We start from the raw sequence: 56437 nt of genomic DNA, 5'->3' as shown, positions 1-56437 counted from the left end.
ACGCGAGGAGCAAATCGTCCACGAGTCAACCGGGAATGGCTGGCGGGCGCGGCCATCGGGCTGACGCTGGTGATCAAGCCGTCGCTGGTGCCGCTGCTGCTGCTGCCGCTGCTCAACCGTCAGTGGCGGGCGCTGGTGACGGCGTTCGCGGTGCCGCTGGTGTTCAACCTGGCCGCGCTGCCCCTGGTCGTCGACCCGGGGAACTTCGTGCACCGGACCGTGCCCTACATCTTCGAAACCCGCGACTACTTCAACAGCTCGATTCTGGGCAACGGCCTCTACTACGGCCTGCCGATGTGGCTGATCCTGCTGCTGCGGATCGTCTTCGCCGGGCTGGCGGTGCTGTCGCTGTGGCTGCTGTACCGCTACTACCGCACCCGCGATCCGCTGTTCTGGATGCTCACGTCCTCGGGCGTGCTGCTCATCACGTCGTTCCTGGTGTTGTCGCTGGGGCAGGCCTACTACTCGATGATGCTGTTCCCGTTCCTGATGACGGTCGTGCTGCCGAACTCGGTGATCCGCAGCTGGGTGGCCTGGCTGGCGGTATACGGATTCATGACCATGGACCGCTGGCTGATGTGGCACTGGCCGACCACGGGACGGTTCCTGGAGTATATGAAGATCACCTACGGCTGGTCGCTGATGATCGTGGTGGTCGCCTGCGTGCTGTCCTTCCGGTATCTGGACGCCAAGGCCGACGGCCGGCTCGATGAGGGCATCGACCCGCCATGGATGCACACCAAATCGCCGAACACCCCGCAGTTCGACCCCGCGCGCTGATCGTCAAATCGCCGGGCGGGTGATTCGGCCACCTCGCGCCGCTTCCTGCGGCGTCGACGGCATCGACCAGGCCCTGCGACTGCCAGCGGTCGCCGTACTCATCGAGGACCGAGCGACAGGCCTCGTTGATCTGCAGGATGAGCGGGGATCCCTCCGGCCCGATGAGGAAGCGGCACCCGCTCCGCGAGCCGGGTCTCGTTCTGGGCCACCAGGATCTCGGTGGCATTGCGTGCGGCGGGAACCAGCCGGGCCAGGAACTGGCGCGGCGTGGTCTTACGAAGCGCCCGACCTCTGGCCACGTCGGTCTCGGGGCTCTCGTGTTCGACGACTCGGTCGCGCAGTGTCCGTTCGGGCATCTCTCGACGTTAGGGATCGACCGGCCGCGCCGGCGCCGGAAGCGTTAACGTGGATCCATGACCCTGCCGAGTCCGCACGTGGCGCTCACCGACGACCAGTGGCGCGAGAAGCTCAGCCCGGAGGAGTTCGCCGTACTGCGGCGGGCAGGCACCGAGCGCCCGTTCACCGGCGAGTACACCGACACCAAGACCGAGGGCGTCTACGAGTGCCGCGCGTGCGGCGCCGAGTTGTTCCGCAGCAGCGAGAAGTTCGAATCCCATTGCGGCTGGCCGTCGTTCTTCGATCCGGCCGATTCCGACGCGGTGATCCTGCGGTCCGACGAGTCACTGGGCATGCGGCGCGTCGAGGTGCTGTGCGCCAATTGCCACAGCCACCTGGGCCACGTGTTCTCCGGCGAGGGCTATCCGACGCCGACCGATCAGCGGTACTGCATCAACTCGATCTCGCTGCGGCTGGCGCCCGGGGCGCAGTAGACGGGCGACGCTTCGTCAGTCGCGCAACCCGCGCACACCCGCCTCCGGACCCAGAACCGCCGCGCGCCAGGGCAGCGGCCTGCCGACCCTCGCCGCTGATCCGCCGATTTCTGCGACAGGGTCGTTGCGAGGCGGGCAGCGACGACCATGGCGCAGAAATCGCGATGAACAGGGGGCGATGCGCAGGGGCTCAGGGCAGCCGGGCGACCAGCTCTTCGACCGCGATGCGGGGGCCGGTGAAGAACGGGGTCTCCTCGCGGGCGTGGCGGCGCGCCTCGGTGTAGCGCAGCTTCCACATCAGCTCGACGATGCGGGCCAGATCTGGACCTTCGAACGCCAGGATCCACTCGTAGTCGCCGAGCGCGAAGGCGGGCACGGTGTTGGCGCGCACGTCGGGATAGTCACGCCCCGCCATGCCGTGCTCGACCAGCATCTTGCGTCGCTCGTCGTCGGGCAGTAGGTACCACTCCAACGACCGCACGAACGGATAGACGCACACGTAGTCGCCGGCGGGTTCGCCGGCGATGAACGCCGGGATGTGGCTCTTGTTGAACTCGGCGGGACGGTGCAGCGCCACGGCACTCCACACCGGGTCGCTGACCCGTCCGAGCGGCGTCCGCCGGAACTCGGCATAGGTCGCCTGGAGATCCTCGACCCGCTCGGCGTGCGTCCAGATCATGAAGTCGGCGTCGGCCCGCATCCCGGCGACGTCGTAGAGGCCACGGACCACGACACCGCGATCCTCCACCTGCTTGAGGAACGTCGCCGTCTGGTCGACGACCTCGGTCCGGTCCTCATCCAGCTCGCCGGGATGCACGGCGAACACCGAGATCATCATGTACCGGGTCATCGAGTTGAGGGCTTCGAAGTCGAGCTTGGCCATGGCCCCATCGTGCCACGCCGCGTCCGGCGCCCCGACCGCGCGGGCGCGACGCCTAACGGCTCGCCGCGGCGACGGTCAGCGACGCCACCGCCCGTGTCGCCGACGCAACGCACGCGGGCACGCCGATCCCGTCCAGGTAGCCCCCGGCGACGGCCAGGTTCGCGGGCAGACCCTCCCGCAGCTCGGCGATGAGCTGGCCGTGGCCGGGCCCATACTGCGGCATCGCGTCGATCCAGCGGTGCACCCGGCTGTCCACCGGGTCGACGGAGATCCCGAACACCGACGTCAGATCCCGCGACGCCCACGACAACAGCTCGTCGTCACCGGCGCTGCGGGCCAGGTCGTCACCGAATCTGCCGAACGACAACCGCACCAGCTCGACGTTGCCGCGCCTGCCCCACTTGCGTGACGACAGCGTCATCGCCTTGGCGTGGAGCGGCTCCCCTGCGGCGACCAGCACCCCGGACTGTTGCGGAAGCGGTGTACCCCCCGGCAAAGCGAGCGCAACCACCGCGGCCGACGCCACCTCGATGCGGCGGGCGGCCGCGGCGGTGCGCGGCGCGACCTGCTCGACCAGCCGGGCCAGCCGAGGCGCCGGGACGGCGACGACGACCGCGTCGGCCGACCACCGGGTGCCCTCGTCGTCGACCAGCTGCCAGCCCTGCGGGGTGCCGTCGATGCGTTCCACCGCCACTTGCGCCCACCGGAACCCGGCCCGGCGGCGCAGCTCGTCGAGCAACACCGTGTAGCCACCGTCGACGGCGCCGAACACCGATCCGTGCGCGGGCGGTGCGAGCCCCGCCAGCGCCTCCCGCACGGCGTCGGTCAGATTGCGCGCCCCGCCGTCGAGCACCGCCGCCAGCGCGGGCGCGGCCGAGCGCAGCCCGATCGTCGACGCCGAGCCCGCGTAGACGCCTGCGAGCAACGGATCAACCGAGCGTGCGACGACCTGGCTGCCGAACCGCTCGCCGATCAGCTCCGCGACCGTGGGGTCTGCGCCCGCGCGCCACCGCAGCGGCCGGGTGCGTTCGTCGATCATCCATGCGATCGTGGCGTCGTCGACCAGCCCCGCCAGCGAACAGGCCTGCGCCGGGATCCCGTTGAGGGTGCCCTGCGGCATCGGATGCAGCCTGCGTTCGCTGTAGATGAGCGGACGCGCACCGGTGGTGCCGATCTGCCGGTGTGCCAACCCGAGTTCGGCGAGCAGTGCGGGCACCTCGGGACGGCGCGCGACGAAGGCCTCGGCCCCGATGTCGAGGGGCTGGCCGGCGACGCGCTCTGTGCGCAGCACACCGCCGAGCCGGTCGGCCGGATCGAACAACGTGATGGACGCACCCGGTCCCGCGGCCACCCGCAGCCGATACGCCGCGACCAGTCCCGAAATGCCGCCGCCCACAACACAATACGTTGGTCTCACAACGAGTGCACCAGCGCGACGACGTCGGTGATCAGCCCGGGATCCGTGGGCGGCAACACCCCGTGCCCCAGGTTGAACACGTGGCCCGCAGCCCCGGCGCCCACGGCGCGCCTGCCGTCCTCCACGACCGCGCGGACCGCGCGCTCCACCACCGGCCACTCCGTCAGCAGCACCACGGGGTCCAGGTTGCCCTGCAGGGCCACGCCGGGTTTGACACGCGCGGCGGCGTCGGTCAGGGAGGTGCGCCAATCCACCCCGACGACCGCGGGGCCACCGGCGCTGACGGCGTCGGCCATCGCTCCCAGCAACTCCGCGGTACCGACCCCGAAGTGTGTCATCGGGACGTTCGCGGGAGCCAGCGCCGCAAAGACACGGCTGCTGTGCGGCAACACGTAGGCGCGGTAGTCGGCCAGGGACAGGGTGCCCGCCCACGAATCGAACAGCTGGATCGCGTCGACCCCGGCATCCACCTGCGTCTGGAGGAACCCGATCGTCACGTCGGTCAGCGCGGTCATGAGGGCGTGCCACGTGTCGGGCTCGCCGAGCATCATCGCTTTGGTGCGCTCGTGGTGGCGGCTGGGCCCGCCCTCGACCAGGTAGGACGCCAGCGTGAACGGCGCCCCCGCGAAACCGATCAGGGGGACCTCCCCCAGCTCTGAGACCAGCAGCGATACCGCTTCACCGATCGGGGCGACCTGCTGCAGTTGCAGCTTTGGCAGCGCGCGGGCGTCGGCGAGTGTGCGAACCGGATGCTCGATGACCGGACCGACGTCGGGCACGATGTCCAGCTCGATGCCGGCCGCCCGCAGTGGCACCACGATGTCGGAGAACAGGATGGCCGCGTCGACGCCATGCCTGCGCACCGGCTGCAACGTGATCTCGCAGACCAGTTCGGGGTCGAAACATGCCTGCAGCATGCGGTGCTGGGCGCGCAGCGCGCGGTACTCGGGCAATGAGCGCCCCGCCTGCCGCATGAACCACACGGGCACCCGGTCGGGTGTGCGGCCGCCCGCGGCGGCCAGATAGGGCGACTCGGGCAGCTCGCGACGGGTATTCATCGGCTCCCATGGTGCCACGGGCGTGTGCCTCGGGCTTTCGGGCCGTGACCGGCCGCCGTGGACGCCAACGGCCGCCCGCCCGGTCCACCGGTGCACACCCACCTCGGCAACCCTTGCATGAAAGTCAACAGGCCCATCCATCAGGTCACTAGATAGAGGAACCATGGCCACAGCTAACGCGTGTCCACAGTGGCGAGAACACCGGACCCGGGTCGGTCACGGTACAATCGGCGCGCCTGCGCACAGGCCAGCGCAGATGGTCTAGCGTCAAGCGATGTGACATCCGCCGAACCGGCTCAGTTCCGTGCGGCGGTGGCGGCGATGAACGCCACCACCGTTCGGCCGGAAATCGAGCTCGGCCCGATCCGGCCGCCGCAGCGGCTGGCACCGTACAGCTATGCCCTGGGCGCGGAAGTCCGGCATCCCGAGACCGCCATCGTTCCCGAGCGGTCCGAGGGCGACGCGTTCGGGCGACTGATCCTCCTGCACGACCCCGAGGGCGCCGAGGCCTGGGACGGCACGATGCGTCTGGTCGCCTACATCCAGGCCGACCTGGACTCCACCGAGGCCGTCGACCCGCTGCTGCCCGAGGTGGCGTGGAGCTGGCTGGTCGATGCGCTGGAGTCGCGCGCCGAACACATGACCGCCCTCGGTGGCACCGTCACCGCCACCACGTCGGTGCGCTACGGCGACATCTCCGGGCCCCCGCGCGCGCATCAGCTGGAACTGCGGGCGTCGTGGACCGCGACGACGCTGGAGCTCGGCCCGCACGTGGAGGCCTTCTGCGAGGTACTCGAACACGCGGCCGGCCTTCCGCCGACCGGGGTGACCGATCTGGCCGCCCGCACCCGCGCGTGAGATGACCCAGGCGTCAACACCGGCATCAGAGCCACGTCCCGAGGACACCGAACCGGTCCAGTCCACCGCCACGCCGCTTCTGACGCCGACCGACGGCGTACCGCCGGTGTGCGTCACCCCACGCGAAATCGCCAGTGCGGCAGACCTTCTGGCCTCCGGTCACGGACCGTTCGCCGTCGACGCCGAACGCGCGTCCGGATTCCGTTACTCCAATCGCGCCTACCTGGTGCAGATCCGCAGGGCAGGGGCGGGCACGGTGCTGATCGACCCGGTCAACCACGGCGCCGACCCGATCACCACGATGCAGCCGGTGGCACACGTGCTCGGCACCGACGAGTGGGTGCTGCACGCGGCCGACCAGGACCTGCCGTGCCTGGCCGAGATCGGCATGACACCGCCGCGGCTCTACGACACCGAACTGGCGGGCCGGCTCGCAGGCTTCGAGCGGGTGAACCTGGCGGCCATGGTGCAGCGCCTGCTCGACCTGCAGTTGATGAAGGGTCACGGCGCGGCCGACTGGTCGAAGCGTCCGCTACCCGACGACTGGCTGAACTACGCCGCACTGGACGTCGAAGTGCTGCTGGATCTGCGCACGGCGATCGCAGCCGTACTCCGCGAACAGCGCAAATCCGATTGGGCAGCAGAGGAATTCGAGCAACTACGGACGTTTGTCGGCCCGCCGACCCGACGCGACCGGTGGCGGCGCACCTCCGGGATCCACAAGGTGCGCACTGCCCGCGCGATCGCCGCAGTGCGGGAGTTGTGGATCACCCGCGACCACATCGCCCGCAGGCGAGACATCGCACCGGGCCGAATCTTGCCCGACTCGGCGATCATCAACGCCGCTATGGCGGACCCGGACACCGTCGAAAAGCTATCCGCACTACCGATTTTCGGTGGCTCCCGGCAGCGGCGCAGCGCCCAGATCTGGCTCGACGCGCTCGACCGCGCGCGCCGCGACCCATCCCCTCCCGACGTGCAGGAGCCATCGAACGGCCCACCCCCCGCGGCCCGCTGGCCCAGGCGCAAGCCCGAGGCCGCGGCCCGGCTCGAGGCGGCCCGCACCGGCATAGCCGATCTGTCACAACGGTTTTCGGTGCCCACCGAGAATCTGTTGAGCCCCGATACAGTGCGCAGGCTGTGCTGGGACTGGCAGCCGCTGGACAGCGCCGAAGCCACCGCCGCCGCGATCGAGGACTTTCTGGTGCGCGCCGGAGCACGGCACTGGCAGCGCGAACTCGTCGTACCGGTGCTCACCGCGGCACTGGGCCCCGCCCCTTAACGCCCCTCATCGGCCTCCCGGCCGAGATCAGTCCAGCTGCTCGCTGATCTCGGTGGGCTCCTCGCCGCTGGTGATGTCTGCGCCCTGAGCGGCGATCCAGCCGGTGATCTGACGGGCGATGTTGCCGTCCGTCAGCCCCACGGCAGTCAGCACCTCGGCACGCGACGCCTGGGCGAAAAACTCCTGCGGCAGTCCGACGTCTCGGCACGGCACGTCGACGTCGGCGCGGCGCAACGCGGCCGACACCGACGATCCGACACCTCCGTGCACACCGTTGTCCTCGACGGTGACCACCAGCTTGTGCCCGCGGGCCAAGTCGATGATCGCGTCGGGCGCCGGCAGCACCCAGCGGGGATCGACCACCGTGACCCCGATGCCCTGGTTGCGCAGCCGGGCCGCAGCGGCCAGTGCCATCGATGCGAACGGCCCGACGGCAACCAGCAGCACGTCATCGCCGAACCCGGCGTCGGGAACAGCGAGGACATCGACGCCGTCGCGGCGCTCGATGGCCGGGATGTCTTCACCCACATCGCCTTTGGGGAACCGGATCGCGGTCGGGCCGTCGTCGATGTCCAGGGCCTCGGAGAGCTCCTCACGCAGCCGGGCGCCGTCCCGCGGGGCCGCCACCCGCATGCCCGGCACAATGCCGAGCATCGACAGGTCCCACATGCCGTTGTGGCTGGCCCCGTCGGGACCCGTCACCCCTGAGCGGTCGAGCACGATCGTCACCGGCAGCTTGTGCAGCGCGACGTCCATCATGATCTGGTCGAACGCCCGGTTGAGGAAGGTGGAGTAGATCGCCACCACGGGGTGCAGACCACCCATCGCCAACCCGGCCGCCGATGTCATCGCGTGCTGCTCGGCGATGCCGACGTCGAAGAACCGGTCCGGGAACCGTTCACGGAAGGCGCTCAGGCCGGTCGGGCCAGGCATCGCGGCGGTGATTGCCACCACGTCGCGCCGACGCACCGCCTGCCTGATCAAGGCCTTGGAAAACGCCCCTGTCCAGCCGGGGGCGGACGCCTTGGTCGCCAGCCCGGTGGTCGGGTCGATGACCCCGGTGGAATGCATCTGCTCGGCTTGGTCGTTCTCCGCGGGGGCGTAACCCATCCCCTTGCGGGTGACGACGTGCACGATGACCGGCGCGTTGTAGCCGCGCGCGTTGCGCAGTGCGAGTTCGACCGCATGCTCGTCGTGTCCGTCGATGGGCCCGACGTACTTCAGCCCGAGGTCGGTGAACATCTCCTGGGGGGCGAGCGCGTCTTTGATGCCCGCCTTGATGCTGTGCATGCACTGATAGCAGAACTCGCCGATGATGGGCAGCCCACGGACCGCCTTGCGGCCCTCTTCCAGCACTTTCTCGTAGCCGGGCTGCAGGCGCAGGGCCGCGAGGTGGTCGGCGAAGCCCCCGATCGTGGGGGCGTAGCTGCGGCCGTTGTCGTTGACGACGATGACCACCGGCCTGCCGGCGGCGGCGATGTTGTTCAACGCCTCCCAGCACATCCCGCCCGTCAGCGCACCGTCGCCGACCACGGCCACCACGTGCCGGTTGCGATGGCCGGTCAGCTCGAAGGCCTTGGCAAGGCCGTCCGCGTAGGACAGCGCCGCGCTGGCATGGCTGGATTCCACCCAGTCGTGCTCGCTCTCGGAGCGCGAAGGATAGCCCGACAGACCGCCTTTCATCCGCAGCGTGTCGAAGTCGTGGCATCGGCCGGTGAGCATCTTGTGCACATACGCCTGGTGGCCGGTGTCGAAGATGATCGGGTCGTGCGGAGAGTCGAACACCCGGTGCAGCGCGAGCGTCACTTCCACGACACCCAGATTGGGGCCGAGATGCCCTCCGGTTGCAGCCACCTTGTGGATCAGGAACTGACGGATCTCGGCGGCCAGATCAGTTAGCTGCGACTGAGACAGGTGCTGCAGATCAGCGGGACCGCGGATCTGTTCAAGCATTCCGACAGTGTACGCACGGAACCGGCCATCAGTCGCGATCAGACTCATAGATGTCTGGTATGCCGTCGTGGTCGGTATCCACCCTCTCGCGCGCTTCGATGCGGCGGTACACCTTGTTGCGGCTGACCAGCACCACCGCAGCCAGCAGACCTGCGATTACGGATCCGCACAGCACCCCGATCTTCACCTCGGCGCCCTCCACCGTGCCGTAGCCGAAGGCCAGTTCACCGATCAGCAGCGACACCGTGAACCCGATGCCTGCCAGCGCCGACACCCCGAGCACGTCCCACCATGCCAGGTCCTTGTCCAGGCGCGCCTGGGTGAACCTGGCCAGCAGGAAGGTCGTCAGCAGCACGCCGACGGGTTTGCCGATGACCAGACCCGCCATTACCCCGATGGTGACCGGACGCAGCAGCGACTCACCCAGCCCGGACCATCCGCCGACCGTCACCCCTGCAGCGAAGAACGCGAACACCGGGACCGCCAAGCCCGCCGACAGCGGGCGCAGACGATGCTCGAATTCCTCGGCCATCGAGGTCGGATCAGCACGCCCGCCCGCGCTCGTGGGCTTGCTCAGTACCGGAACGGTGAACCCCAGCAGAACTCCGGCGACGGTGGCGTGCACCCCGCTGGCGTGCACCAGCGCCCAGGTGACCACGGCCAGCGGCACCAGGATCCACCCGCTGCGCAGGCCGCGCTGCACCCCGATGGCGAACAGCACGCCGGGGATCAGCGCCAGCGCAAGCGGCCCCAGCGCCAGGTGGTCGGTGTAGAACACGGCGATGACGGTGATCGCCAGCAGGTCGTCGACCACGGCCAGGGTGAGCAGGAACGTGCGCAGTGCGGTCGGTAGGTGGGTGGACAGCACCGCCAGCACGGCCAGCGCGAAAGCGATATCCGTCGCGATGGGCACCGCCCAGCCGTCCAGGTTCTCTGGGTGGCCCGTGGCCAGGTTGATCGTCAGGTAGATGACGGCGGGCACGATCATGCCGCCGACCGCGGCGGCGATCGGCAGCGCCGCGCGCGCCGGGTCGCGCAGGTCTCCGGCGACGAACTCGCGTTTGAGCTCCAGACCCACCACGAAGAAGAAGATGGCCAGCAGGCCGTCAGCGGCCCATGCCGCGATGGACAGGTCCAGGTGCAGCGACGCGGGGCCGACGGTGAACTCGGAGATCGAGCGATACGCGCTCGACCACGGGGAATTGGCCCACACGAGGGCGGCTGCGGCGGCGATGAGCAACAGCACGCCGCCGACGGTCTCCTGCCGCAGGATTCCGGCGAGTCGCTGCGCTTCCCGCCAGGAGCCGCGGGTCAGCAGTCGCCCGTGGTCCTCGCCATCGGTCATCGTGTGCTCCCAAGTCAGAATGGATCGATCGCCGACCAGACTTCCCGGCACACCGGAACCAAAGCTAGCAGCCACCCGCCCCGGCCACCACGCGAAGACACCACCCGGCGCCTCCGTTGTCAGTCCCCGAGCGCCGCACCCACCAGCACGATCGACAACGCCACGAGGAGCACCACTTTGGCCACTTCCAGCGCGACGTAGGCGACGTGAGCCCGCGAACGCGGGAGCCGCTCGCCGGCGAGCACCCGATCCGCGCGGCGGCTCAGCGCGGGCCTGACCACGGCGAGTTGACCGATCAGCACCGCCGCGACGGCGGCGAGCAGCGCCGCGGCCGCACCACCCGGCCGGGCCAGCAGGAAGGCCGCCACCAACACCGCCAGCAAGACGACCTCGACGGCGTTGACCGCCCGGAACACCAGCCGGCCGATGCCCAGGCCGATCACCGTGCTCACCCCAGGTGCGCGGAACTTGAGCGGAGCCTCCAGGAACGAGATGCCAGCCACCATGCCGACCCACAGCATCGGCAGGAGAAGGATGGCGTAGCGCGCGGTCATCGGGTCAGGACGGCAACGCATTCCACGTGATGGGTCAGCGGGAACGCGTCGAATACCTGCAGCCCCTCGACCGCGTAGCCGTGCGACCGATATAGGCCGATGTCGCGGGCGAACGACGCTGCCTCACAACCGATGTGGACCACTCTCGGCACCGCGGCCGCGGCCAGCAGGTCGATCACCTCTTTGCCCGCCCCCGACCGGGGCGGGTCGAGCACCGCCACGTCGGCACGCCCACGCTGCTGGCACAGCGCACGACGGACCGAGTCGGTCACCACCGAGACACCGCCCAGGTCGGCCAGCGCCGTTCGCGCCGAGCGGGAGGCGCCGCGTGAGGTGTCCACGGTGACGACGCGGCCGCGGTCCCCCACGGCGCCGGCCAGCGCGGCGGCGAAGACGCCTGCGCCGCCGTAGAGGTCCCATGCCGTCATTCCCGGGTCCAGCTGCGCCAAATCCCGCACCAGCGCGCTGTACAGTTCGGGCGCATCGCGATGCGCCTGCCAGAACGCCGTCACGGGTACCTTCCACGTGCGCTCGCCCACCCGCTGGACGGCCTCGTAGTTTCCCTCGACGACCTTCGTCGAATGCCGCCCGCCCTTGAACGGGCCAGACTGAACCACATGGCGCACATCGTCATCGTCGACTGCCACATGCAGATGCGACCCCGGTGGCCACACCCAATCCGCCAGACCGTCGAGCATGCCCGGCGGCAGTTGCCCGCAGGCCAGATTCTCGATCAGCTCGGAGCTGTGATAGCGGTGGAATCCGGCCCGGCCCTCACCCGAGGTATCCAGTCGAACCCGGGTGCGCCAGCCGGTGGACCCGGACGCGCCCACGGGATCGGCGACCGCGGCGTCGGGTTCGCGCCAGTCGAAGCCGCCGAGCCGTGACAGCTGATTGGCCACGACGGTGCCCTTGATCCGCCGGGCGGCGGCGGGGTCGGCGAACGCCAGATCGCAGCAGCCCGCGCCGTCCACGCCCGCGATCGGGCACAGCGAGTCGATGCGGTCGGGCGACGGCTCGACGACCTCGACCACGTCGGCGTGCCAATACGATCCGTGATCGCTGACCACCCTCACCCTGACCGTCTCCCCGGGCAGCGCGTACCGGACGAACACCACCCGGCCGTCGTGGCGGGCCACGCAGCGCCCCCCGTTGGCGGGCGGGCCGACCGTTATCATCAGGTCGGTGGGCAGCGGTTGGGGCTCCTCGGTTTCCTCACCGGGTACTCGTGACGCACGTCCTTCGTCGCTCACTCCAGGATTCCCCTGCGGGTGTCACCGGGCGCACTGCCCGGGGTTCGCGTGAGCTTTACCCGCTCCGACGAATTCAGTTGCCACGGAACGGATGTCACCATCACGTTGGGCATGAACAGCAATCGACCCTTCAGCCGCAGCGCACTTTGGTTGTGCAACACCTGCTCCCACCAGTGCCCCACCACGTATTCGGGGATGAACACGGTGACGACGGTGCGCGGTGACTCCTTGCTGATCCGCTTGACGTAATCGAGTACCGGCCGGGTGATCTCGCGATACGGCGACGCGATCACCTTGAGCGGCACCGTGATGTCGCTGTCTTGCCATTTGTGGACGAGCGCACGGGTTTCGGCGTCGTCGACGTTGACGGTGATGGCCTCCAGGGTGTCCGGCCGGGTGGCGCGCGCGTAGGCCAGCGCACGCTGGGTTGGCAAGTGCAGTTTGGAGACCAGCACCACCGCGTGGTTGCGACTCGGCAGCACGACGTCGACTTGTTCGGCCTGTTGCGCTTCGAGTTCGCGCGCCACGGCGTCGTAGTGCTTGTGGATCAGCTTCATGATGATGAACAGGCTGGCCATCGCGATGATGGCGATCCATGCCCCGGCCAGGAACTTGGTGACCACCACCACCAGCAGCACCGCCCCGGTGCAGATGAAGCCGACGGTGTTGATCACTCTGGCGCGCATCATCGTGCGGCGGGCCGCGCCGTCGGTTTCGATGCGCAGCAACCGGTTCCAGTGTCGCACCATGCCGATCTGACTGAGCGTGAACGAGACGAACACCCCGACGATGTAGAGCTGGATGAGCGCGGTGACCTCGGCCTGGAACGCGACGATGAACGCGATGGCGGCGAAGGCCAGGAACAGGATCCCGTTGGAGAACGCCAGCCGGTCACCGCGGGTGTGCAGTTGGCGTGGCAGGTACCGGTCTTGGGCCAGAATCGATCCCAGCACGGGGAAGCCGTTGAAGGCGGTGTTGGCCGCCAGCACCAGGATCAGGGCGGTGACGCCGGTGATGAGGAACAGGCCCAGTGGGAAGTCGTGGAAGACGGCGTCGGCCAGCTGCGCGATCAGTGTCTTCTGGTGGTATCCGGGAGGTGCGCCGATGAGCTGCTCCTCAGGCCGCTCGGCGACCTTTGCGCCGGTCTCCTTGGCCAGGATGATGATGCCCATGAACAGGCTGACCGCGATCGCGCCCAACAGTGCCAGGGTTGTTGCGGCGTTGCGAGACTTGGGCTTCTGGAACGCGGGCACACCATTGCTGATCGCCTCGACACCGGTGAGCGCGGCACAGCCCGACGAAAACGCCCGTGCCACCAGGAACACCAGCGCGAACCCCATGATGTCGCCGTGTTCGGAGTGCATGTCGAACCCCGCCGACTCGGCACGCAGCGGCACATCGAGCACGTAGATCTGGAACAGCCCCCAGCCCAGCATGATGTACATGCCGACCATGAAGGCGTACGTCGGGATCGCGAAAGCGGTGCCCGACTCACGGATTCCGCGCAGGTTCAGCGAGGCCAGCAGCAGGATGGCCGCGACCGCGAACAACACCTTGTGCTGGGCGATGAACGGGACCGCCGAACCGATGTTGGACATGGCCGATGCCATCGAGACCGCGACTGTCAGCACGTAATCGACCAGCAGTGCACTTGCCACCGTCAGCCCCGCGGTTGGCCCCAGGTTGGTGGTGACGACCTCGTAGTCCCCACCGCCGGAAGGGTAGGCATGCACGTTCTGGCGGTAGCTCGCGATCACCACGAGCATCACCAGGCCGACGGCGACACCGATCCACGGCGCCATGGAATATGCGCTCAGCCCGGCGACCGAGAGGACCAGAAAGATCTCCTCGGGAGCGTAGGCGACCGACGACAACGCGTCCGAGGCAAAGACCGGCAGCGCGATCCGTTTCGGCAACAGTGTGTGGGACAGCTTGTCGCTGCGGAAGGGACGGCCGATGAGCAACCGGCGCGCAGCGGTCGAAAGCTTGGACACGAGAGCCAAGGGTAAGCCCAGGAACGTTTGGCTGTAGCGTTCGGAGTGCGCAGGGTTGCACACATACTTGTGGGTCGCAGCCGGAAAGGACCGTCAAGTGCGGGTAGTGGTGATGGGTTGCGGACGGGTGGGCGCGTCGCTGGCGGACAGCCTGGCGCGCATCGGCCACGAAGTCGCCGTCGTCGACCGCGACAGGACGGCGTTTCACCGGCTGAGCCAGGGTTTCACCGGCGATCGTGTTGTGGGTATGGGGTTCGACCGCGACGTCCTGCTGCGCGCGGGTATCGAGGAGGCGGGCGCGTTTGCCGCGGTGTCCTCCGGCGACAACTCCAACATCATCTCCGCGCGGGTGGCACGCGAGAACTTCGGGGTGGAGCGGGTCGTCGCGCGCATCTACGACGCCAAACGCGCCGCGGTCTACGAGCGGCTGGGCATTCCCACGGTGGCCACCGTCCCGTGGACGACCGACCGGCTGCTCAACGTCCTGACCCGGGAAACCCAAACCACCAAATGGCGCGACCCGTCGGGCAACGTCGGCGTGGCCGAACTGGCGCTGCACGAGGAATGGGTGGGCCGCCGGATCACCGCACTCGAATCGGCCACCCGGGCCAGGGTGGCTTTCATCATCCGGTTCGGCGGGGGGCTGCTGCCCGACGCGAAAACCATGATTCAGGCCGGTGACCAGGTCTACGTCGCCGCGGTCGCGGGCCGCATCGCAGAAGCGCTTGCCATCGCCGCGCTGCCCCCCAGCGAGGACGAGGATTAGGAGCCGGACAGGTGAAGGTCACAATCGCCGGGGCCGGCGCCGTCGGCACGTCCATCGCCAGGGAGCTGGTCGAGAACGGTCACGACATCACCCTGCTGGAGCGCAGTCCCGACCATATCGACGAGGACTCGATCCCGGCCGCTCGCTGGATCCTCGGCGACGCCTGTGAGCTGACGGTGCTGGAATCGGTGCAGCTGGAGACGTTCGACGTGGTGATCGCGGCCACCGGTGACGACAAGGTCAACGTGGTGTTGAGCCTGCTCGCCAAGACGGAGTTCGCGGTGCCGCGGGTGGTTGCCAGGGTGAACGACCCTCGCAATGAGTGGCTTTTCGACGAGAACTGGGGCGTCGACGTCGCCGTATCGACGCCCAGGATGCTGGCGTCTCTGGTGGAGGAGGCCGTCGCGGTCGGTGATCTGGTGCGGCTGATGGAGTTCCGCACCGGACAGGCCAACCTCGTCGAGATCACGCTGCCCGACGACACCCCGTGGGGCGGCAAACCGGTCAAGCGGCTCGAATTGCCGCGCGACACCACCCTGGTGACGATTCTGCGCGGACCCCGGGTGATCGTGCCCGAGAGCGACGAACCGCTCGAAGGCGGCGACGAGTTGCTCTTCGTCGCCGTCTCCGAGTCCGAGGACGAGTTACAGGCACTACTACTGCACCCCAAGCCGCGCTGAGCGCACGGCTCGGCGCGGTCGCGAAACCCACGGCGCCCGAAGCGATCGCGCCTGGAACGGCGGGTCCGTGGCGAGGTCAGTCCGTGCGCGCGTCAGCCGCTGCAGCGGGCGCCGCGGTGCCGTGCGCGTGCATCGCCCGCTGAGCCGCCCGGATCGCCAGGTAGGTCACCAAGGCCGCGACGGCGGTCAGCGGCCAGCCCATCGAAATCCTTGCCACGCCGAGCCAGCCGGTCTGGTCGGCGTCGTAGAGGTGGTGCTGGACGACGAACCGCGACGCGAAGACCAACACCCAGGTGATGGTGGCGACGTCGAAGGCCACCACGGCGCGGCGCACCTGGCGCCAGCCCCGGTCATGGCCGTTGACCCAACCCCACAGGTAGCCGACCACCGGCCTGCGGATGAGCACCGACAGGCCGAATACCGACGCCCAGACCAGCGACATCCAGATGCCGAGAAGGAAATACCCCTTCGATTCGCCCATGAGGTAGGCGATCAGCGCGCAGATGCCCACGCCGATGAAGCCGGAGATCGCAGGCTGCGTCGACTCGCGGCGAACGAGGCGCCAGACCAGGATCAGGAGCGCCACTGCCAGCGCCGCGACGATCGCCGGCATCAGGCCGTAGGCCGACGACACGGGGACGAATACGACGACGGGCAGCGAGGAGTAGATCAGGCCGCTGAAACCACCCATCTGCTCGAGCAGGGCGTGCGCGGAGGTGGGCTTTCCCCGGTCGGTTCCGGGCTGACTCACTTCTGAATCTCGTAGTGCGGGTTGTAGATCGCCTTCGTGCCGTTGTCCAGCAGGCCGAGCCGCCCGTGCACCCGAAGCGTGCGGCCGGATTCGATACCCGGGATGCGGCGCTGGCCCAACCAGACCAGCAGCACGGTGTCGGTGCCGTCGAACAGTTCGGCGCGCACACCGCCCGCGCAACCTTTGGCGTTCGCCTCGACGCTGCGCAGGGTGCCGACCATCGTCACTTCCTGGCCCCGCTGGCAGTCGATTGCCTTCTGAGCGCCGGTGTTGGCGGCTTCGTCACTGAGCTCTTCGACATCGCGTTGCTCAGGGTCCTCCGTCAGGCGCCGGGTAAGCCGGCGCAGATACCCTTCGGCCGTAGCCATGGTCTCTCCTGACCTTCCGCGGATCCACCATGGATCCACACAACCAAACGCCACGGTAGACCTGTTGGTTCCCGTACGCCACGCGGGGCGCGCAGGTGCCGCACGCGGTCATGGGGGGCCCGACCGGGGAGGCGCCTGAGCGCGCAGTTGACGGACGGGGCACGATCATGTGATGGCGGTCAATCTGCGTGGCGTCACGACGGTGCTGCTGGCCGGCACCGGGTCCGACGACGACTACGTCTACCGGGCCTTTTCCCCGGCGTTGCACGACGTCGGCGCGGTGGTGGTCACCCCGCCGCCGGAGCCGCACCGGCTCATAGACGGCTACCGGGAGGCGCTGGACCGCGCGGGATCGCACGACGTGATCGCCGTCGGCGGCGTGTCCCTCGGCGCCGCTATCGCCGTCACGTGGGCACTGGCCCATCCCGGGCATGTCGTCGCCGTCCTGGCCGCGCTGCCGCCGTGGACCGGCTCGCCGGAAACCGCGCCCGCGGCCCTGGCAGCCCGGCAGTCCGCACACCTGCTGCGGCGCGACGGCCTGGTGTCGGCGACGTCCCAGATGCGCGCGGGCAGCCCGGCGTGGCTGGCCGAGGAGCTGACCCGGTCCTGGGTCGCGCAGTGGCCGTCACTGCCCGAAGCGATGGAAGCCGCGGCAGCCTACGTCGCCCCGACCTGCGGTCAGTTGGAGGGCCTCACCGTGCCGATGGGGGTCGCCGCCGCGACGGACGATCCGATCCATCCGGTCGAGGTGGGCGCGGAGTGGGTGTCGGCCGCACCGCGTGCGGCCCTGCGCACCGTGACTCTCGACGAGATCGGCGCCGATCCCTCCGCACTGGGCGCGGCGTGCGTCGGAGCGCTGTGGGAGGCGGACGACCCGGCGCGGGCGCTGCGGGCGCGCTGAACGGCTCCTCTAGCCGCCGGTGATCGTGCGCAGCTGCTGCATTGCCGATCCCTGCGCGCTGCGACGGGCGGCCGGTTGCGGTGGCTGCTGCCCTGCCTGCTGCGCCGCGACCTGAGCGGCGGCGGCCGCGCGCAGCTGTGCGGCCATCGGTTCCGGCAGCTGCACCGGCAGCGGAGTGCGCACCGGCAGCGGCGTGTCACCACGGCGAACGACGGTGTCGGCCAAGGCGTTTCGGGCTTCGGCCGCCAGCGCGTCGATGCTGTCGCCCACACCGTTGACCACGCAGCGGACCATCCACCGGTAGCCGTCGACGCCGATGAAGCGCACGACGCCCGCCGTCGATCCGGCCTGGTCGGCGCCAGGCGCGCTGCCGATGACCTCACGCCCCCACGGGCCGTCCTGGATGCGGACGTTCGCCGAATCCTTGCGCAGGGAGTCGGCGAGCTCACTTGCGACGTCGCGCCACAGGCCGGTGGATTTGGGTGCCGCATACGCCGCGATCGTGAAGCGGCCGTTGGTGGTCACCACCCACACGGAGCTCGGCACCCCGCCCTGATTCAGTTCGACCTGCACCTGACCGGCCTCGGGCATCGGGATGAGTACCGACCCCAGGTCGAGACGGCCCTGCGCGGCCACCGACGGATCGTCGAAATCGTCGATGTCGAAGGGGCCATCAGCCGCGTCGTCATCCACCGCTTGGTTCACGGCGTCGTCCACGGCCTCGACCGGCCCACCGACGGTGCCGGGATCGCTGTCATCGCCGCCGTCGCTGCGTTTACGTCTTCCGAATGCCATCACAAACTCGCATGTCCGCCAGAGGAACCGTGGCCGCCGTCGCCACGGGAAGTGTCAGCCAGACCTGCCTCGTCGAACGAGGTCACCTCGACCAATTCGGGCAGCTCCACCCGCTGCACCAGCAGCTGCGCGATTCGGTCACCGCGGTGGACGACGATGGGTGTGTCCGGGTCGAGGTTGATCAGCGCCACCTTGATCTCCCCGCGGTAGCCGGCATCGACCGTGCCCGGGCTGTTGACGATCGAAAGTCCTACGCGCGAAGCCAAACCCGAGCGCGGATGGACGAGCCCGACCATCCCGTACGGGATCGCCACCGCGACACCGGTCGGCACAAGGGCGCGCCGGCCCGGCGCCAGCTCGACGCCCTCGGCGGCGAACAGGTCGACACCCGCATCGCCGTCGTGGGCCCGGGTAGGCATGGGCAGGTCGCGGTCCAGACGCACGACCGCCAGAGAGGTGGACACGACGTCACAGATTACTCTGAGCCGCGTGTCCGACACGCGCGCAGCCACCCAATCGGTGCGCTATCACGAGCGGCTCTGGGTGCCGTGGTGGTGGTGGCCACCGGCGATGGGCCTTGCCGGTCTGATCGCTCTCGAGGTGAATCAGGGCGTGCGATCGCTGCCCAACTGGCTCCCCTTCGCGGTACTCCTGCCGGTGGCGGCGGTCGTCCTGGTGTGGTTCAGCAAGACCGAGGTCCGGGTGGTCGGTCAGTCCTCGGGAGACACCGAGCTGTGGGTCGGCGACGCGCACCTGCCGGTGAGCGTGGTCTCACGCTCGGCGGCGGTCCCCCAATCGGCGAAGTCGGCGGCGCTGGGTCGCCAGCTCGACCCGGCGGCCTACGTGGTCCACCGCGCGTGGGTGGGTCCCATGGCGCTGCTGGTGCTCGACGATCCTGACGATCCCACCCCCTACTGGCTGGTGAGCACGCGCCACCCCGACCGTGTGCTCGCCGCGTTGCGCGGCTGACGGCGGCGTGCAGCGCCTGACTGCGGTGACGGACCCCGTCAGGCGGCGCAATCGGTGCAGATCATCACACCGTTCTTCTCGCTGGCCAGGCGGCTGCGGTGATGTACGAGGAAGCAGCTGGAGCAGGTGAATTCGTCAGCCTGCTTCGGGATGACCCGCACCGACAGTTCCTCGCCGGACAGGTCGGCGCCTGGCAATTCGAATGACTCGGCGGACTCGGATTCGTCGACGTCGACGACTGCAGACTGGGCTTCGTTGCGCCGTGCCTTCAACTCCTCGAGGGAATCCTCGGAAACATCGTCGGTCTCAGTGCGCCGTGGGGCGTCGTAGTCGGTGGCCATCGTCCTAATCCCCTCCGTAAACCTTGCAGCTGAGCTTTGTACCAGCGTCGAACGCATTCCCCAAATGATTCGTGCCCGGATTGCCACAGGTTTCACTGTGATTTACGTCACACCGGCGGTGCGTCCGACCCGCGAGCCCAAGCTACCGGGGCTTTAGAGTGTCGGGGTGGTCGCGAACATCACCGAAGGCACAGCTTTCGACAAGCACGGGCGCCCGTTCCGTCGGCGCAACGCGCTGCCGGCGATCATCCTGCTCGCGGTGCTCGCGGTCGCGGCGACGCTGGTGTGGGTGGTGGCGCTGAGCCGTCCCCCCGACATCCGCGAAGCGGCCGTCTGCAACCCTCCCCCGCCGGCCACCGACCCCGCGGTGCCCAAGCTCGGGACACAAGTGGCGCGCACCGTCATGACCGACGTGACGCCGGCCAAACTCGCCGACGTCCGGGTCAGAGTGCTCAACGCCAGCGGCTGGGGCGGTCAGGCCGCCGAGGTTGCCGGTGAGCTGCGGGACGCGGGCTTCCCGCCGCCGGAGGCGGCGAACGACCCCGTCTACGCCTCGCAGCGGCTGGCCTGCCAGGGCCAGATCCGCTTCGGTCCCGCCGGCCGCGCCTCCGCCGCGGCCGTCTGGCTGGTCGCGCCGTGCACGGAGCTGTTCCAGGACGAAAGGCCGGACGACACCGTGGATCTGGCGGTGGGGACGGACTTCACTGAACTGGCGACCAGCGACGACATCGAGGCCGTATTGGCAAGTCTGCGCCCCGACGCCACTCAGCCGACCGATACCGCACTGCTCGAGCAGATCCATACCGCGGCCTGCTGAGCAGGCTCAGCCGGTAATCGCGGCGTGAAACGCATCGGCGATGCCCGGTGCCGCCGCGGCCACCCGGCCACCCCCGCCGACCGCACCGTCGCGGGGTGGCAGCCACACTCGGGCCCCTGCCTCGGTGGCGATCAGCGCGGCCGCGGCCCAATCCCAGACGTTCACCCCGTCCTCGTAGTAGCCGTCCAGCTGCCCGGCGGCGACCATGCACAGGTCCAGGGCGCACGAACCGACGCGTCGGACGTCGCGAACCGCAGGAAGAACCCGGGTGAGCAGCTCTGCCTGACGCAGCCGCTGTTCGGGCGAATATGAGAAGCCGGTGCCGATCAGCGCCATCGACAGATCACCTGCGTCGCTGCACCTGATCACCGAGGTGGCACCGTCGCGCCGCAGGTGCGCGCCGTGTCCGCGAGCGGCCGAGTACACGGTGCCTGCGGGCACGTCGGCTACCGCGCCCGCCAGCGACTCCCCATCGAGTTGCACGCCGACCGACACGGCGTAGAACGGAATGCCGTAGACGAAGTTCACGGTGCCGTCGATCGGATCGAGGACCCAGGTCAGCTGGCCCTCGCGGACGCCGGCGCGGCCGCCTTCCTCCTCCCCGAGGATAGGCTCGCCGGGGCGCAGTTGCGCCAATCGCTCCCGCAGCAGGCGCTCGGTTTCGGTGTCGACCACCGTAACGGGGTCGGTGGGCGTGCTCTTGGAACGCACGGCACCGCCGTTAGTCCCGCCGGCGGAGCCGTTGTTCCCGGTGGCGGCGTCGCCGAACACCTCTCTGCGGCGCCGCCGCACGAAATCGGCGGCCTCTGCGGCCAGCCGCTCGGCCACCGACCGCAGCGCCGTCGGGTCGGATTCGTTTTGTGTCACGGTGGTATCGCAGCATGTTTGGCGGGAAATGTCGCCGAGGCGGTTGCGCAGCACCCACACCAAAGTGTTGCCGAGCCGTTAGGGTGAGGGACGCATCGTCCTTTCCTGGCGCTGTCGCGCACAGCCGACCCATGCAGAGGAGCGCACCTATGACTACCGCCGATTCGCCTGCGGGAGATCCCAGTACGAACGGCGGTCCGCAGCGCCGTGGGTTCGGCATTGACGTGGGCGGCAGCGGTGTGAAGGGCGGCATCGTGGACCTGGACACCGGGCAGCTGATCGGCGAGCGGTTCAAACTCGCAACCCCGCAGCCGGCTACGCCCGACGCGGTTGCCAAGACGATCGCCGCGGTGGTCCACGAATTCGGCTGGACGGACCGGGTGGGCGTCACCTATCCCGGGGTGGTGGCCGACGGCATCGTCTGCACCGCCGCCAACGTGGACAAGGGCTGGATCGGGACAAACGCCCGAAAGGTGATCGCTGCCGAGCTGGGCGGGCAGCCGGTGACGGTCCTCAACGACGCGGACGCGGCGGGTCTTGCCGAGGAGCGGTTCGGTGCGGGCAAGGCCAATTCGGGTGTGATCGTGCTGCTGACCTTCGGCACCGGCATCGGTTCGGCGGTCATCCACAACGGCGTGCTGCTGCCCAACACCGAACTGGGGCACATCGAGGTCGGCGGGATGGAGGCCGAGCACCGGGCCGCATCGTCGGTCAAGGAGAAAAAGGAGTGGAGCTACAAGAGGTGGACCGACGAGGTCACCCAGGTGCTCGTGGCTATCGAGAACGCGATCTGGCCTGATCTGTTCATCGTCGGCGGCGGTATCAGCCGCAAGGCCGACAAGTGGATTCCGCTGTTGAAGAACCGCACGCCGGTCGTGGCCGCGGCGCTTCAGAACACCGCAGGCATCGTGGGCGCGGCGATGGCCGCCGAGGTCGACGTTACGGCCACGGCCGTCGCGGGCCACTGAACGCGTTGAGCCGCACCCGCGCGGCCGTGCCCTCCACGCCGCCGTCCGAGCCTGCGGCGGCGTCAGATTTTGCCGCTCGACACGGCTTTATCTCACACTGTCGTTACAATGGTCAACGGCGGCCGCCTACCGAATAGCGGTGAGTATCCGAGCTGAGATCAACGCCGACATTCGATATAGCCGACGCTTCGGTGGTGCATGCCCGTGCCCACCGGATAAAGCAAGACCGAAAGGGTGTACGTGGCAGCGACAAAGGCAGGCCCGGCAACCGATGAGCCGGTGAAGCGAACCGCCACCAAGACTCCCGGCAAGAAAGCCGCCCCAGCGAAGTCCGCCAGCCCGGCGGGAGTCAAGCCCGCCAAGCGGGCCGGCCGGCCGCGTTCGGACAAGGCCGCAGACGGGACCGCCGGTACGAAGGGCACTCCGGACCCCACAGCGGGCGACGAAGACCTGGCGACCGACGACCTCGACGTCAACGAGGACGTCAACGTGGACTTGGACACCGAGCCGGGTGAGGACCTCGAGGACGACTCCGACCTGGATCTGGATGAACTCGACGTCGACGACGAGGATGTCGACGACGAAGTTGCCGACGAGGACGACACCGACGACGCTGACGATGAGGCCGAAGACGCGGGCGCCGCGCAGCCAGCCCAACCCGCGCCCGCCGCGGCCACTGCCGCAGGGACGGCGCCTGCCGCCGACGACGAGGAGATTCCCGAACCGTCGGAGAAGGAGAAGGCGTCCGGGGACTTCGTCTGGGACGAGGAGGAATCCGAGGCGCTGCGCCAGGCTCGCAAGGACGCCGAGCTGACCGCATCCGCCGACTCGGTGCGCGCCTACCTCAAGCAGATCGGCAAGGTCGCGCTGCTCAATGCCGAGGAAGAGGTCGAGCTCGCCAAGCGCATCGAAGCGGGGCTGTTCGCCACCCAGAAGCTGACCGAACTCGCCGACAGGGGCGAGAAGCTGGCTGTCCAGGCTCGCCGCGACATGCAGTGGATCTGCCGCGATGGTGATCGCGCCAAGAATCATCTGCTGGAGGCGAACCTTCGCCTGGTGGTGTCGCTGGCCAAGCGCTACACCGGCCGCGGAATGGCGTTCCTCGACCTGATCCAGGAGGGCAACCTGGGCCTGATCCGCGCGGTCGAGAAGTTCGACTACACCAAGGGTTACAAGTTCTCCACGTACGCCACGTGGTGGATCCGTCAGGCCATCACCCGCGCAATGGCCGATCAGGCCCGCACCATCCGAATCCCGGTGCACATGGTCGAGGTCATCAACAAGCTGGGCCGCATCCAGCGGGAGCTGCTGCAGGACCTGGGCCGCGAGCCCACGCCCGAAGAGCTGGCCAAGGAAATGGACATCACGCCCGAGAAGGTGCTGGAGATCCAGCAGTACGCGCGTGAACCGATCTCGCTGGACCAGACCATCGGTGACGAGGGCGACTCGCAGCTAGGCGACTTCATCGAGGACAGCGAAGCAGTCGTGGCCGTCGACGCGGTGTCGTTCACCCTGCTGCAGGATCAACTGCAGTCCGTGTTGGAGACGCTCTCCGAGCGCGAGGCCGGCGTGGTACGGCTGCGGTTCGGTCTCACCGACGGCCAGCCCCGCACGCTCGACGAGATCGGCCAGGTGTACGGCGTGACCCGCGAGCGCATCCGCCAGATCGAGTCGAAGACGATGTCGAAGCTGCGGCATCCCAGCCGCTCTCAGGTGCTGCGCGACTACCTGGACTGAGACTGGACTCAGACGGACGCCGCTCGGGCGGGCGGCGCCGGAGGTAGCTGTGAGAACGCCGGTAGAATCCTGTGAACGGGCCGCGCGCTGAGCGCAACGCCTGCTGAGGGGTCCGGGTTGCTGCACCGCAGCTGCCGAAGCTATGGGCATGCAAAGGAGCATGCACGTGGGCACACGTTCGCCCGAAGTCCGTCGATCGCCCGGCAGGCGCGCGCACATTCTCATCGCCGTCACGGTCGCGTTGTTCATTCTCCCCGTCGCCGGCCTGCGCCTCGTCGACATCTACATCGACTGGCTGTGGTTCGGCGAGGTCGGCTACCGGCGAGTCTGGCTGACCGTGATCCTCACCCGGCTGGCGATCCTCGCCGCCGTCCTGCTCATCGTCGGCGGTGCCGTCGGACTCGCTATGTTCCTGGCCTATCGGTCCCGCCCGATGTTCGTGCCGTCAGGCAAGGCCGACGACCCGATCGAGCAGATCCGCACGCAGATCGTGCGCAGGCCGCGGCAGTTGGGGTGGGGTATCCCGATCGCCGTCGGTGTGGTCAGCGGCCTGATTGCGCAGATCGACTGGGTGACGGTGCAACTGTTCCTCCACGGCGGCTCCTTTGGCGTCACCGATCCGGAGTTCGGCCACGACATCGGCCATTTCACCTTCGGCCTGCCGTTCTACCGGTCGGTGCTGAACTGGCTGTTCACCGCCTCGATTCTGGCGTTCGTGACCAGCCTGATCACCCATTATCTGGTCGGCGGGTTTAGCGTCTCGAAGAACAAGGGCGTGCTGACCCGTCCGGCCCGGGTTCAGCTTGCGCTGATCGCAGCGGCGTTCATGCTCTTGAAGGCGGCCTCCTACTGGCTGGACCGGTATTCACTGCTGACGAGTGGCCGCAAGGAGCCGACGTTCAGCGGCGCCGGATACACCGACATCCACGCCGTCCTTCCCGCCCGGCTCGTCCTGCTCGCGATCGCGGTGTTGTGCGCCGTCAGCTTCTTTGCGGTCATCGTGCTGCGCGATATCCGGATCCCCGCGATGGCCACGGCGCTTCTGGTGCTCTCCTCGGCGCTGGTGGGCGGAGGGTGGCCGCTGCTCATGGAGCAGTTCTCGGTGCGCCCCAACGCCGCCGACGTCGAGCGCACCTACATCGAACGCAACATCGACGCGACCAGACAGGCCTACCGACTCGGCGAGGACTGGGTGGAGTACCGCGATTACGCGGGTGTGGGCACCAAGTCCCCGCGCGATGTGCCCGCCGACGTGACCACCATCGCCAACGCCCGGCTACTGGATCCCAACATCCTGTCGCGGACGTTCACCCAACAGCAGCAGCTGAAGAACTTCTACGGCTTTCCGGATCGACTCGACATCGATCGCTACGAAATCGACGGTGAGCTAAGGGATTACATCGTCGGCGCACGCGAGCTGTCCCCGAACAGCCTCACCGGCAACCAGACCGACTGGATCAACCGGCACACCGTCTACACTCACGGAAACGGGTTCGTGGCCGCGCCGGCAAACCGGGTCAACGCCGCCGTCCGCGACGCCGCAAACACCTCGGACAGCAACAGCGGCTACCCCATCTACACTGTCAGCGACATCGCCTCACAGGGTTCCGACCAACAGGTGATTCCCGTCCAACAGCCACGGATCTACTTCGGCGAGGTCATCGCACAAGCCAATCCCGACTACTCCATCGTCGGCGGCGCACCCGGGTCGGCACCTCGCGAGTACGACACCGACACATCCACCTACACCTACACCGGCGCGGGTGGGGTGCCAATCGGAAACTGGTTCAACCGCGGCATGTTCGCGACGAAGTACATGGAACGCAACATCCTGTTCTCGCGGGCGATCGGGGCCGAGTCGCGGCTGATCTTCCACCGCGACCCGCGCGAACGCGTGCAACGCGTCGCGCCGTGGCTGACCACCGACACCAACCCATACCCGGCGGTGGTGGACGGACGCATCACCTGGATCGTCGACGCGTACACGACCCTCGACAGCTATCCCTACGCGCAGCGCTCCCTGCTGCAGGAACCGGTGGTGAGCGCCAGTGGGATACTGCGGGGCGGCAAACAGGCTTCCTACGTACGCAATTCGGTCAAGGCAACCGTAGACGCCTATGACGGCACCGTGACGCTCTACCAGGTCGATCGCGACGATCCGGTGTTGCAGGCGTGGATGCGGGTGTTCCCGGACACCGTGCAACCCGAGGACGACGTCCCCGACGGGCTGCGTGCCCACTTCCGTTATCCCGAAGACCTTTTCCGGGTCCAGCGTGAACTCGTGGCTAAGTACCACGTGAACGAACCGCGGGAATTCTTCACCACCAACGCATTCTGGTCGGTGCCCAGCGACCCCACCGACGATACCCAGGCGTCCCAGCCGCCGTTCTACGTCCTCATCGGCGACGAGCAGACCGCCGAACCGTCGTTCCACCTCGCCACCGCCATGGTGGGATACAACCGGGAGTTCTTGTCCGCCTACATCTCTGTGCGGTCGGACCCCGACGGCTACGGCAAGATCACCGTGCTGCGGTTACCCACCAACACCTTGACGCAAGGCCCGCAGCAAATTCAGAACTCAATGATCTCCGATACCCGCGTCGCGTCGGAACGCACACTGCTGGAGCGGTCGAACCGGATCCAGTTCGGCAACCTGCTGACGCTGCCGATAGCGGACGGCGGCGTGCTTTACGTCGAGCCGCTGTACACCGAGCGCATCCCGACGACGCCGAACAGCTCGACGTTTCCGCAGCTTTCGCGGGTTCTGGTGAGCTTCCGCGAACCAGACACCAACGGGGTGCGGATCGGCTACGCACCGACGCTCGCCGAGGCGCTCGAGCAGCTGTTCGGTCCGAGCACGGGACGTGTGGCGACGGCGCCCGGCGGCGACGCGGCGATGGCGGCTCCCCCGGCACCGGAATCGGCACCGCCCGCGGCGGGACCCCAGCCCGTACCACGTCCGGCGGCGCCGCCGGTCGGTGAGGGAACGCCGGAGACGGCGGTCGAGCTGCGGGACGCCCTGGCCGAACTTCGCGAGGTGCTCGACCGGTTGCAGAGCGCGGTCGACGCCTACGAATCCCAGCACCCCTGAGCGCGACGGTAAACATCGTTGGTGCACAGCCGATTTCAGCTCCAGCGCGACTATTCTGAACGGATGCACCGCGTCAACATCGGTTCGGGTTCGCAGTTCGAGGATGCCGTCGGATACTCCCGGGCCGTCCGGGTCGGGCCGTACATCGTCGTCGCGGGAACCACCGCGCCGGGCGACACCGTCGCCACCCAGGCGCGCGAGGCGCTGCGCCGCATCGACAGCGCGCTGCGACAGGCCGGGGCGACGCTGGCTGACGTGGTTCGCACCCGGATGTTCGTCACCGACATCTCACGGTGGCGTGAGATCGCCGAGGTGCATGCGCAGGTGTTCGGCGACATTCGCCCCGTCGCCACGATGGTCGAAGTGTCGGCGCTGATCGCACCCGAGCTGCTGGTCGAGATCGAGGCCGACGCGGTGCTGCCGGAGTGACCCACCGTTCGGCCGCATGCCCGCTCCGGCCCCGAGTCGGAGCCGCGGTGGCCGCCCGGGTCAGCCGGACATCCCCAGCGCCGGGAAGACGCCTTCGGCGTCCGGAGGATAGGGCGTGACACTTATCACAGCGTCCGCGGGTAGGGGTCCGTACAGGTGCGGGAACAGCATCGAGGCCGGGTCGGTCGGGACGCCGTGCTCCCAGCGGACCGGGTCAGTCAGCCGGGCCGGATCGATTCGCAGGAGCACAAGGTCGGCGCGACCCGAGTAGAGCCGGTTTGCGGGCAAATGCACCTGCTCAGGCGTCGAAAGGTGGACGAATCCCTGCGCGCTGAGGGACGCAGGACGATGCTCGCCGACGTCGCTGGCGCGCTCCCATTCGGCAGCGCTGCACAGGTGAACTAAATCTGGCGCAGAAGCGTTCATAACGTGAGCGTGCCGGAGGAGCAACTCGGCCGGAACGTGAGACACGACACACCGGTAAACCCCTGGGGAACAAGGCCGGAACCGAATGCGTCTGAGACAGTAGACGTACGCGGCACTAGCAACTACGGAGGAGCCATGAACGCAACTCTGACCAGTCCGGAACTGACAAGGGCTGATCGCTGCGATCGCTGCGGCGCGGCTGCTCGAGTCCGCGCAAAGCTTCCCTCGGGAGCGGAACTGCTGTTTTGCCAGCACCACGCGAACGAGCACGAAGCGAAGCTGATCGAACAGTCTGCGGTGCTGGAAATCAGCCCGCTGCATCCCTGAGTACACACTCCGGAATCAGCTGAGCCTGGGCAGGACGACGTTTCGTCAGTAATGCTTGTCTGGTCATGACTGACCAACAAGTGCGGGCGCGCCCATCGCGCCACCACATCCGCGCCATCGCACGACGCACGTTGGTGAAAAGTTGGGACGACTCGATCTTCGCGGAGTCGGCACAAGCGGCCTTCTGGTGCGCGTTGTCACTGCCCCCACTGTTGTTGGGCATGCTCGGGAGTCTGGCCTATATCGCGCCGCTGTTCGGGCCGGACACCCTGGTGACAATCGAGAACCAGTTGGTCAGCACGGCGACGCGGTTCTTCTCGACCAACGTCGTCAACGAGATCATCGAACCGACCGTCCGCGACATCGTGCAGGGCGCCCGCGGTGAGGTGGTCTCGCTCGGCTTCGTCATCTCGTTGTGGGCGGGTTCGTCGGCAATATCTGCGTTCGTGGATTCGATCGTCGAGGCGCACGACCAGACACCGTTGCGGCATCCGGTCCGGCAGCGCTTCTACGCGCTGGGGCTGTACGTCGCGATGCTCGTATTCGCGATCGTGACGGCGCCGTTGCTGGCGCTGGGTCCGCGCAAGGTCGCTGAGTACATTCCCGACAGCTGGGACAGCTTCCTGCGTTATGGCTACTACCCGGTGCTGTTCGTTGCGCTGACGGTGGCCGTCAACATCCTCTACCGAGTGTCGCTGCCCAAGCCGCTGCCCTCGCACCGGTTGATCTACGGCGCGCTGCTGGCCTCGGCGGTCTTCCTGGTGACGACGTTCGGGCTGCGCGTCTACCTGACCTGGATCACCAGCACCGGCTACACCTATGGCGCGCTGGCCACCCCGATCGCATTTCTGTTGTTCGCGTTCTTCCTTGGCTTCGCGATCATGATCGGTGCAGAACTCAACGCCGCGATCGAGGAGGAGTTTCCCGCGCCGGTCACCCACACTCACCGCTTCCGGGGCTGGCTCGAGGAGAAGTTCGAGGAACGAGCCGAATCGCTCAATGGCAACAACAAGAATGGCAACAAGAACGGCAACAACAAGCAGGCCGAGTCCCGGACGGCGTCGTCTGCCAAGAGCGACGGTCCGACGGCTACTTCTTGAGCGTCTCGTAGATGCGTTTGCAATCGGGGCAGACCGGAGAGCCCGGCTTGGCCGCCCGCGTCACGGGGAACACCTCACCGCACAGCGCGACGACATGCGTGCCCATGACGGCGCTTTCGGCGATCTTGTTTTTCTTGACGTAGTGGAAGTACTTGGGGATGTCGCTGTCGGTCCCGTCGTCGACGCGTTCGTCGGTGTCTGTGCGCTCGATCGTCTGGGTCTGCATACGTACATTCTGCCCGGTCATGCATTGGTTAGGAATGCGACCGACGCAGAGCGACCCAGATGTGTAACAGTGGAGTCATGAAACACGGCCAAGAGCTGGGTTTCGACGACGAGGGTCGGCCCATCCTGATCACCCGGGCCGCTCCGGCGTACGAGGAGCAGCACCGCGAACGGGTTCGCAAGTACCTGACCTTGATGTCCTTCCGGATCCCGGCGCTGATCCTGGCCGCCGCCGCGTACGGTCTGTGGCACAACGGGCTGATCTCCCTGGCGATCATCCTCGTCTCCGTGCCGTTGCCGTGGATGGCGGTTCTCATCGCCAACGATCGGCCGCCCCGGCGCGCCGAGGAGCCTCGCCGATATCAGGCACCACGGCGGATTCCGCTGATTCCCACCGCCGAACGACCGGCTATCGAGCGCCGCCCCGAGAACCCACCGCAACGGGATCACGTCGATCCCGGCGACGACGTCCCCCGCTGAGACACTTCTATCTCTATTCTCAGGACATTCTCAGGTCGGCGACGAGAAACCGCAGATCAACACGTGTGAAGCGGGCAGTTTTCGGGAACTCCTGACGGACTTCGAGCGTTCTACCTCATGACAGTTCGACCCGATCAGGAGGCCGTCATGGCAAATGCCACCACCACCCGCGTCGACCACGACCTGGACGCGCAGAGTCCGGCCGCTGACCTCGTACGCGTGTATCTGAACGGCATCGGCAAGACGGCGCTTCTCAATGCGGCCGACGAGGTTGAACTTGCGAAGCGTATCGAGGCGGGCCTTTACGCCCAGCACGTGCTGGATACCAAGAAGCGACTCGGCGACAGTCGCAAACATGACCTGCGCCTGGTGGTTCGTGACGGCGAGGCGGCCCGCAGGCATCTGCTGGAAGCCAATCTGCGCCTGGTGGTATCGCTGGCGAAGCGCTATACCGGCCGGGGGATGCCGCTGCTCGACCTCATCCAGGAAGGCAATCTCGGCCTCATCCGCGCGATGGAGAAGTTCGACTACACCAAGGGCTTCAAGTTCTCCACCTACGCGACCTGGTGGATCCGCCAGGCGATCACGCGCGGCATGGCCGATCAGAGCCGCACCATCCGGCTGCCCGTGCATCTTGTCGAGCAGGTGAACAAGCTGGCCCGAATCAAGCGGGAGATGCATCAGAACCTTGGCCGCGAGGCGACCGATGAGGAACTGGCCGCCGAGTCGGGCATCCCGGTCGACAAGATTACCGACCTGCTCGAGCACAGCCGCGACCCGGTAAGCCTGGACATGCCGGTCGGAACCGACGAGGAAGCCCCGCTCGGCGACTTCATCGAGGACGCCGAGGCGATGTCGGCCGAGAACGCCGTCATCTCCGAGTTGCTGCACACCGACATCCGCCACGTGCTCGCCACCCTCGACGAGCGCGAACAGCAGGTCATTCGGCTGCGGTTCGGTCTCGACGACGGTCAGCCGCGCACCCTCGACCAGATCGGCAAGCTCTTCGGGCTGTCCCGCGAGCGTGTCCGCCAGATCGAGCGCGAAGTGATGGCCAAGTTGCGCAATGGCGAGCGCGCAGATCGGCTGCGTTCTTACGCCAGCTGACCTGTCCAATACCAACAGAAGCCTTGGCCCGCCGATCGCCCGGCGGTCCAAGCGCTGTCGCGGGCAGGTGTTGCGCCGCAGTTCAAGCGGGCAGACCGGTAGACTCGATGCGACGGAGGGTGCGGAATGAACGATCTTGTCGATACCACCGAGATGTATTTGCGGACCATCTACGACCTCGAGGAAGAGGGTGTGGTCCCGTTGCGCGCCCGCATTGCCGAGCGGCTCGATCAGAGCGGTCCGACGGTCAGCCAGACGGTGTCGCGGATGGAACGAGACGGCTTGCTTCACGTCGCCGGCGATCGCCACCTCGAGTTGACCGCCAAGGGCCGAGCGCTCGCGATCGCAGTCATGCGCAAGCACCGGCTCGCCGAGCGGCTGCTCGTCGACGTGATCGGGTTGCCCTGGGAGGAAGTGCACGCCGAGGCCTGCCGGTGGGAACACGTGATGAGCGATGACGTCGAGCGCCGTCTACTCAAGGTGCTCGACAACCCCACCACCTCACCGTTCGGCAACCCGATTCCCGGCCTGGCCGAACTGGGTGTCGACAACGATCATGGCCGCGCCGACGACGTCAACCTGATCCGCCTGACCGAACTGCCCACCGGCATGCCCATCGCCGTTGTCGTTCGCCAGCTGACCGAGCACGTCCAGGGCGACGCCGAGCTGATCGCGCGCCTCAAGGACGCCGGAGTCGTACCCAACGCGCGGGTCACCGTGCAGGGCAGCGACAACGGCGGCGTGCTGATCATGATTTCCGGCCACGAGCAGGTCGAGCTGCCCCATCACATGGCCCACGCCGTCAAGGTGGAGAAGGTCTGACGGTGTTCAGCCGGCTCGCCGGTTGAACATCTGCCGCCGCGGAAGACGCACGCCGAGGCGGTCGGCCAGTCGGAACCCGGTCATCGCGAGTTCGCTGATCTGCTCCGGGCGCATGCCCGACTGCAATGCGGTGTCGAGCATGCCCGCCATCCGATGGTTCGGCTGGCAGCGCAGCGCCGCCTCCAGCGAGACGCCGGCCAGCGGCCCGTCACCACGGACGTAGGCCGAGAAGGCCAACAGCACCAGCGCCTCCGCCCGCCACGGCGACGGGAGACAGCGGGACAGCATGACCCACAGGGCCTCGGCTTGCGCTGCCCGCTCGCCCACCGCAAGGGCGTACAGCGGGTCACGCACCTGCGAATCGGTCAACGCACACGCGATCCCGGCCAACGCGTCGTCGCCGAGGACGATGCCCTCGTCCACCCGTGCGCTGGCCGCGAGCACGTTCTCGATGTCGGTGCGCGCGTCGGCGTCCGTGCGGTCACCCCTCTGCTCGGCACACCGGTCGACGACGTCGGCCAGTCTGGCGCTGCGGACGGCGTCGAGATCGACAACCTGCTCCAGGTCGGCGCGCCGATCGTAGAGCCTTCGGCCCTCCAGCACGGCCGCCATCGTCAGCGGAGACGCCGACGGATCATCCACGGCACCGGCCCTGCCGCATTCGTCGGCACAGCGCCACTGACCACCGGCCGCCACGCGATCCACTACATGGGCCGCCAGCAGTTCGATTCCGCGCTCCCGCAGCCCCACAGCGAGCTCGTCGGCGAGCTCGCGATGCTCGGCACTGCACATGCGGCATCCGGCGCCGGCGTCGTCGATGATCACGGCTATCGCCGCATCCGGGCACGCGGCCGCGGCCGTGTCGCAGAGTTGGCCGACCGCTGCGAGCACCGTCTGTGAAAGATCAATCCGCAGAACACATCCCATCTCGCCGCGGTCGATGGTGATCAGTACCAGGGATTTCTCCGGGACGAATCCCAGCACGGCAGGCAGCCCCGCGATAAGGGCGCCGGGGCGGTTGAGGTCGAAGTCGAAGGGTTGCGATGTCGTCATGCACAGACGGTCCCAACCCGTCCCGTCAGAAACGGGCCGCCAGATCGCAACGGGACTCACCCTGGGGATGAAACCGCGATTGGGGATGAACGGCCGGATCGCCTCAACCGCGGTCGGCGGACCGCGACCGGACGCGCCGAACAACCGGACTGTTCACGTGCTGTTGATACCCTCGGCATGCGAGATCACCCCAACCGGCGTACACCTTGTTGCCATGGGTTCGAAGCTGGAGTACGACCTGGTCGTGATCGGTTCCGGTCCAGGCGGCCAGAAGGCAGCCATCGCCGCTGCCAAGCTCGGCAAATCCGTCGCCGTCATCGAACGGGGCCGAATGCTGGGCGGGGTGTGCGTCAACACCGGGACCATCCCGTCCAAGACACTGCGCGAGGCCGTCGTCTATCTGACCGGGATGAACCAGCGCGAGCTCTACGGCGCCAGCTATCGGGTCAAGGAGAAGATCACCCCTGCCGACCTGCTCGCCAGGACCCAGCACGTGATCGGCAAGGAGCAGGACGTCGTCCGCTCGCAACTCATGCGCAACCGCGTGGACCTGATCCAGGGCCACGGCCGGTTCGTCGACCCGCACACCGTGCTGGTCGAGGAGCCCACCCGCGGTGAACGCACCACGGTCAGCGGCGAATACGTCGTGGTCGCCACGGGCACCAAGCCGGCGCGACCGGCAGGGGTCGAGTTCGACGAGCATCGTGTCCTCGACTCCGACGGAATCCTCGACCTGAAGGCGCTGCCGGCATCGATGGTGGTGGTGGGCGCCGGCGTGATCGGCATCGAGTACGCGTCGATGTTCGCCGCGCTGGGCACCAAGGTGACCGTCGTCGAGAAGCGCGACACGATGCTGGACTTCTGCGACCCTGAGATCGTCGAGGCTCTCAAGTTCCACCTACGCGATCTGGCCGTCACCTTCCGGTTCGGCGAGGAGGTGACTGCCGTCGACGTCGGGTCGGTGGGCACCGTGACGACGCTGGCCAGCGGCAAGCAAATTCCCGCCGAGACTGTCATGTACTCGGCCGGCCGCCAGGGTCAGACCGACAACCTCGACGTGGACAAGGCAGGGCTGGAGGTCGACGCACGGGGTCGCCTGTTCGTCGACGACCGGTTCCAGACCAAGGTCGACCACATCTACGCGGTCGGCGACGTGATCGGGTTTCCGGCGCTGGCCGCGACGTCGATGGATCAGGGCCGGCTCGCCGCCTATCACGCGTTCGGGGAATCGGGCAACGCGATCACCGAGTTGCAGCCGATCGGCATCTACTCGATCCCCGAGGTGTCCTATGTCGGTGCCACCGAGGTCGATCTGACGAAGAACTCGGTCCCCTACGAGGTAGGCGTGTCCCGGTACCGCGAGCTGGCGCGCGGACAGATCGCCGGCGATTCCTACGGCATGCTCAAGCTGCTGGTCTCCACCGAGGACCTGAAGTTATTGGGCGTACACATCTTCGGAACAAGCGCGACCGAGATGGTGCACATAGGGCAGGCGGTGATGGGATGCGGCGGAACGATCGAATATCTGGTCGATGCGGTCTTCAACTACCCCACCTTCTCGGAGGCATACAAGGTCGCCGCACTCGACGTCATGAACAAGCTGCGCGCGCTGAACCAGTTCCGCGCGTAGGTGATTCAGCAGCCGTCGTCGAAAACCGTTGGCGCTTCATCTCCCGGACCGCCCGCCTCAGCGCGGGCGAGCAGTTGCGTGATCGCACCGTCGAACGGCGGCGAATAGGAGACGTCGTCGTCGCAACCGCCGCCGTCGAGACCCCCGACCAGGCCCGTCACGGTCGAGTTGTGCGTCCCGTTCGTCCATGGGCTACCGCTGACCCCGGCCACGAGTCCGCGGCAACTCAGCGAGGGGAAGCCCGCCGTCCACGCGGTCGCCGATCGGCACTGGATCGGTCCGCCGCCCTCCCCGACGCCGTACCCCGTCACCGTGACGGTCGTCCCACGGGCCGGCGCCGCCCCGATCCTCAGCCCGCCGCCGGCCCGAGCTGCGACCGAGTCCCCCGGTCGGCCGCTTACCCGCGCGATCGCGAAGTCCGCCACTGGATCCTGCTGGGCGACCCAGCGCGGATCCAGATAGATCGTGTCGATGTGCCATGTGTCGGCGGCATCGGCGTCGTCGTCAAAGCCCGCGACGAAGGTGGCGTCGATTGCACCGGACAGGCAATGCGCCGCAGTCAGAATCAGATCGCCCCGCGCGGAGTCGAGCACCGACGCCGTACAGGTGTGGAGATCCCCGCCACCCAGGAACACCGCACCAATCCTGGGGTCGGGCGGCACGGGCTGCGTGCCAGGGACCAGCGTCACCGGGGACGTGGTCGACGCCGACCCGACCTCGCGCCCGACGGGCGCCGCGTGGCCGCACCCGACCGACCACCACCCGAGCAGCGCCGCCGCAGCGATCCTCCGCGCACGCATGCACACCGATCTTGCCCGACGATTGGCCCCGGGGCACCGGGCAAACACATCCGGGCTGAGATCGGTCGGTGGAGCAGCGGAGATCCGGGCCGGAATGCCGCGTCGGTGACGCCGCGTTCAGACTTGACGGTGGGATTCCCAATGGCATCCACCGTGGAATGAGCGACACTAGTGGACACGGCGTCCAGTTCCCTCGACCAGGAATCCCGGCGCCACGGCGAGGAGGCGAGGCGAATGCCTGAAAACGCAGACAGCCCGGAGCAGCATTACCAGCCCGAGCACACCGGAATGTACGAGCTGGAGTTCCCGGCGCCTCAGTTGTCCTCGGCCGACGGCCGTGGGCCGGTGATGCTGCATGCGCTGGAGGGCTTCTCGGACGCTGGCCACGCGATCCGGCTGGCCGCGGAGCATCTCAAGGACACGCTGGATACCGAGCTGGTCGCCTCATTCGCCATCGACGAACTGCTGGATTACCGATCCCGGCGTCCACTCATGACATTCAAGACCGATCACTTCACCAAGTACGAGGATCCGGAACTGAACCTCTACGCGCTGCACGACAGCGTGGGGACACCCTTTCTGCTGCTCGCCGGCCTAGAGCCGGACCTGCGGTGGGAGCGGTTCATCACCGCGGTGCGTCTGCTGGCGGAGCGGCTCGGCGTTCGGCAGGTGATCGGCCTGGGTTCCATCCCGATGGCGGTGCCGCACACCCGACCGGTCACCTTGACCGCACACTCGAACAACAAGGAGCTGATCTCCGAGCACCCGCCGTGGGTGGGGGAGATTCAGGTTCCGGGCAGCGTGTCGAACCTGCTGGAGTTTCGCATGGCCCAGCACGGCCAGGAGGTCGTAGGTTTCACCGTGCACGTGCCGCACTACCTCGCCCAGACGGCGTATCCCCCTGCGGCGGAAGCCCTTCTGGCGGAGGTGGCCAGGACAGGTTCGCTGAATATCCCGTTGAACGGACTCGCCGAGGCCGGTTCGGAAGTTCGCGACAAGATCAACGAGCAGGTCGAGGCCAGCAGTGAGGTCGCTCAGGTGGTCACGGCGCTGGAGCGACAGTACGATGCGTTCGTTGCCGCACAGGAGAATCGGTCACTGCTGGCCCGCGATGAGGACTTGCCCAGCGGTGATGAACTCGGCGCAGAGTTCGAACGGTTCCTGGCGCAGCAGGCAGGCGAGAAGTTCAAGGACGACAAGTACAAAGACGGTTTCGGGGACGGTGTCGCCGATAGCGACGATCACTGACCCTGACTGAGCCGGCCCGACAACGAAGTTGGCGATATGACGGAGCGAAAGCCCAACCTGCGACCCGTGCGGGAAGTGACACCGTCGCTACAGTTTCGCACCATCCACGGGTATCGCCGCGCGTTCCGGGTAGCCGGCACCGGCCCGGCGATCCTGCTCATCCACGGCATCGGCGACAACTCCACGACCTGGAGCACTGTTCAGGCCAAGCTTGCACAGCGGTTCAAGGTGATCGCGCCAGACCTGTTGGGTCACGGCAGGTCCGACAAGCCGCGCGCGGACTATTCGGTCGCGGCGTACGCCAACGGCATGCGGGATCTGGTCAGTGTCCTCGACTTGGACCGGGTGACAGTCGTCGGGCATTCGCTGGGCGGCGGGGTGGCCATGCAGTTCGCCTACCAATTCCCGCACCTGGTCGATCGACTCATCCTCGTGGGCGCAGGGGGCGTGACCAAAGACGTCAGCATGGCGTTGCGCTTCGCTTCGCTGCCGATGGCCACCGAGGCGCTGGCCCTGCTGCGCCTGCCGTTGGTGCTGCCCTCGCTGCAGGTGGCCGGACGCGTCGCGGGCGCATTGATCGGCTCCACCGGCGTCGGCCGGGACCTGCCTGACGTACTGAGGATCCTGGCCGACCTGCCCGAGCCGACGGCATCGTCGGCTTTCGCGCGCACGCTGCGCGCCGTCGTCGACTGGCGCGGCCAGGTGGTCACCATGCTGGATCGATGTTATTTGACCGAATCCGTTCCGGTGCAACTGATCTGGGGATCACGCGATGCTGTCATACCCGTCAGCCACGCCCACATGGCCAATTCCGCGATGCCCGGTTCCCGGCTGGAGATCTTCGCGGGGGCTGGGCATTTTCCGTTTCACGAGGATCCGGACCGCTTCGTCGAGGTGGTCGAACAGTTCATCGACTCCACCGAGCCGGCCGTTTACGACCAGGATCTGTTGCGTCACTTGCTGCGCACCGGCATCAGCGAAGGCACGATCTCAGGTTCGATCGACACACGGGTCGCGGTCCTCGACGCGATGGGTGCCGACGAACGCAGTGCCACCTGACCAGGCGTTCTGACCAACCACGTACCATCGGCGCATGGCCATCGACGTGACAGTTCTGCGCGTTTTCACCGATTCGGACGGAAGGTTCGGCAACCCCCTCGGCGTCGTGGACGCCAGCGCGGTCGATCCGAACGACCGCCAGCGGATCGCCACCGAACTGGGCTACAGCGAGACGGTGTTCGTCGACATCCCGCAGGCGGGATCGAGTACCGCTCACGCCCGGATTTTCACACCGGTGACCGAACTCCCCTTCGCCGGGCACCCGACCGTCGGAGCGTCGTGGTGGCTGCACGAGAAGGGATTCCCGCTCAACACCCTGCAAGTTCCCATCGGCATCGTCCAGGTCAGCCACGAAGACGGTGTGACGGCCGTCAACGCCCGCTCCGAGTGGGCGCCGGAGTTCGCCATTTACGACCTCTCCTCCGTCGAGGAGTTGGAGGCCGCTGAGCCCGCGGACTATCCCGACGACGTCGAGAACTACCTGTGGACATGGGCCGACAAAGACCAGGGCGTCATCCGGTCACGGATGTTCGCGGTCAACCTCGGCATCCCCGAGGATGAGGCCACCGGCGCCGCCGCGGTGCGGATCACCGACTACCTCAGCCGAGACCTGACGATCGTGCAGGGCAAGGGATCTTTCATCTACACCACGTGGAGCCCGGAGGGCTGGGTGCGCGTGGCAGGCAGGGTCGTCAACGACGGCACCACGCAGATCGACTGACGACCCAGATCGGCACGCGACCCGGTTCGACCGACCGCGCAGATCGACTGGCAGCGGCGTCGATCAGCCCGACGTCGGCACCTTGCGATGGGCGCGGAGCGCCTCGATCTCACGCTCGAAATCCTCCGCGGAGGAAAACGATCGGTACACCGACGCGAATCGCAGGTAGGCAACCTCGTCGAGTTCCCGCAGCGGACCAAGGATCGCCAGCCCGACTTCGTGGCTGGGCACCTCGGGGGAGCCCGTCGCGCGCACCGCGTCCTCGACCTGCTGAGCCAGCAGGTTCAGCGCGTCGTCGTCGACGTGCCTGCCCTGACAGGCCCGCCGCACGCCGCGAACCACCTTCTCGCGACTGAACGGTTCGGTGACCCCGCTCCGTTTGACCACGGCGAGCACCGCCGTCTCCACCGTGGTGAATCGGCGGCCGCATTCGGGGCAAGACCGCCTGCGCCGGATCGCCTGGCCCTCATCGGTCTCGCGGGAGTCGACCACGCGCGAGTCGGGATGGCGACAGAACGGACAGTGCATTACCGCTCCTTCGCGCCGTCCCGGGCAACCGGTTCCGTGGTGAGGCCGCGCCGGGCGCCGACATATATGAACTTCGAACGCCTCCGAGCGTACCTGCGCAGCACCCAGGTAGCCCAACAATGGATTCAGCGGCGAGTAGCTGATCGGCGCACTCCCCATGCCCGTTGTCCCGCAGGATGTTTCAGCGCCCATCGCAGCGTCAGCCGACCGGCGCGATGAGCGATTGCCCGGCATCGACGCTGACTGACTCCATCTGGTTGAGTTCGCGGATCCGCGCGATGACCCCGGCGACCGGGACACCCGGGGCGACCCGCCGCGCGACATGCTCCAACGTCTCGCCCTCCTGGACGCGGACCACAGCCAGCCGGCTCGGCGTGCCCGGCTCCTGTCCCATGACGCCGCCCATCTGTGCCACCATGCCGAGCCACACCGTGACCGCCGCCGCAGCCAGCGCCACCAGCATCGTGGTCGCCGGCCTGACCGGCCGACGCCGGTGGAATGCCCGCGACACCGGCACCCCCGTTCCCCGATAGCGCACCCCCATCTCCGGTGGACCTCCCGGCGATGGCCTGCGCACGGCCGCGGTCCGGCTGTCTGTGGCGCTCCGGCGGTCTGCGGCGCTCCGGCGCGCCTGGCCCGTCGGGTGCTCCACATATCCCACCCGCGTAGGCCATACGGCCCACTCCGCGCGCGCCGGCCACGCTGTCTGATGCGCCCGAGTGCCGAGGATTGTCATCGCGTCGCCCCTATCCCTGTCTCTTCGCTCTGATGTTCGAACCTAGTCGATCATATGTTCGATTCATAGAACGTGTGATCGAACCGTTGCTCACACTAGGACGGGCCACCGACAACTTTCGGCGGCGCATGACACGCCTCGAACACATGTTTGATTAATCGCACGTCTCGGACTACATTCGGCGCCATGAGCGAGGACAGCAGCGACACTCGTGACCGCGCGGCCGGTACAGACGTCGACTCGGGCCGGCGTAGGCCTGATTCCGGGTTGACCGAACGTCAACGCACGATTCTCGAGGTCATTCGCGCCTCGGTCACCAGTCGGGGCTATCCGCCCAGCATCCGCGAGATCGGCGACGCGGTCGGGTTGACCTCGACCTCGTCAGTCGCCCATCAACTGCGCACCCTCGAACGCAAGGGGTATCTGCGCCGAGATCCGAACCGGCCCCGTGCTGTCGATGTACGGGCCGCCGACGATCCGGCCTCGCCGGTGGTTTCCACCGACGTCGCGGGGTCCGACGCATTGCCCGAACCGACCTACGTGCCCGTCCTTGGCCGCATCGCCGCCGGTGGTCCGATCCTCGCCGAGGAGGCCGTCGAGGACGTGTTCCCGCTGCCGCGCGAACTCGTTGGCGAGGGCTCGCTGTTCCTGCTCAAGGTGGTGGGCGACTCGATGGTCGATGCCGCCATCTGTGACGGCGACTGGGTGGTGGTGCGTCAGCAGAATGTGGCGGACAACGGCGACATCGTCGCCGCCATGATCGACGGCGAGGCAACGGTCAAGACATTCAAGCGAACTCGTGGTCAGGTGTGGCTGGTGCCCCACAACCCGGCGTTCGACCCGATCCCAGGAAACGACGCCGCCGTGCTCGGCAAGGTGGTCACGGTCATCCGCCGACTCTGACCGCGACACAAGCGTCAGTCGGCGCTGACAAACCCGTTGGTGCGCGCGAGTTCCTCACTGGCGAACCAGATTTCGGGCACGGCGTCCTCATACCGTCCGCTGCTTGGCGACCAGTAGAGTCCGGACCTGGTGTCGGCCTTGATCGGATAGCCGTCGGGAGCCTCGTGAGGATTCTCAAGCGGGAGGTGGATGGCGGTACGCCCTGGTGTCGGTTCGTCGACGTCGATGGCCGCATGCCGTCCTGTCGGGAATTCGGGCTCGGTATCGGACTGCGGGGCAGGTGGAACACTCAGCGTCTGCTCATCGACGGAATCGTCGTCGACAGTCGCGACGGACGTTGATTCCGCGGCGGGTTCCTCCACTATCTCGACCAGCGTGCTGTCCCCTTCGGATTTCTCCACGAGGGTGGAGTCCTCATCGTGTTCGTATTCGGCCGGCTCGGCCACCGCCGCATGCTCGTCGGATTTGTCCGAAAGCGATTGGTCTGGCACATCGGGAGACGAATCGGATTCACCGACCAGGTGCACGATCTGCGTCGGCGCCTCATCGAAATCTGCTTCCACCGGCTCGGGCTCCACATCGAACTCCGCGGGGACCGCCTCGATGGGCGACGGCTCGCCGGACTCAACGACCCGCGGCACCGTCTGCGTCGGCGCCTCATCGAACTCCGTCTCTACCTGAGTGGCGTCGGCGTCGGCGGAGAACGTTTCGATCCGGTTGGGCTCGGTGTCAACCGAATCAGGGTCAGTCAGGGCGCCGAACAGTTCGATGTCGGAGTCCGCGGCGCCACCGGTCCCGTCAACGCCGGCCTCGCCTGCCCCGTCATCGTCGGCCTCGTCGCGCACGGCCGGATCAGCACTGGGGGGTCCCCACGGCGCGACGGCGCCGAATTGTGCCTTCTCTGCGGCGAATGGGCCGTCGGGACCGCTCCCCCGGCGTCGGTTACGCAGCACGCCGCCGGCCACCAGGCCGGCAACCAGAAGCGCGGGGATGAGCGCGACCAGCCACCACCAGTTCCAATGCCAGCGGAACACCTTGTCCCCGTCGGTATCCGACGCCTGCGGGGCACTGGGCGTGGCCGGCAAGTCCTGGCCCGGCACCTGCAGACCCGACAGGGTCGTCGCCAGATCGGCCGGGTCGGCGGTGAACTGATGCGTGCCCTTGTCCCAGGAGATGGCTCCCCCGCTGAAGCGCTGGGTGATGACGTCGCCGTCCTCGGTCTGATCGGATGTCGGCGCGCCGAGCTTTCCTTCCGCGCCATCGAGTTTCGCCCAGGCGGCGTTCATCGCACCCCGAACGACAACCGGGCCGGTGTCCGGTGTCCAGAAGATGACGGGCTGATCGTCGGCCGAAAAGGACACGACACGGCTGTTGGGCCCCAGACCGCCCTCACGTTCACTGCTCGTCGGGAAACCCAGGTCACCCTCGGGTCCGCCGACGCTCTCGTACTTCTCGAGTACTTGCCCAGTCAGGACGTTGGCGCCGGTTTCCGGACTGTAGAAGATCTTTCCGCCGGTGAAGTTCTGGGCGACACCGTCCGCGCCGATCTTGTAGGGCTCGCCGTCAGCCGCGCCCAGCGGCCCCGAGGGTCCCCCAGCCGCCCGCCGGGCGGCGTTGATCGCCGATGCCGGGTCATCCGGGACCGCCAGTCCAGCGAGCTGATCGGCGAACTGGGGTGGCACGGTCGTGAACGTCTTATCCCGCATGTTCCAGGACAACTCACCGCCGGTGAACTTCTGCGACACCACGTCACCGCTGAACACCTCGTCGTCGGACGGGACTCCGAGCGGTCCCGCCGAGCCGCCGATTCTGTCCCACGCCGCGTTGATGGCACCCCGCACCACGTGTGCGCCGGTAGCCGGAGTCCAGAAGATGACGGGGTTGTCGGGTGCGCTGAAAGTCGTGTTGCGGCTGTCGGGGCCGATCCGGCCCGGGCCCTCGTCGATCGTGGGGAAACCCAGATCGCTGTCCGCGGGCCCACCGAGGGCCTCGTACTTCTCCAGAATGGCGCCGTGCATGATGTGCGCACCTGTGGCAGGGGTGAAGAAGGCCTTTCCGCCGGCGAAGTCTTGCCCGAACCCCGCGCCGATCGGGTACACGCCACCTTGCCGGTCGCCTAGCGGACCCGTCGCCGCGCCGTTGGATTCCCACGCGGCGGTGACCGCATCGTCCGCGTCGGTTTCCGGTGTCGCCGCCGCTGCCGGGGCCAGCAAGAGCGTCGCGGAAACGGCCAGCAGGCCCAGCGCAACTCGTCGCGCTCCTATGCCTAGCAAGCTACGCTGGCCACTCATCCAACCTCCCCGCGCTTCGGCAAAGTGCTCTCAAAATAGCGCGTCCATCAACGATGCGTGGGGACGTAATGCCCCGGGGCATGTCCCGATTTGGGCAAAATACCCCGCAGACTGCCCAGAATGTGCGCTGTTAAGCGTCCATATTGCGGGTTTCGCTCGGCCCGGGCCGCTCAACGCCCAGGCTCACACATGGCTTGGACCGCTAAACGCCCAGGCTGCGGCCGATGATCTCCTTCATGATCTCCGTCGTCCCCCCGTAGATCGTCTGCACCCTGGCGTCGAGATAGGCGCGGGCAATCGGGTACTCACGCATGTAGCCGTAGCCGCCGTGCAACTGCAGACACCGGTCGATCAGATGCACCTGTTTCTCGGTGCTGTACCACTTGGCCATCGCCGCCTGCTCGACCGTCAGCTTCTCGTCGAGGTGCAGGCGGACGAACTCGTCGACCATGATGCGCACCAGTGTGGCCTCGGTCGCCAACTCGGCCAGCAGGAACCGGCTGTTCTGGAAGCTGCCGATCGGCTTGCCGAAGGCGCGCCGTTCCTTGGTGTACTCCAACGTCTGTTCCAGCACCTGTTCCATCGCCGCCGCTGCCATCACCGCGATCGAGATCCGTTCCTGTGGCAGGTTCTGCATCAGGTAGACGAAACCCAAACCCTCCTCGCCGAGCAGATTCTCCGCCGGCACCTTCACGTCGGCGAACGACAGCTCCGCCGTGTCCTGCGCATCCAGCCCGATCTTGTCCAGATGGCGGCCGCGTTCGAAGCCCTCCATCCCGCGCTCGACAACGAGCAGCGAAAACCCCATCGCGCCCTTGTCGGCGTCGGTCTGCGCGACGACGATCACCAGGTCGCTGTTGATGCCATTGGTGATGAACGTCTTGGACCCGTTGAGGATGTAGTGATCGCCGTCCCTGACGGCGCGGGTCTTGATGCCTTGTAGGTCGCTGCCCGTCCCCGGCTCGGTCATCGCGATGGCCGTGATGAGTTCGCCGCTACAGAACTTCGGCAGCCAGCGCTGCTTCTGCTCCTCGGTGGTCAGGCGCAGCAGATACGGCGCGACGACGTCGTTGTGCAGCCCGAAGCCGATGCCGCTGTACCTTCCAGCGACCGTCTCCTCGCCCAGAACGACGTTGTAGCGGAAATCCGGGTTCCCCCCGCCGCCATACTCCTCGGGTACGGCCATGCCCAGGAACCCTTGCTTGCCGGCCTCCAGCCACACACCCCGGTCGACGAGCTTGTCCTTCTCCCACTGGTCGTGGTGCGGCGCCACATGGCGATCGAGGAAGGCGCGGTACGACTCGCGGAACAGCTGGTGCTCCGGCTCGAAGAGCGTGCGCTCGTACAAGACGACAGGCGTTCGTTCTGAACCCACGGCCCACCTCCCCGAGAAACTGCATCCAGCACCTCGACCATATCTCACCCAACCGGATGGTTGGGAGGTCGAGCTGTCGGTGCGCCGACCTAGACTTCGGGCATGGTCGCAGACGTGGTGAACGGCCCACTCACCCTCGCCCATTGGGGCGCCTTCACCGCCGAGGTGGCAGCGGGTGACATCGCCTCGGTCGTCCCGTTGGGCGGTGACACCGACCCCTCGCCGCTGCTCGGCAATCTCGCCGGATCGATCCGGCACCGGGCGCGGATTGCCCAACCCGCAGTCCGCCGCGGTTGGCTGCGCGACGGTCCGGGCCCCAGCGCCGCGCGCGGTGCCGACGAGTTCGTCGCCGTCTCGTGGGACGAGCTGACCGAGCTGCTGGCCGATGAGCTGCGCCGCGTCGTCGACACGCATGGCAACGAGGCGATCTACGGCGGCTCCTACGGATGGGCCAGCGCGGGACGGTTCCACCACGCCCAGAGCCAGGTCCATCGCTTCCTGAAAATGCTCGGCGGCTACACCTCGTCACGCCATTCGTACAGCCTCGGCGCAACCGGGGTGATCATGCCCCGCGTAGTTGGCACCCACGACGACCTGTTCAACCGCTCCACCGCCTGGGACGTTATCGTGGCGCACACCGATCTGCTGGTGTGTTTCGGCGGGATCGGACTGAAGAACACCGGCCTCAACCACGGTGGCACCACGGGCCATCCCGCCCGCGCGGCGCTGCGCCGGTTCCGGGGCCGCGGCGGCGGGATCGTGTCGTTCTCACCGTTGCGCGACGACGTCGACGGCGAATGCGAATGGCACGCACCGGTGCCGGGAACCGACGTGGCGATCATGCTGGCCCTGGCCCACGTCCTGGCCACCGAATCGCTGGCCGACCGAGACTTCCTCGCCAGCTACTGCGTGGGCTACGACCGCTTCGAGCGGTACCTGCTCGGCGCCGACGACGGGGTGCCGAAATCGCCGCAGTGGGCTTCCGGGATCTGCGGGCTGCCGGCCGACGACCTCACGGCACTCGCGCGGCGGATGGCGGCCGGTCGCACGCTCGTCACCGTCAGCTGGTCGCTGCAGCGGGTCAGGCACGGTGAGCAGGCACCCTGGATGGGGCTGACCCTGGCCGCCATGCTGGGTCAGATCGGGCTTCCCGGGGGCGGTTTCGGGCACGGCTACGGATCGATGAACGAGCCCGGACTGCCGCCACTGCGGGTCAGGCTCCCGCGGCTGCCGCAGGGCGCCAATCCGGTCACGTCGTTCATCCCCGTCGCGGCGGTCAGCGATATGCTTCTGCACCCCGGCGAGCCGTTCGAGTACAACGGACTGCGGCTGACCTATCCCGACATCAAATGTGTCTACTGGGCCGGCGGCAACCCGTTCCACCATCACCAGAACATCCCGCGGCTGCGCCGTGCGCTGGGCCGAGTGGACACCGTGGTCGTCCACGACCCGTACTGGACCGCGATGGCCAAACACGCCGACATCGTCGTGCCGTCGACCACGTCCTACGAGCGTGACGACTATTCGGGGTCGCGCAACGACCCGCTGCTGGTGGCGATGCCGAAGTTGGCAGAACGGTACGCCCAGTCCCGCGACGACTACACGACATTCGCCGCACTGGCCGAACGCCTGGGCTTCGGCGCCCGGTTCACCGAGGGCCGCACCCCGTGGCAGTGGCTGACCCACATGTACGACACCTGGGCCTCTGGACTGGACTTCGCAGTGCCGGAGTTTCACGAGTTCTGGCGGCGCGGCAGGCTCGAGCTGCCGACCGAGGCGGGGCTGACGTTGCTGGCCGACTTCCGCGCCGACCCGGACGCGCACCGGCTGGGCACCCCCAGCGGTCGCATCGAGATCTTCTCCGCGGAGATCGACGGATTCGGCTACCGGGATTGCGCGGGGCACCCGGCGTGGTATGAGCCGTCAGAGTGGCTCGGCGGCCCGCGGACCGAGCACTATCCGCTGCACCTGCTCGCCAACCAGCCCGCGACCCGGCTGCACAGTCAGCTCGATATCGGCGCGACCAGCCAGGCGTCGAAAGTGCATGGGCGCGAACCGATCCGGATGCATCCCACGGACGCCGCGGCGCGTGGGCTTGTCGACGGCGACGTCGTGCGAGTGTTCAACGACCGCGGCGCGTGCCTGGCGGGCGTGGTGGTGGACGACGGGGTGCGTCCCGAGGTGGTTCAGCTGTCGACCGGCGCGTGGTTCGACCCGCTTGATCCGGCGGACCCCGACGCCATGTGCGTGCACGGCAACCCGAACATGCTCACCGACGACGTCGGGACGTCCTCGCTCGCCCGCGGGTGCACCGGCGCGCATGTGCTCGTCCAGGTGGAGAAGTTCACCGGTGCACTGCCGCCTGTGCATGCCCACGAACCGCCGGTCATCCGGCCTCGCGAGTGAGCGTGTACCGATGACGGAGAGCCTCGTCGTGGAGGAACGCGGACACCCACTGTCGTTCACGTTCGACGACGTGATGCGGTTCCATGCCTCGTTCCATGGCCCCCACTCCCCCGGCGGGGTCGCGGTCGCGTTCCAGGCAATGCGGCGTGCGTTCCCATTGCTCTCGCCCCACGGGCCGCCACGGCGGCGATCGATCGTGGTGCGCACCGCGTTTCGCGGACCGGGAGCGCGCGACGGCTTCGAGGCGGTGACCCGTGCGGTCTCCGACGGACGCTATGTAGTGGACCGTTCGCTGCTCCGAGCGGATCGCGGCCGGCTGCTGGAGGACTTCGTGTTCCAGATCGGCGTTGACCGGCACGCGGTCACCCTGCTGCTACGCGAAGGATTCGTCACCGGCGAGTTCATCGGCCTGGCCCGCACCGAAAACCGCACGCACGCCCAGGAGCAACGCCTTGACACACTAAAAGCCCAACTGGCGCAACAGGTGGTGGCGGCATCACCAGCCGAGGTGTTCGATCTGGTCTAGCAGGTGGCGTACTGCCGCAACCCGGCGGCGAGCGCCGCCGGAACACGGGCCTTGATCCTGGTGCCGTCTGCGGTGTGTTCGGTAGCATCCACCCGCCCGTCGGCGTGTACACGCGAGACGAGGTCGCCCCGGTCGTAGGGGATGGTCACGTCCACCGCCGTATCGCTGGGGGCGACCATCTCCGCCATCCGCTGCTGCAGCCGATCCAGCCCGTCGCCGGTGTGCGCCGAGACGAACACCGCATCGGGCAGCGCCCGGCGTAGCTGCGCCAGCGCCAGGCCGCTCGCGGCATCGACCTTGTTGACCACCAACAGTTCCGGGGCAGGGGGCGCGTGATGGTCGGTCACGACCTCGTTGAGCACTTCGCGAACGGCCTCGATTTGGGCGCGCGGATTGACGTCGGAGCCGTCGACCACGTGCACCAGCAGGTCGGCGTCGACGACCTCCTCCAGCGTGGACCGGAACGCCTCGACCAGCTGGGTGGGCAAATGGCGCACGAACCCGACGGTGTCGGTCATGACGAACGGCCGCCCGTCGTCGAATTCGCCTCGGCGCGTAGTGGGTTCGAGGGTGGCGAACAGCGCGTTCTCGACCAGCACACCGGCGCCGGTCAGCGCGTTGAGAAGGCTGGACTTCCCGGCGTTGGTGTAGCCGACGATGGCCACCGAGGGCACATCGCTCGACACTCGTCGGCTGCGCTGGGTGTCGCGAATCTTCTTCATGCCCTTGATCTCCCGGCGCAGTCGCGACATCCGCTCACGGATGCGCCTTCGGTCGGTTTCGATCTTGGTCTCACCGGGACCGCGGGTGCCGACGCCGCCGCCGGCGCCGCCGGCCCGGCCACCGGCCTGCCGCGACATCGACTCACCCCAGCCGCGAAGCCGCGGCAGCATGTACTCCATCTGCGCCAGCGACACCTGCGCCTTGCCCTCGCGGCTGGTGGCGTGCTGGGCGAAGATGTCGAGAATCAGTGCGGTGCGGTCGATGACCTTCACCTTGACGACCTTCTCGAGCGCGGTCAGCTGGGCCGGGCTCAGCTCACCGTCGCAGATGACGGTGTCGGCGCCGGTGGCCACCACGACGTCGCGCAGCTCGGAGGCCTTACCCGAACCGATGTAGGTCGAAGGGTCGGGTTTGTCACGCCGCTGGATCAGGCCCTCGAGCACCTCGGAGCCTGCCGTCTCGGCCAGGGCAGCCAGCTCGGCCAGACTGGCATCCGCGTCGGCGGCGCTGCCCTCGGTCCACACGCCGACCAGCACCACACGCTCCAGGCGCAGCTGCCGGTACTCGACCTCGGAGACGTCGGCCAGTTCGGTGGACAACCCGGCGACGCGGCGCAGCGCACTGCGGTCTTCGAGGGCCAGTTCGCCCGTGCTCGGGGATTCGTGAAAGAAAGTATGTGGATATGTCATAGGTAATTGGGAATGGTGCCCGCCACGACGGCGTCACGCATCTGATTTAACACTGCGGTTGATCTAACACTGTTGGGCCGCCCACCATTCCTGCGACAGCTCACCGCGGGCGACCAGTACGGAGGGGCCGCGCAGGTAGCTGGTGGCGTCGGTGATGGTGACGGTGACCTCCCCACCAGGGACGCGGACCGTCAACGTGCCCGTAGACAAACCCTGGTGGTGCAGGGCGGCCAGCGTCGCGGCGACGGTGCCCGTTCCGCAGGACCGGGTCTCACCGACGCCCCGTTCGTGCACGCGCATGGCCACCGCAGCGTCGCCGGTCGGCGCGGTGAGCACCTCGACGTTCACACCCCCGGGGAACTGCGCGGGATCGAACTGCACGGGCGCACCGACATCCAGCGCGGCCAGCTCGGCGGGTGTCAGCGCGGGGTCGACGCACGCGAGGTGAGGGTTGCCCACATCGACGGCCAGGCCGGTGAACCGGCGCCCGCCGACGACCGCAGAGCCGGGGCCGAGCTGGTTGGCTTTGCCCATCTCGACGGTGACGTCGGCGGTGGTGGCACCGGCGGCGTGCAGAACGACGGGCCGGGCGCCTGCCAGGGAGCCGACGACGAACTCGTCGCGCGATTCGAGCCCGGCCGCCCGCAGGTAGTGCGCGAACACCCGCACCCCGTTGCCGCACATCTGGGCGATCGACCCGTCGCCGTTGCGGTAGTCCATGTACCAGTCGTCCGCCGCGACGCCTTCGGGGAGGCGGTCGAACACACCCGCACCCGCGGCCGCCCCCGCGGTGGTCACCCGCAGCACACCGTCGGCGCCTAGACCCCTGCGGCGGTCGCACAGCGCGGCCACGGCAGCCGGCGCCAGCGCCAGCCTGGCCTCCAGGTCGGGCAGCAGCACGAAATCGTTCTGCGTGCCGTGCCCCTTGGCGAACTCCACCCGGTCAGGATACGTCGCGCCACACCTGCAGGGTGCGCTCCACGGCGTCGGGTGACGCGCCGTCCAGCCAATGCACGCGGTGGTCACGGCGGAACCAGGAGCGCTGTCGTCGCACGTATCGGCGGGTGCCGACGAACGTGCGCTCGCGGGCGTCGGCGATACGCGCCGCTCCCCCGCCCTCGTCGAGTGCGGCGAGCACCTGGGCGTACCCGAGCGCCCGCGACGCGGTCACCCCGTCGCGCAGTCCGCGGGCCAGCAGCGCCTCGACCTCGTCGACCAGACCGTCGGCGAACATAGTGTCGGTGCGCCGCGCCAGCCGTTCGTCGAGCACCCCAGTGTCCCAATCCAGTCCGACAATCGCCGTTCCCCACCGGGGTGTCCCGATCGTCGGTGCGGTCGCCGCGAACGGCAGGCCGGTCAGTTCCACCACCTCCAGCGCCCGCACGATGCGCCTGCCGTCGGTCGGCCTGATCGCCACGGCGGCGTCCGGGTCGACCCGCGCGAGCTCGGAATGCAGACCCGCGGAGCCGACCTCCCCGAGCCGAAGCTCCCACTTGCCGCGAACCGCGGGGTCGGTGGCCGGGAACGTCCACTCGTCGAGCAGCGACTGGACATAGAGCATCGAACCGCCGACCAGGATCGGTACCGCACCCCGACCGGCGATCGCCTCGACGTCGGCCGCGGCGCCCTGCTGGTAGCGCGCGACCGTCGCGGTCTCGGTGACGTCGAGTACGTCTAGCTGGTGGTGCGGCACGCCGCGGCGCTCGACGACCCCCAGCTTCGCGGTACCGATATCCATGCCGCGGTAGAGCTGCATGGCATCGGCATTCACGATCTCGCCACCGAGCCGCTCGGCCACCGCCAGAGCCAGCGCCGATTTGCCAGAACCGGTAGGGCCGATGATGGCCAGCGGCCTCATCACCGGCCCCGCACCCCGTGGGCAGCGACGGGATGCCACTGCCCGACGAAGTAGCCCACCCCGTAGGGTGCCGACCGGTGCAGCTCCGACGCCGATGCCGGTCCGGGCTCGGCGAGCCCTGCGAGCACCTGATAGGCCACCCGGCCCACGACCGTCGGGGCGATCCGGTGCAGCGCGCCGACGTCGCCGACGGCCAGCGCCTCGTCGAGCGCGTCCTGAGCGGCGGTGGCGCCCGGGTCGTACCCGCCGGGCGCAGCGGGTGCCAGAGTGTGCGCACCGTCTGCCACGACGAGCACGCCGACGGGTTCGGGCTGCGCGTCGATCTCCACCCGCAGCGCCCGGCCGAGGTCGACTGCGGCGTGGACGGTGTGGTCGCCCGCGTACGCCCGGACCTCGACCGTCGCTGCCGGCGCGACCTGGCTGCGCACCCAGCCGGCGATCAGCGCGCACAGCGGCAGCATGGCCGTCGTTCCGCCGTCTCCGGGTGCCAGCGCGACCCGCACGTCGGCGCCGTAACCCGCGAACGTCCCGACGGCGCTCGGGGCGACGACGGTGTCCCACGAACCCGCCGGACCCACCCCGACGGCGATCCACCGACCCGGCAATGCCGCCGCCGCGGCGAACACCGCCTCACGCAGGCCGGCCACCTCGGCGGCCGCGGAGCCCGCCAGCTCGGGCACCATCACCGGCGCCGACGAAACGATGGCGATGGCGGTCAGCACGCCACCAAACTAGTGGCCGGGTCACGCGGCAGCGACGGTGGCGGCCTCACCGCGCGCGAGCGCCGCCGTTGAGACGACCATCAACCCGGCGGCGATCACCAACGTGAGCCAGCCGGCGTCACCCGGCCGCATCGACTCGCCGAGGACGGCGACGCCCAGCGCCGACGCGACGACGGGTTCGGTGACGGTCATGGTGGGCAGCGACGCGGTCAGCGACCCGGCCCGGAACGACGCCTGCTGCCAGGCCGTGCCCGCGATCCCGACGGCCGCCCACGCGTAGAGCTCCGGTGTCTGCAGCAGCGTCCACAGCCCTTCGGCGCCGCGACCGACGACGGCCTTCGTCAATACCGCGAACAACCCCCACAGCGCTCCGGACACGACCGCCAGCGACACCGCGCGAGCCGGTCCCGTTACGACGCGGGCGGCGACGACGAGCAGCAGCAGGGCCGGGCCAAGCACCGCGACGACGATCGTCCAGGTCTTCAGGGAGGCGCGCGAGTCGCCGGCGGTCGGGTTGCCGACGGTGACGATCACGGCGACGGCGCCGGCCAGCAACGCAGCCCACATCCATTCCCAGCGCGTCACCCGCCGACGGGTCAGCCGCGCGTTGATCGGAAGCGCGAACAGCAGCGACGTGACCAGAAGGGACTGCACGAGCAGGATTGAACCAAGACCAAGCGCCGCGGCCTGCAACGCGAACCCGACCGCCGCCACCAGGCTGCCCGCCCACCATTGCAGGTCGCGCAGCAGCCGCGCGAACAGGGCGAGGTGACTGACGTGTTCGTCGGTCACCTCGTGGGCGGACCGCTGGTGGATGACGTCGCCGATGGCGATGAACAACGCGGCGCCGAGGGCGAGGAGGGCGGCGATGTCCGCATTGGCCATCGTTGTCCTCCCGTTGTCGTCGAGATGAGGGTGCCCAGGGATGCGCACCGTCGCAACCGGGACGGCGAAGGCGTGCGCAGACGCGGCGGCAACCTGTTTGAATAGCGTGCGAAGAGCTGTCAGGCGCCGCGTCGCGCGGCAGGTGCGCGGATCAAGCGCGCGGAGGGTACGAGGAAACGGATATGACGAGCAGCGAGCCAGACGGGGCCGCGGAAAACGGGGGAGCCGTTCCGCCTGCGACGGAGAGTTCGACGCAGGGTCCTTCGGAGGCGTCTTCGGGCAAGACTCCGGAGGAGTTCTCGGGGATTACTCAGACTCCACCGACCCCGTCACCGTCGCCCAAACCCAGTCCCCGTCCGGGTCCAGCGCGGCCCGTGCCACGGCCGGGGCGGCCCGCTCCCCCGGCGACCGCACCACCGGCCAGCGATCCGCATCGGTACGGCCGGGTCGACGCCGATGGCACGGTGTGGCTGATGGTGGATTCCGGTGAGCGGGTGATCGGGTCGTGGCAGGCCGGCGACGCCGAGGCCGCGTTCGCCCACTTCGGGCGACGGTTCGATGATCTGCACACCGAGGTAGCGCTCCTCGAGCAACGGCTGGAATCCGGCACCGGCGACGCCCGCAAGATCAAGGCCGTCGCGGCGACGCTGTCCGAGACTCTGCCGACCGCCGCGGTGCTGGGTGACGTCGACGCGCTCGCCGCGCGGTTGAAGGCGATCGCCGACCACGCCGGCGAGGCCGCCCAGGCCGAGCGCTCCCGCCGCGAGGAGCACCGGGCCACCCAGACCGCCCGCAAGGAAGCGCTGGCCGACGAGGCCGAGGACGTGGCCGCCAACTCCACTCAGTGGAAGGCCGCCGGTGACCGGCTACGCGAGATCCTCGACGAGTGGCGGACCATCAGCGGATTGGACCGCAAGACCGATGACGCGTTGTGGAAGCGTTACTCGGCGGCTCGGGAGACGTTCAACCGCAGGCGAGGGTCGCATTTCGCCGAGTTGGATCGCGGGCGCGTGAGCGCTCGTCAGGCCAAGGAATCGCTGTGCGAACGTGCGGAGGCGCTGGCGGGTTCGACCGATTGGGGCGCCACCGGAGCAGCCTTCCGAGATCTGTTGACGGAGTGGAAGACGGCCGGACGGGCGGCGAAGGACGTCGATGACGCACTGTGGCACCGATTCAAGGCGGCACAGGATGCGTTCTTCGGCGCCCGCAACGCCGCCAGCGCCGAACGTGACGTCGAGTTCCGCGCCAACGTCTCCGCCAAGGAAGCTTTGCTCGCCGAGGCCGAGACCCTCGACATCTCCGACGTGGAGGCGGCGCGTGCGGCGCTGCGCACCATTGGAGACAAGTGGGAAGCGATCGGGAAGGTGCCGCGCGAACGCAGTGCCGACCTCGAGCGTCGTCTGCGCGCGGTGGAGAAGAAGGTGCGCGATGCGGCATCGAGCGGCTGGACGGACCCCGAGGCGCAGGCCCGCGCCGACCAGTTCCGGGCGCGTGTCGAGCAGTACGAGCGGCAGGCGGAAAAGGCCGAGGCGGCGGGACGCGCGCGCGACGCTGAGCAGGCCCGCGCCAGCGCCGAGCAGTGGCGGCAATGGGCGGACGCGGCCGCCGAGGCGTTGGGCAAACGCCATTAGGACGTCGCGGTTCCCTCCGGGGGATCCGGGTCGACGGTGTCCAGCAGGCCCTTCTTCTGCCGTTCGGCCGCCTCCCGGCGGCGCTGCTCCTCGGCGGCGAGTTGGACCGCGGTACGCGACCACACCACCCGGGCCCAATGGAACGTCAGCAGGATCACCGCAATCCACGCGATGATCAGCCCCCACCCGGGTCCGGGATGAGGCGCGGTCACCGTCTGACGTGACCACACGGCCAGTAGCCCCAGCGCGCAGGACACCGCGGACCCGGCGAGCGCAACCCAGGCCAGCGCCCAGCGCCGGGTCAACAGCGCGAGCACGGAGAAGCCGACGCTGAACACCAGCGCAAACCAGGTGAATACCCGCGACGGCAGAGAGATGCCCTCGCGGACTGCGACGTCGGAGCTGACGAGTACGTCGAATCCCTTGGCATCACCGGTGTGGGGCAGCACAAACGACAGCAGCACCACGAACACCAGGAACGACACGACCAAAGCCCGTGCACCCGGGTCGAATTCGCGCGAGATGCGCCGCTCCACGGCTTCGATGTCACCCTTGAACTCATCGAAACTGGCGCCGTTGTGGTCTGCGGCTGCACTCACCGCTCGCACCCAGAGGCAACCGCGGCGGCCCGCGGGATACCGACGCCCGGCATTCCGAGGCCGACACCACCCGTCCGCGGCCGCTGTCCCGCCGCCTGCGCATCACCGGCGCGAGTGCGACGATGGCTCAGTACCGCACCGTCGGCGATCAAGTGGTGCGGTGCGGCGCCGGTGATCCGTGTCGTGACGACGTCCCCCGGGCGCACATCGAGGCCCACGGGCGTGAAGTGCACCAGCCGTCCGTCACGGGCCCGCCCCGACATGCGCGCGGTGCTGGCATCCTTACGCCCCTCACCTGCGGCGGCCAACACCTCGACGGTTCGCCCGATCTGGGCGGTGTTCTCCTCCAGCGAGATCCGCTCCTGCAATTCGATCAGACGGAGATACCGCTCCTGCACTACCGCTTTCGGCAGCTGATCGGCCATCTCCGCGGCGGGGGTACCGGGTCGCTTCGAATATTGGAAGGTGAAGGCGCTGGCGAATCGGCACCGCTCGACAACGTCGAGGGTGGCCTGGAAGTCCTCCTCGGTCTCACCGGGGAAACCGACGATGATGTCGGTGGTGATCGCGGCGTGCGGAATCGCCGCCCGCACGCGGTCAATGATGCCGAGGTAGCGCTCGGCGCGATACGAGCGGCGCATTGCGCGCAGAATGCGATCGGAACCCGACTGCAACGGCATGTGCAGTGCGGGACACACATTGGGCGTCTCGGCCATCGCGGCGATGACGTCGTCGGTGAACTCGGCAGGATGCGGTGAGGTGAAGCGGACCCGCTCCAGGCCGTCGATCCGGCCGCAGGACCGCAGCAGCTTGGCGAATGCGCCACGGTCGCGGGCGATGTCGGCGGTACCTGTCTGGTCCTCGCGCAAGCGCTCGTCCGTCGCTGTCTGGTCCTCGCGCAAGCGCTCGTCCGTCGCAAACGAGACGCCGTATGCGTTCACGTTCTGGCCGAGCAGCGTCACCTCGAGAACGCCTTGGTCGACGAGGGATCGCACCTCCGCGAGCACGTCGGCCGGTCTGCGGTCGACCTCCTTGCCCCGCAGCGCGGGCACGATACAGAACGTGCAGGTGTTGTTGCAGCCCACGGAGATCGAAACCCAAGCGGCGTAGGCGGATTCCCGGGCGGCGGGCAGTGCCGACGGGAACTCGCGCAGGGATTCCGCGATCTCGACTTGGGCGGCGCGGTTGTGCCTGGCGCGGTCAAGCAGCGTAGGCAACGAACCGATGTTGTGCGTGCCGAACACCACATCCACCCAGGGCGCCCGCCGCAGCACGGTGTCGCGGTCTTTCTGGGCGAGGCAGCCGCCGACCGCGATCTGCATTTCGGGATCGGTTTGCTTGCGCGGGGCGAGATGGCTGAGGTTGCCGTAGAGCTTGTTGTCCGCGTTCTCGCGAACAGCGCAGGTGTTGAACACCACCACGTCGGCGTCGGCGCCTTCGGGCGCGCGCCGATATCCCGCCGCCTCCAGCAGCCCGGCGAGGCGCTCGGAGTCGTGAACGTTCATCTGGCAGCCGTAGGTGCGGACCTGGAATGTGCGCGGACCGCGACCGGTGGAATCCTCTGCCGTCGCCTTCCTCGTCACCGTCGAAGTCACGCATCCATGGTACGGACGGGACCCGCGCGGCACGTCGGCGGATTCGTCACTTCCCGGCAAGCTGGGCTTTCCCTGGGTAAGGTCAGCACCCATGGGCAGCAACGGCTCAACCGCTCGCGACGCTGATCCGACGGGACAGACCGTTCCGATGGTCTCGATTCAGGCTGTGAACAAGCATTTCGGCAGTCTGCATGTGCTCAAGGACATCAATTTGGAGGTTGATCGGGGTCAGGTGGTGGTGGTGCTCGGACCGTCGGGTTCGGGTAAGTCCACGTTGTGCCGCAC

The 56437-nt window shown here is 68.1% G+C and carries 57 protein-coding genes (1 of these 57 cut by a window edge); 27 read left to right on the top strand and 30 right to left on the bottom strand.

Annotation, left to right across the window (positions count from 1 at the left end; genetic code table 11):
• Nucleotides 1-780 carry the 3' portion of a glycosyltransferase 87 family protein gene (locus ADBZ6K_RS21135; protein WP_526350390.1) on the top strand. It extends 423 nt beyond the left edge of the window, so the window shows 780 of its 1203 coding nt (coding positions 424-1203); its start codon lies beyond the left edge, outside the window; it ends in the stop codon at nt 778-780.
• Nucleotides 781-878: 98 nt separating this feature from the next.
• Here ADBZ6K_RS21135 and ADBZ6K_RS21130 read toward each other — a convergent pair whose 3' ends face one another.
• On the bottom strand, nt 879-1136 hold the full coding sequence (locus ADBZ6K_RS21130) for a hypothetical protein (protein WP_526350323.1): 258 nt from the start codon (nt 1134-1136) through the stop codon (nt 879-881).
• Nucleotides 1137-1193: 57 nt separating this feature from the next.
• Between ADBZ6K_RS21130 and msrB the strand changes: the two genes are divergently transcribed.
• Nucleotides 1194-1610, top strand: a complete 417-nt coding sequence (msrB, locus tag ADBZ6K_RS21125) for a peptide-methionine (R)-S-oxide reductase MsrB (protein WP_526350321.1) — start codon at nt 1194-1196, stop codon at nt 1608-1610.
• A 190-nt stretch (nt 1611-1800) separates the two neighbouring features.
• Here msrB and hemQ read toward each other — a convergent pair whose 3' ends face one another.
• From hemQ to hemE, 3 genes are read right to left on the bottom strand one after another with little or no spacing between them, the layout of a single operon-like run.
• Nucleotides 1801-2493, bottom strand: coding sequence for a hydrogen peroxide-dependent heme synthase (gene hemQ, locus ADBZ6K_RS21120; RefSeq protein WP_526350319.1), 693 nt, complete (start codon nt 2491-2493; stop codon nt 1801-1803).
• A gap of 52 nt (nt 2494-2545) precedes the next feature.
• Nucleotides 2546-3910 (bottom strand): protoporphyrinogen oxidase, encoded by a 1365-nt coding sequence (locus tag ADBZ6K_RS21115; RefSeq protein WP_526350317.1) that lies wholly within the window; start codon nt 3908-3910, stop codon nt 2546-2548.
• On the bottom strand, nt 3907-4968 hold the full coding sequence (gene hemE, locus ADBZ6K_RS21110; RefSeq protein WP_526350315.1) for a uroporphyrinogen decarboxylase: 1062 nt from the start codon (nt 4966-4968) through the stop codon (nt 3907-3909). Before hemE ends, ADBZ6K_RS21115 begins: the two co-directional genes overlap by 4 nt.
• A gap of 321 nt (nt 4969-5289) precedes the next feature.
• Between hemE and ADBZ6K_RS21105 the strand changes: the two genes are divergently transcribed.
• Both ADBZ6K_RS21105 and ADBZ6K_RS21100 read left to right on the top strand, forming a co-directional pair.
• Nucleotides 5290-5826: a DUF3000 family protein gene (locus tag ADBZ6K_RS21105; protein WP_526350388.1), complete on the top strand. Its 537-nt coding sequence runs from the start codon at nt 5290-5292 to the stop codon at nt 5824-5826.
• A gap of 1 nt (nt 5827) precedes the next feature.
• Nucleotides 5828-7108, top strand: coding sequence for an HRDC domain-containing protein (locus ADBZ6K_RS21100; protein ID WP_526350313.1), 1281 nt, complete (start codon nt 5828-5830; stop codon nt 7106-7108).
• 27 nt (nt 7109-7135) lie between these two features.
• Here ADBZ6K_RS21100 and dxs read toward each other — a convergent pair whose 3' ends face one another.
• The 5 genes from dxs to ADBZ6K_RS21075 all read right to left on the bottom strand — a co-directional run bounded on the left by dxs (nt 7136) and on the right by ADBZ6K_RS21075 (nt 14207).
• A complete protein-coding gene (gene dxs, locus ADBZ6K_RS21095; protein ID WP_526350311.1) occupies nt 7136-9061 on the bottom strand; it encodes a 1-deoxy-D-xylulose-5-phosphate synthase in 1926 nt (641 codons plus the stop codon).
• A gap of 28 nt (nt 9062-9089) precedes the next feature.
• A complete protein-coding gene (gene nhaA, locus ADBZ6K_RS21090) occupies nt 9090-10406 on the bottom strand; it encodes a Na+/H+ antiporter NhaA (RefSeq protein ID WP_526350309.1) in 1317 nt (438 codons plus the stop codon).
• Between the two features lie 119 nt (nt 10407-10525).
• Nucleotides 10526-10960, bottom strand: coding sequence for a hypothetical protein (locus ADBZ6K_RS21085; protein ID WP_526350307.1), 435 nt, complete (start codon nt 10958-10960; stop codon nt 10526-10528).
• Entirely contained in the window at nt 10957-12138 is a 1182-nt protein-coding gene (locus tag ADBZ6K_RS21080) for a class I SAM-dependent RNA methyltransferase (protein WP_526350385.1), read from the bottom strand. The genes ADBZ6K_RS21085 and ADBZ6K_RS21080 overlap by 4 nt, the downstream gene beginning before the upstream one ends.
• 71 nt (nt 12139-12209) lie before the next feature.
• Nucleotides 12210-14207, bottom strand: coding sequence for an amino acid permease (locus tag ADBZ6K_RS21075; RefSeq protein WP_526350305.1), 1998 nt, complete (start codon nt 14205-14207; stop codon nt 12210-12212).
• A gap of 97 nt (nt 14208-14304) precedes the next feature.
• Between ADBZ6K_RS21075 and ADBZ6K_RS21070 the strand changes: the two genes are divergently transcribed.
• A complete protein-coding gene (locus tag ADBZ6K_RS21070; protein WP_526350303.1) occupies nt 14305-14973 on the top strand; it encodes a potassium channel family protein in 669 nt (222 codons plus the stop codon).
• An 11-nt stretch (nt 14974-14984) separates the two neighbouring features.
• A complete protein-coding gene (locus ADBZ6K_RS21065) occupies nt 14985-15653 on the top strand; it encodes a potassium channel family protein (protein WP_526350301.1) in 669 nt (222 codons plus the stop codon).
• Nucleotides 15654-15729: 76 nt separating this feature from the next.
• On the opposite strand, the gene ADBZ6K_RS21060 is transcribed toward ADBZ6K_RS21065, so the two are convergent.
• Both ADBZ6K_RS21060 and ADBZ6K_RS21055 read right to left on the bottom strand, forming a co-directional pair.
• Nucleotides 15730-16404 (bottom strand): DUF3159 domain-containing protein, encoded by a 675-nt coding sequence (locus ADBZ6K_RS21060; protein ID WP_526350299.1) that lies wholly within the window; start codon nt 16402-16404, stop codon nt 15730-15732.
• On the bottom strand, nt 16401-16772 hold the full coding sequence (locus tag ADBZ6K_RS21055; protein WP_526350297.1) for an OB-fold nucleic acid binding domain-containing protein: 372 nt from the start codon (nt 16770-16772) through the stop codon (nt 16401-16403). Before ADBZ6K_RS21055 ends, ADBZ6K_RS21060 begins: the two co-directional genes overlap by 4 nt.
• A gap of 172 nt (nt 16773-16944) precedes the next feature.
• On the opposite strand from ADBZ6K_RS21055, the gene ADBZ6K_RS21050 reads away from it, so the two are divergent.
• Entirely contained in the window at nt 16945-17673 is a 729-nt protein-coding gene (locus ADBZ6K_RS21050) for an alpha/beta fold hydrolase (RefSeq protein WP_526350295.1), read from the top strand.
• Between the two features lie 9 nt (nt 17674-17682).
• Here the strand turns inward: ADBZ6K_RS21050 and ADBZ6K_RS21045 are convergent, their stop codons facing one another.
• Together ADBZ6K_RS21045 and dut are read right to left on the bottom strand one after the other, a co-directional pair.
• Nucleotides 17683-18471 (bottom strand): DUF3710 domain-containing protein, encoded by a 789-nt coding sequence (locus tag ADBZ6K_RS21045; protein ID WP_526350293.1) that lies wholly within the window; start codon nt 18469-18471, stop codon nt 17683-17685.
• The gene (dut, locus tag ADBZ6K_RS21040; RefSeq protein ID WP_526350291.1) at nt 18468-18932 is read right to left on the bottom strand and encodes a dUTP diphosphatase; all 465 of its coding nucleotides are present in this window, start codon (nt 18930-18932) and stop codon (nt 18468-18470) included. Before dut ends, ADBZ6K_RS21045 begins: the two co-directional genes overlap by 4 nt.
• A gap of 25 nt (nt 18933-18957) precedes the next feature.
• Between dut and ADBZ6K_RS21035 the strand changes: the two genes are divergently transcribed.
• Entirely contained in the window at nt 18958-19437 is a 480-nt protein-coding gene (locus tag ADBZ6K_RS21035; RefSeq protein ID WP_526350289.1) for a DUF3093 family protein, read from the top strand.
• Nucleotides 19438-19475: 38 nt separating this feature from the next.
• Here ADBZ6K_RS21035 and ADBZ6K_RS21030 read toward each other — a convergent pair whose 3' ends face one another.
• On the bottom strand, nt 19476-19778 hold the full coding sequence (locus ADBZ6K_RS21030; RefSeq protein ID WP_024445904.1) for a DUF4193 domain-containing protein: 303 nt from the start codon (nt 19776-19778) through the stop codon (nt 19476-19478).
• A 166-nt stretch (nt 19779-19944) separates the two neighbouring features.
• On the opposite strand from ADBZ6K_RS21030, the gene cei reads away from it, so the two are divergent.
• Nucleotides 19945-20595: an envelope integrity protein Cei gene (cei, locus tag ADBZ6K_RS21025; protein ID WP_526350286.1), complete on the top strand. Its 651-nt coding sequence runs from the start codon at nt 19945-19947 to the stop codon at nt 20593-20595.
• A gap of 6 nt (nt 20596-20601) precedes the next feature.
• On the opposite strand, the gene ADBZ6K_RS21020 is transcribed toward cei, so the two are convergent.
• The gene (locus tag ADBZ6K_RS21020) at nt 20602-21462 is read right to left on the bottom strand and encodes an inositol monophosphatase family protein (protein WP_526350284.1); all 861 of its coding nucleotides are present in this window, start codon (nt 21460-21462) and stop codon (nt 20602-20604) included.
• A gap of 149 nt (nt 21463-21611) precedes the next feature.
• Here ADBZ6K_RS21020 and ppgK point away from each other — a divergent pair, with 149 nt between their 5' ends.
• From ppgK to ADBZ6K_RS21000, 4 genes are all read left to right on the top strand, one after another.
• Entirely contained in the window at nt 21612-22430 is an 819-nt protein-coding gene (gene ppgK / locus ADBZ6K_RS21015; protein ID WP_526350282.1) for a polyphosphate--glucose phosphotransferase, read from the top strand.
• A 240-nt stretch (nt 22431-22670) separates the two neighbouring features.
• Nucleotides 22671-24167 (top strand): RNA polymerase sigma factor, encoded by a 1497-nt coding sequence (locus ADBZ6K_RS21010; protein WP_526350280.1) that lies wholly within the window; start codon nt 22671-22673, stop codon nt 24165-24167.
• A gap of 217 nt (nt 24168-24384) precedes the next feature.
• A complete protein-coding gene (locus ADBZ6K_RS21005; RefSeq protein ID WP_526350383.1) occupies nt 24385-27258 on the top strand; it encodes a UPF0182 family membrane protein in 2874 nt (957 codons plus the stop codon).
• A 63-nt stretch (nt 27259-27321) separates the two neighbouring features.
• A complete protein-coding gene (locus ADBZ6K_RS21000) occupies nt 27322-27687 on the top strand; it encodes a RidA family protein (protein WP_526350278.1) in 366 nt (121 codons plus the stop codon).
• A 60-nt stretch (nt 27688-27747) separates the two neighbouring features.
• Here the strand turns inward: ADBZ6K_RS21000 and ADBZ6K_RS20995 are convergent, their stop codons facing one another.
• Nucleotides 27748-28113, bottom strand: a complete 366-nt coding sequence (locus ADBZ6K_RS20995) for a DUF952 domain-containing protein (RefSeq protein ID WP_526350276.1) — start codon at nt 28111-28113, stop codon at nt 27748-27750.
• Nucleotides 28114-28248: 135 nt separating this feature from the next.
• Between ADBZ6K_RS20995 and ADBZ6K_RS20990 the strand changes: the two genes are divergently transcribed.
• Both ADBZ6K_RS20990 and ADBZ6K_RS20985 read left to right on the top strand, forming a co-directional pair.
• Nucleotides 28249-28440 carry a DUF7455 domain-containing protein gene (locus ADBZ6K_RS20990; protein ID WP_526350274.1) on the top strand — a complete coding sequence of 64 codons (192 nt, stop codon included), beginning with the start codon at nt 28249-28251 and terminating at the stop codon, nt 28438-28440.
• A 65-nt stretch (nt 28441-28505) separates the two neighbouring features.
• On the top strand, nt 28506-29540 hold the full coding sequence (locus ADBZ6K_RS20985; RefSeq protein ID WP_526350272.1) for a YhjD/YihY/BrkB family envelope integrity protein: 1035 nt from the start codon (nt 28506-28508) through the stop codon (nt 29538-29540).
• Here the strand turns inward: ADBZ6K_RS20985 and ADBZ6K_RS20980 are convergent.
• Entirely contained in the window at nt 29530-29766 is a 237-nt protein-coding gene (locus tag ADBZ6K_RS20980) for a DUF3039 domain-containing protein (RefSeq protein ID WP_526350270.1), read from the bottom strand. The genes ADBZ6K_RS20985 and ADBZ6K_RS20980 overlap by 11 nt on opposite strands.
• A gap of 59 nt (nt 29767-29825) precedes the next feature.
• Between ADBZ6K_RS20980 and ADBZ6K_RS20975 the strand changes: the two genes are divergently transcribed.
• The 3 genes from ADBZ6K_RS20975 to ADBZ6K_RS20965 all read left to right on the top strand — a co-directional run bounded on the left by ADBZ6K_RS20975 (nt 29826) and on the right by ADBZ6K_RS20965 (nt 32174).
• Nucleotides 29826-30245, top strand: coding sequence for a DUF3099 domain-containing protein (locus ADBZ6K_RS20975; RefSeq protein ID WP_526350268.1), 420 nt, complete (start codon nt 29826-29828; stop codon nt 30243-30245).
• 147 nt (nt 30246-30392) lie between these two features.
• Nucleotides 30393-31352, top strand: a complete 960-nt coding sequence (locus ADBZ6K_RS20970) for a sigma-70 family RNA polymerase sigma factor (RefSeq protein WP_526350266.1) — start codon at nt 30393-30395, stop codon at nt 31350-31352.
• 126 nt (nt 31353-31478) lie between these two features.
• The gene (locus ADBZ6K_RS20965) at nt 31479-32174 is read left to right on the top strand and encodes an iron-dependent transcriptional repressor DtxR (RefSeq protein WP_526350264.1); all 696 of its coding nucleotides are present in this window, start codon (nt 31479-31481) and stop codon (nt 32172-32174) included.
• Nucleotides 32175-32180: 6 nt separating this feature from the next.
• On the opposite strand, the gene ADBZ6K_RS20960 is transcribed toward ADBZ6K_RS20965, so the two are convergent.
• Entirely contained in the window at nt 32181-33227 is a 1047-nt protein-coding gene (locus tag ADBZ6K_RS20960) for a DUF4192 family protein (RefSeq protein ID WP_526350262.1), read from the bottom strand.
• 214 nt (nt 33228-33441) lie between these two features.
• Between ADBZ6K_RS20960 and sthA the strand changes: the two genes are divergently transcribed.
• The gene (sthA, locus tag ADBZ6K_RS20955) at nt 33442-34857 is read left to right on the top strand and encodes a Si-specific NAD(P)(+) transhydrogenase (RefSeq protein WP_526350260.1); all 1416 of its coding nucleotides are present in this window, start codon (nt 33442-33444) and stop codon (nt 34855-34857) included.
• 5 nt (nt 34858-34862) lie between these two features.
• Here the strand turns inward: sthA and ADBZ6K_RS20950 are convergent, their stop codons facing one another.
• Nucleotides 34863-35657 carry a trypsin-like serine peptidase gene (locus ADBZ6K_RS20950; RefSeq protein WP_526350258.1) on the bottom strand — a complete coding sequence of 265 codons (795 nt, stop codon included), beginning with the start codon at nt 35655-35657 and terminating at the stop codon, nt 34863-34865.
• A 234-nt stretch (nt 35658-35891) separates the two neighbouring features.
• On the opposite strand from ADBZ6K_RS20950, the gene ADBZ6K_RS20945 reads away from it, so the two are divergent.
• The 3 genes from ADBZ6K_RS20945 to ADBZ6K_RS20935 are packed head-to-tail and all read left to right on the top strand — an operon-like array spanning nt 35892 to nt 38685.
• Nucleotides 35892-36905 (top strand): proteasome assembly chaperone family protein, encoded by a 1014-nt coding sequence (locus ADBZ6K_RS20945; RefSeq protein WP_526350256.1) that lies wholly within the window; start codon nt 35892-35894, stop codon nt 36903-36905.
• Between the two features lie 36 nt (nt 36906-36941).
• Nucleotides 36942-37964, top strand: coding sequence for an alpha/beta fold hydrolase (locus ADBZ6K_RS20940; RefSeq protein WP_526350254.1), 1023 nt, complete (start codon nt 36942-36944; stop codon nt 37962-37964).
• A gap of 34 nt (nt 37965-37998) precedes the next feature.
• Nucleotides 37999-38685 carry a PhzF family protein gene (locus ADBZ6K_RS20935; RefSeq protein ID WP_526350252.1) on the top strand — a complete coding sequence of 229 codons (687 nt, stop codon included), beginning with the start codon at nt 37999-38001 and terminating at the stop codon, nt 38683-38685.
• A 63-nt stretch (nt 38686-38748) separates the two neighbouring features.
• Here ADBZ6K_RS20935 and nrdR read toward each other — a convergent pair whose 3' ends face one another.
• Nucleotides 38749-39213, bottom strand: coding sequence for a transcriptional regulator NrdR (nrdR, locus tag ADBZ6K_RS20930; protein WP_526350250.1), 465 nt, complete (start codon nt 39211-39213; stop codon nt 38749-38751).
• Nucleotides 39214-39412: 199 nt separating this feature from the next.
• On the bottom strand, nt 39413-39757 hold the full coding sequence (locus ADBZ6K_RS20925) for a LysM peptidoglycan-binding domain-containing protein (protein ID WP_526350249.1): 345 nt from the start codon (nt 39755-39757) through the stop codon (nt 39413-39415).
• Between the two features lie 378 nt (nt 39758-40135).
• On the opposite strand from ADBZ6K_RS20925, the gene lexA reads away from it, so the two are divergent.
• Nucleotides 40136-40852 (top strand): transcriptional repressor LexA, encoded by a 717-nt coding sequence (gene lexA, locus ADBZ6K_RS20920; RefSeq protein WP_526350247.1) that lies wholly within the window; start codon nt 40136-40138, stop codon nt 40850-40852.
• 14 nt (nt 40853-40866) lie between these two features.
• On the opposite strand, the gene ADBZ6K_RS20915 is transcribed toward lexA, so the two are convergent.
• Entirely contained in the window at nt 40867-43143 is a 2277-nt protein-coding gene (locus ADBZ6K_RS20915; RefSeq protein WP_526350246.1) for an LGFP repeat-containing protein, read from the bottom strand.
• Nucleotides 43144-43345: 202 nt separating this feature from the next.
• The gene (locus ADBZ6K_RS20910) at nt 43346-44491 is read right to left on the bottom strand and encodes an acyl-CoA dehydrogenase family protein (RefSeq protein WP_526350381.1); all 1146 of its coding nucleotides are present in this window, start codon (nt 44489-44491) and stop codon (nt 43346-43348) included.
• A gap of 129 nt (nt 44492-44620) precedes the next feature.
• Here ADBZ6K_RS20910 and ADBZ6K_RS20905 point away from each other — a divergent pair, with 129 nt between their 5' ends.
• Together ADBZ6K_RS20905 and ADBZ6K_RS20900 are read left to right on the top strand one after the other, a co-directional pair.
• The gene (locus ADBZ6K_RS20905) at nt 44621-46924 is read left to right on the top strand and encodes a molybdopterin-dependent oxidoreductase (protein ID WP_526350244.1); all 2304 of its coding nucleotides are present in this window, start codon (nt 44621-44623) and stop codon (nt 46922-46924) included.
• Between the two features lie 10 nt (nt 46925-46934).
• The gene (locus ADBZ6K_RS20900) at nt 46935-47450 is read left to right on the top strand and encodes a hypothetical protein (protein WP_526350242.1); all 516 of its coding nucleotides are present in this window, start codon (nt 46935-46937) and stop codon (nt 47448-47450) included.
• Here the strand turns inward: ADBZ6K_RS20900 and hflX are convergent.
• The 5 genes from hflX to ADBZ6K_RS20875 all read right to left on the bottom strand — a co-directional run bounded on the left by hflX (nt 47447) and on the right by ADBZ6K_RS20875 (nt 52327).
• A complete protein-coding gene (hflX, locus tag ADBZ6K_RS20895; RefSeq protein WP_526350240.1) occupies nt 47447-48862 on the bottom strand; it encodes a GTPase HflX in 1416 nt (471 codons plus the stop codon). The genes ADBZ6K_RS20900 and hflX overlap by 4 nt on opposite strands.
• A gap of 63 nt (nt 48863-48925) precedes the next feature.
• The gene (dapF, locus tag ADBZ6K_RS20890; RefSeq protein ID WP_526350238.1) at nt 48926-49801 is read right to left on the bottom strand and encodes a diaminopimelate epimerase; all 876 of its coding nucleotides are present in this window, start codon (nt 49799-49801) and stop codon (nt 48926-48928) included.
• A gap of 4 nt (nt 49802-49805) precedes the next feature.
• Nucleotides 49806-50720 (bottom strand): tRNA (adenosine(37)-N6)-dimethylallyltransferase MiaA, encoded by a 915-nt coding sequence (gene miaA / locus ADBZ6K_RS20885; protein WP_526350236.1) that lies wholly within the window; start codon nt 50718-50720, stop codon nt 49806-49808.
• Nucleotides 50720-51442 (bottom strand): class III extradiol ring-cleavage dioxygenase family protein, encoded by a 723-nt coding sequence (locus ADBZ6K_RS20880; RefSeq protein ID WP_526350234.1) that lies wholly within the window; start codon nt 51440-51442, stop codon nt 50720-50722. The genes miaA and ADBZ6K_RS20880 overlap by 1 nt, the downstream gene beginning before the upstream one ends.
• A gap of 21 nt (nt 51443-51463) precedes the next feature.
• Nucleotides 51464-52327, bottom strand: a complete 864-nt coding sequence (locus ADBZ6K_RS20875; RefSeq protein WP_526350232.1) for a DMT family transporter — start codon at nt 52325-52327, stop codon at nt 51464-51466.
• Nucleotides 52328-52509: 182 nt separating this feature from the next.
• On the opposite strand from ADBZ6K_RS20875, the gene ADBZ6K_RS20870 reads away from it, so the two are divergent.
• Nucleotides 52510-53958, top strand: coding sequence for a DUF349 domain-containing protein (locus ADBZ6K_RS20870; protein ID WP_526350230.1), 1449 nt, complete (start codon nt 52510-52512; stop codon nt 53956-53958).
• Here ADBZ6K_RS20870 and ADBZ6K_RS20865 read toward each other — a convergent pair.
• The gene (locus tag ADBZ6K_RS20865; RefSeq protein ID WP_526350228.1) at nt 53955-54566 is read right to left on the bottom strand and encodes an Rv2732c family membrane protein; all 612 of its coding nucleotides are present in this window, start codon (nt 54564-54566) and stop codon (nt 53955-53957) included. The genes ADBZ6K_RS20870 and ADBZ6K_RS20865 overlap by 4 nt on opposite strands.
• Nucleotides 54554-56062: a tRNA (N6-isopentenyl adenosine(37)-C2)-methylthiotransferase MiaB gene (gene miaB, locus ADBZ6K_RS20860; RefSeq protein ID WP_526350379.1), complete on the bottom strand. Its 1509-nt coding sequence runs from the start codon at nt 56060-56062 to the stop codon at nt 54554-54556. Before miaB ends, ADBZ6K_RS20865 begins: the two co-directional genes overlap by 13 nt.
• 181 nt (nt 56063-56243) lie before the next feature.
• On the opposite strand from miaB, the gene ADBZ6K_RS20855 reads away from it, so the two are divergent.
• Nucleotides 56244-56437: ATP-binding cassette domain-containing protein (locus ADBZ6K_RS20855; RefSeq protein ID WP_526350226.1), on the top strand; the 194-nt coding region annotated here is incomplete at its 3' end.

This window comes from Mycobacterium sp. (assembly GCF_044223235.1).
Classification (GTDB): Bacteria; Actinomycetota; Actinomycetes; order Mycobacteriales; family Mycobacteriaceae; genus Mycobacterium.
Note: the sequence above shows the minus strand (reverse complement) of the source record. Positions and strands in the feature narration are given on the sequence as shown.

Coding starts and splice junctions, on each gene's coding strand:
- ADBZ6K_RS21130 (WP_526350323.1), bottom strand. CDS start 1,136: ATGCCCGAACGGACACTGCGCGACCGAGTCGTCGAACACGAGAGCCCC.
- msrB (WP_526350321.1), top strand. CDS start 1,194: ATGACCCTGCCGAGTCCGCACGTGGCGCTCACCGACGACCAGTGGCGC.
- hemQ (WP_526350319.1), bottom strand. CDS start 2,493: ATGGCCAAGCTCGACTTCGAAGCCCTCAACTCGATGACCCGGTACATG.
- hemE (WP_526350315.1), bottom strand. CDS start 4,968: ATGAATACCCGTCGCGAGCTGCCCGAGTCGCCCTATCTGGCCGCCGCG.
- ADBZ6K_RS21105 (WP_526350388.1), top strand. CDS start 5,290: ATGAACGCCACCACCGTTCGGCCGGAAATCGAGCTCGGCCCGATCCGG.
- ADBZ6K_RS21100 (WP_526350313.1), top strand. CDS start 5,828: ATGACCCAGGCGTCAACACCGGCATCAGAGCCACGTCCCGAGGACACC.
- dxs (WP_526350311.1), bottom strand. CDS start 9,061: ATGCTTGAACAGATCCGCGGTCCCGCTGATCTGCAGCACCTGTCTCAG.
- nhaA (WP_526350309.1), bottom strand. CDS start 10,406: ATGACCGATGGCGAGGACCACGGGCGACTGCTGACCCGCGGCTCCTGG.
- ADBZ6K_RS21085 (WP_526350307.1), bottom strand. CDS start 10,960: ATGACCGCGCGCTACGCCATCCTTCTCCTGCCGATGCTGTGGGTCGGC.
- ADBZ6K_RS21080 (WP_526350385.1), bottom strand. CDS start 12,138: ATGATAACGGTCGGCCCGCCCGCCAACGGGGGGCGCTGCGTGGCCCGC.
- ADBZ6K_RS21055 (WP_526350297.1), bottom strand. CDS start 16,772: ATGGCTACGGCCGAAGGGTATCTGCGCCGGCTTACCCGGCGCCTGACG.
- ADBZ6K_RS21050 (WP_526350295.1), top strand. CDS start 16,945: ATGGCGGTCAATCTGCGTGGCGTCACGACGGTGCTGCTGGCCGGCACC.
- ADBZ6K_RS21030 (WP_024445904.1), bottom strand. CDS start 19,778: ATGGCCACCGACTACGACGCCCCACGGCGCACTGAGACCGACGATGTT.
- ppgK (WP_526350282.1), top strand. CDS start 21,612: ATGACTACCGCCGATTCGCCTGCGGGAGATCCCAGTACGAACGGCGGT.
- ADBZ6K_RS21000 (WP_526350278.1), top strand. CDS start 27,322: ATGCACCGCGTCAACATCGGTTCGGGTTCGCAGTTCGAGGATGCCGTC.
- ADBZ6K_RS20995 (WP_526350276.1), bottom strand. CDS start 28,113: ATGAACGCTTCTGCGCCAGATTTAGTTCACCTGTGCAGCGCTGCCGAA.
- ADBZ6K_RS20990 (WP_526350274.1), top strand. CDS start 28,249: ATGAACGCAACTCTGACCAGTCCGGAACTGACAAGGGCTGATCGCTGC.
- ADBZ6K_RS20985 (WP_526350272.1), top strand. CDS start 28,506: ATGACTGACCAACAAGTGCGGGCGCGCCCATCGCGCCACCACATCCGC.
- ADBZ6K_RS20980 (WP_526350270.1), bottom strand. CDS start 29,766: ATGCAGACCCAGACGATCGAGCGCACAGACACCGACGAACGCGTCGAC.
- ADBZ6K_RS20975 (WP_526350268.1), top strand. CDS start 29,826: ATGTGTAACAGTGGAGTCATGAAACACGGCCAAGAGCTGGGTTTCGAC.
- ADBZ6K_RS20970 (WP_526350266.1), top strand. CDS start 30,393: ATGGCAAATGCCACCACCACCCGCGTCGACCACGACCTGGACGCGCAG.
- ADBZ6K_RS20965 (WP_526350264.1), top strand. CDS start 31,479: ATGAACGATCTTGTCGATACCACCGAGATGTATTTGCGGACCATCTAC.
- ADBZ6K_RS20960 (WP_526350262.1), bottom strand. CDS start 33,227: ATGACGACATCGCAACCCTTCGACTTCGACCTCAACCGCCCCGGCGCC.
- sthA (WP_526350260.1), top strand. CDS start 33,442: ATGGGTTCGAAGCTGGAGTACGACCTGGTCGTGATCGGTTCCGGTCCA.
- ADBZ6K_RS20950 (WP_526350258.1), bottom strand. CDS start 35,657: ATGCGTGCGCGGAGGATCGCTGCGGCGGCGCTGCTCGGGTGGTGGTCG.
- ADBZ6K_RS20945 (WP_526350256.1), top strand. CDS start 35,892: ATGCCTGAAAACGCAGACAGCCCGGAGCAGCATTACCAGCCCGAGCAC.
- ADBZ6K_RS20940 (WP_526350254.1), top strand. CDS start 36,942: ATGACGGAGCGAAAGCCCAACCTGCGACCCGTGCGGGAAGTGACACCG.
- ADBZ6K_RS20935 (WP_526350252.1), top strand. CDS start 37,999: ATGGCCATCGACGTGACAGTTCTGCGCGTTTTCACCGATTCGGACGGA.
- nrdR (WP_526350250.1), bottom strand. CDS start 39,213: ATGCACTGTCCGTTCTGTCGCCATCCCGACTCGCGCGTGGTCGACTCC.
- ADBZ6K_RS20925 (WP_526350249.1), bottom strand. CDS start 39,757: ATGGGGGTGCGCTATCGGGGAACGGGGGTGCCGGTGTCGCGGGCATTC.
- lexA (WP_526350247.1), top strand. CDS start 40,136: ATGAGCGAGGACAGCAGCGACACTCGTGACCGCGCGGCCGGTACAGAC.
- ADBZ6K_RS20915 (WP_526350246.1), bottom strand. CDS start 43,143: ATGAGTGGCCAGCGTAGCTTGCTAGGCATAGGAGCGCGACGAGTTGCG.
- ADBZ6K_RS20905 (WP_526350244.1), top strand. CDS start 44,621: ATGGTCGCAGACGTGGTGAACGGCCCACTCACCCTCGCCCATTGGGGC.
- ADBZ6K_RS20900 (WP_526350242.1), top strand. CDS start 46,935: ATGACGGAGAGCCTCGTCGTGGAGGAACGCGGACACCCACTGTCGTTC.
- hflX (WP_526350240.1), bottom strand. CDS start 48,862: ATGACATATCCACATACTTTCTTTCACGAATCCCCGAGCACGGGCGAA.
- miaA (WP_526350236.1), bottom strand. CDS start 50,720: ATGAGGCCGCTGGCCATCATCGGCCCTACCGGTTCTGGCAAATCGGCG.
- ADBZ6K_RS20875 (WP_526350232.1), bottom strand. CDS start 52,327: ATGGCCAATGCGGACATCGCCGCCCTCCTCGCCCTCGGCGCCGCGTTG.
- ADBZ6K_RS20870 (WP_526350230.1), top strand. CDS start 52,510: ATGACGAGCAGCGAGCCAGACGGGGCCGCGGAAAACGGGGGAGCCGTT.
- miaB (WP_526350379.1), bottom strand. CDS start 56,062: ATGAACGTTCACGACTCCGAGCGCCTCGCCGGGCTGCTGGAGGCGGCG.